The organism is Cellulosimicrobium sp. SH8 (assembly GCF_025818875.1).
GTDB classification, from domain to species: domain Bacteria; phylum Actinomycetota; class Actinomycetes; order Actinomycetales; family Cellulomonadaceae; genus Cellulosimicrobium; species Cellulosimicrobium cellulans_D.
The window spans coordinates 170,689-228,359 of record NZ_JAMXMH010000007.1 but is presented as its reverse complement, the minus strand read 5'-3'; the positions used below and the strand labels follow the sequence as shown (position 1 = coordinate 228,359).

The window sequence follows — 57,671 nt, the reverse complement described above, 5'->3', positions numbered from 1 at the left end:
GCGCGTCGCGCTCGCCCTGGGCCTGGAACCCGTCGAGGGATGGGACGACGCGGCCGAACCCGGCGTCCCGGGTGATTTCCCCCGCTCCGGTTGAGGGCCTCGGGGGCCGCTCCTAGGCTGCTCGCGTGTCCGACGGGAGCCGTCAGGCGGTCACCGCGCGACCGGATCTCAGCACGGCGCTGCTCGCGGGCAAGGTCGAGCCGCCGGCGCCGCGCCGCGGTGCGGTCTCCCGGCGCGCGCTCGTCGACAGGGCCCGGCGTGACGGCGCTCGGGTCGTCGTGGTGACGGCCCCGCCGGGCTACGGCAAGACGACGATGCTCGCCGAGTGGGCGAGCGTCGAGGACCGTGCGGTCGCGTGGGCCAGCCTCGACCGGCTCGACGACGACCCCGGCGCCCTGCTCACGCTCCTCGCGCTCGCGTGCGCGCCCGTCTCGCCCGAGGTCGCCGCGGTGGCGGCCGAGATGCGCGGCACGGGCGCGGCGATGCTCGGCCGGTCGGCCCCGCTGCTCGCGTCCGCGCTCGCGCGCACGGGCAGGCCGTTCGTGCTGTTCGTCGACGACCTGCACGAGGCGGGCTCGGTGGCCTGCCGGGACGCGCTCGAGGTCGTGCTCAGGGGCGTCCCGCCGGGGTCGCAGGTCGTCGTCGCGAGCCGCCGCGCGGCCGGGTACGACGCGCGGCGCCGCGTGGAGGGCGACCTCGTCGAGATCGGTCCCGACGACCTGCGGGTCGACGTGGCCGGCGCGCGCGAGATCTTCCGCGCCGTGGGGGTCGAGCCGGGCGAGGCGCTGGACCGCGTGGTCGAGCGGTGCGAGGGCTGGCCGACGGGCGTCTTCCTCTGCGCGCTGCTCGTGCGCGACGGCGAGGACCCGGCGTCCCTCACGGGGACCGACCGGTTCGTCGCCGACTACCTGTACCGCGAGTGCATGACCCTCCTTCCCGCGCGGACCCAGCACTTCCTGCGTGCCACGGCCGTGCTCGACCAGCTCTCGGCGCCGACGTGCGACGCCGTGCTCGGCACCGCGGACGCCGCGGGGCGGCTGCGCGAGCTGGAGGACGCGAGCCTCTTCCTGGTCCCGCTCGACCACCACCGCGGCTGGTTCCGCTACCACGCCCTGTTCCGCGAGTTCCTGCTCGCGGAGCTCGACCGGGTCGAGCCCGACGCCGTCGCGCCGCTCCACCGGCGCGCCGCCGCGTGGCACGTCGACGAGGGGCTGGAGGCCCGCGCGGTCGAGCACCTCCTCGCCGCGGGCGACGTCGAGGAGGCGGCCGTCCTCGTCGGGCGCCTCGCGCTGTCGACGTACCAGGACGGCGGGGTGGCCGTCGTGACGCGCTGGCTCGACACCCTCGGCGACGCCGTCGTCGAGGCGTTCCCCGAGCTCACGGTCGTCGCCGCGTGGCGCGCGCTGCTGCTCGGCGAGTCGCCCGCGGCCGAGCGGTGGGCCACCGTGCTGGAGGGCTTCGACGCGTCCCTCCTCCCCGACGAGGACCGCGTCGCGCTCGAGTCCGCCCGGTGCCAGGTGCGGGCCGCGATGTGCGTCGACGGGCCGGAGGCGTCCCTCGCGTGCGCGACGTACGCCGTCGAGCACGAGCCCGCGTGGAGCCCGTGGCGGGACCAGGCGCTCCACCTCCTGGGCTCGGCCCACCTGCTCGTGGGCGACCGGGACGCGGCGCGCGAGGCGTTCGTCGAGGCCGTGGCGTGCGGGACCGAGGCGGGGAACCCGGACTCCGTGCTGCTCAGCGAGGCGGAGCTGGGGATCCTCGCGCTCGACGACGGCCGGTGGGACGACGCCGAGCGGCACGCGCGCGCCGCGGTCGACACGGTCGACGCCCACCACATGGAGGGCTACTCGACCACGGCGATCGCCTTCGCCGTGCGTGCCCGCGTCGCCGCGCACCGCGGCGAGCACACCGCGGCGGAGCGCTTCGTCGCGCGCGGGATGCGCGCCCGGGTGCCCTGCACGTACGTCATGCCGTACCTCGCGCTGCGCGTCCGGCTCCAGCTCGGGTACGCGTGCCTCGCCCTCGGGGACCGCACGACGGCGACCCACCTCGCCGCCGAGGCGGCCGAGATCCTGCGTCGTCGCCCGCGCGTCGGGCTGCTCGCGGGCGAGGTCGCCGCGTTCCGGGCCCGGCTCGAGACCGTCGCCGCGACGCGCGGGGCACCGCCGCTCACCCCGGCCGAGCTCCGGCTCCTGCCGTACCTGCAGACCCACCTCACGATGGCGGAGATCGGCCGCCGGCTCTTCGTGTCCCGCAACACCGTGAGCACCCAGGTCGGCGCGATCTACCGCAAGCTCGGCGCGACGACCCGCGGCGCCGCGGTCGAGCGCGCCGTGACCCTCGGGCTCCTCGGGACCTAGAACCGGCCGAAGAACGACCGCAGCTCGTGGGCGTAGACCTCGGGCTGCTCGAACGGGGCGAAGTGTCCCCCGCGCGGCGGCTCGGTCGCGTACACGGTGTTCGCGACGCGGTCGAGCCACGCGCGGGGCGGGCGGACGACGTCGCCGGCGAACACGGAGAACCCGGACGGCACGTCGACGTAGCGGGCGAGCTGCTCGCGGGGGATCGCGGCGTTCGCGCGGTAGGCGCGGACGCCGGCCCCGACGTTGCCGGCCGCCCAGTGCTCGGTGAGGAGGGCGAGGACCTCGTCCCGCGTGTACACCGACTCCAGGTCGCCGCCGCAGTCGCTCCACGACCGCAGCTTCTCGACGACCCAGGCCGCGAGCCCGGCGGGGGAGTCCATGAGTCCGACCGCGAGCGACTGCGGCTTGGTGGCCTGCACGGCGGCGTAGCCACCCTCGGTCGTGCGCCACCGCGTGCTCTCGTCGAGCCAGTCGCGCTCCGGGGGCGTGAGGGACGCGGGGTCGCCCGTGAACAGGGGCAGCCCGGCGTCGGTGCGGTGCACCGCGATCACCCGGTCGGGGAAGTCGAGCGCGAGGAACCGGGCGACGTGGCTGCCCATGTCCCCGCCCGCGACCAGGAACCTGTCGTAGCCGAGGGCGGTCATGAGCTCGGCCCACAGGGCGGCGACCGTCCGGTTGTCCGGGGTCGGGCCCGAGGGGACGTCGGAGAAGCCGAACCCGGGCATGTCGGGGACGACGAGGTCGAAGGTGCGTCGTCCCGCGCCGCCCGGGGCCGTGGGGTCGCCCGGGTCGGTCAGGAGTGGCACGACCTTGCGGTACCGCCACGCGGAGTCCGGCCACCCGTGCGCGAGCAGGAGCGGGAGCGGGGACGCGTCCTCGGGTCGCGGGGTCGCGAGCGCGTGGAGGAGGTGGACGCGGGTCCCGTCGATCGTCGCGCGCCGGCTCGGGAGAGCGGAGAGCCGTGCCTGGTGCGCGGCGAAGTCGAAGCCGTCGGCCCAGTACGCGACGAGGTCGCGCAGGTACCCGACGTCGGTGCCGGCGTCCCACCCGAGACCGTCCGGGGCGTCGACCCACCGCGTCGCGCGGAGGCGGGACCGAAGGTCCGCGACCACCGCCTCGGAGATCTGCGGGGTGTGGTCCTCCAGGTCGGTCACGAGGTGCGCCATGCGACCGAGGCTAGCCGGGCCTGGAGCGCGGGAGCGTCGTTCGCGCGATCTGCGTGATGCCCTCGCCGCGGCGGCGGACCTACGGTCGACGGGTCGTCGCGTCGCCGCCCACGCCCGCGCCGTCCGTGAGGTCCTGGACAGACAGGAGAGAGTCGATGAGTGACGAGCCCCGCCGGACGGTCGTCGGACCGCCGCTGCCCGCCGAGCGGTCGCTGCCGTTCGCGCCCCGCCGGTCCGGCAGCGTCGCCGGTCGGACGATCCAGGAGTCCACGTACTCCCCGCACCCGCCCGAGCGGCACCTGCCCGCCGACGCGCCGAACGTCGTCGTGATCCTCATCGACGACGCCGGTCCCGCGCTCCCCACGACGCTCGGCGGCGCCGTGCGCACCCCGACGCTCGACCGGGTCCGCGCGGACGGCGTCGGGTACAACCGGTTCCACACGACCGCGATGTGCTCCCCGACGCGCGCGTCGCTGCTCACCGGGCGCAACCACCACCGGGTCGGCAACGGGCAGATCGCGGAGCTCGCGAACGACTGGGACGGGTACTCGGGGCACATCCCGAAGAGCAGCGCGACGATCGCCGAGGTGCTGCGCCAGTACGGGTACGCGACCGGTGCGTGGGGCAAGTGGCACAACACCCCGGCGGAGGAGACGACGTCGTCCGGACCGTTCGACCGCTGGCCGACCGGGTACGGGTTCGAGTACTTCTACGGGTTCCTGGCGGGCGAGGCGTCGCAGTACGAGCCGCACCTGGTGCGGAACACGACCCCGACTCTGCCGCCGAAGACCCCGGAGGAGGGCTACCACCTCAGCGAGGACATCGCCGACGACGCGATGCGCTGGCTCCGCGACCACAAGGCGAACGCGCCGGACAAGCCGTTCTTCGTCTACTGGGCGACCGGCGCGCTGCACGGGCCGCACCACATCATGAAGGAGTGGGCGGACCGGTACGCCGGTGCGTTCGACGACGGCTGGGACGTCTACCGGGAGCGGGCGCTCGCGGGTGCGAAGGCGGCGGGCTGGGTACCCGAGGACGCCGAGCTGACGCCCCGCCCGGAGAGCCTCGCGGGGTGGGACGACATCCCCGACGACCAGAAGGCGTTCCAGGCGCGTCTCATGGAGGTCGCCGCGGGGTTCGGCGAGCACGCGGACGTCCAGGCGGGGCGCCTGCTCGACGAGGTGGAGCGGCTGGGCTACGCGGACGACACGATCGTCGTCTACATCTGGGGCGACAACGGGTCGTCCGGCGAGGGGCAGAACGGGACGATCAGCGAGCTGCTCGCCCAGAACGGCATCCCGTCGACCGTCGAGCAGCACATCGCCGCGCTCGACGAGCTCGGCGGCCTCGACGCGCTCGGCACCCCCGCGACCGACAACCAGTACCACGCCGCGTGGGCGTGGGCCGGGTCGTCGCCGTACCAGGGCATGAAGCTCCTCGCGTCCCACCTCGGCGGCACGCGGAACCCGATGTTCGTGAGCTGGCCGGGCCACATCGAGCCCGACCCCGTGCCGCGCACGCAGTTCCACCACGTCGTCGACCTCGTGCCGACCATCTACGAGATCCTCGGCATCTCCCACCCGGAGACCGTGAACGGCGTCCCGCAGGACCCGATCGACGGCACGAGCTTCGCGTACTCCATCGACGACGCCGATGCCGAGGGCCGCCGCCGGACGCAGTACTTCGAGATCATGGGCAGCCGGTCGATCTACGCCGACGGCTGGATGGCGTCGGCGACCGGTCCACGCCTGCCGTGGGTGCAGGGGATGCCGGCCGGGATCCGGACCTGGACCCCGGACGACGACCCCTGGGAGCTGTACCACCTCGACGAGGACTGGAGCCAGGCGCACGACCTCGCCGCGGAGCACCCCGAGAAGCTCGCCCAGCTCAAGGAGCTGTTCGCGATCGAGGCGGCCCGCAACGACGTCCTGCCCGTGGGCGGCGGTCTGTGGGTCCCGGCGATCCACCCCGAGGACCGGATCAGCCCGCCGTACACGGAGTGGGACCTGTCCGGTGACACGGTGCGCGTCCCGGAGTTCTGCGCCCCCGCGCTCGGCAACCGCCCCAACCGGGTCGAGATCCGGCTCTCCGTGCCCGACGCCGCGGACGGCGTGCTCTACAAGCTCGGTGGAGCGGGCGGCGGGCTCACGTGCTTCCTGCTCGACGGCGTCCTCACCTACGAGTACAACCTGTTCCTCGTCCAGCGGACCGTGGTCCGGTCGAGCGCGCCGCTCGCGGCCGGCGACCACACGGTGGAGGTCGTGACGACGTACGCCGAGCCGCGGCCGGGCGGACCGCTCGAGGTCGTGCTGCGGGTCGACGGCGAGGACGTCGGCCGGGGCACGGTGCCCGTGAGCGCGCCGCTGCTCTTCTCCGCGAACGACTGCCTCGACGTCGGACGCGCGTACGGCGGCGCGGTGTCGCGCGCGTACGCGGACCGCATGCCGTTCGCGCTCGACGGCCGCATCGACGCGGTGCACGTGGAGTACCTGCTGCCCGCGACCGACAGGTCGGACCGGTAGCCGCCGGGTGCCGTCGTCGGCGGGAGTTCACTCGTTCTGGGTGAGGACGCGACCGGCGACCACGACGAGCCTGAGGACAGACCCGTGCGCCGCGCGGGAACGACGCGGAGAGGACGCGACGATGACGCAGGAACTCAGCGACGGGCTCGGGAGCGAGCTCGGCGACCTCGACGAGAGCGGGCCGATCGACTTCCTGGTCATCGAGCTCCCGACGGACCGCGCGACGGGCGACAAGGCCTTCCCGCACCTCGTCGACCTCGTGGACCGGGGGATCATCCGGGTGCTCGACCTCGTGGTCGTGCGCCGGGAGGACGACGGCAGCGTCGTCGGCCTCGGGCTCGAGGAGCTCGACGACGGGTCGACCGAGCTCGCGGTGTTCGAGGGGGCGCGGTCGGGCCTGCTCGGCGACGACGACCTCGACGAGGCGGCGAGCGCCGTCGAGCCCGGCATGACGGCCGTCGTGCTGGTCTACGAGAACGTGTGGGCGGCGCCCTTCGCGACCGCCCTGCGCCGCAACGGCGCCCAGCTCGTCGCGAGCGGGCGCATCCCGGTCCAGGCGCTGATCGCGTCGCTGGACGCCACAGAGCCGGACGCCTGATCCGGTCCGCCCGAAGGAGGATCCCGTGCCTGGACTGATCCGCGGTGTCGCGCGCACCGCCGTCGTCGCCGGAACCGCGACCGCTGTCTCCAACCGCGTCTCCCGCCGTCAGGCGGGCCGCTGGGCCGCGCAGGAGAGCGCGCAGGAGCCGCAGTACGCGCCGCCTCCGCAGCAGTACGCGGCGCCGCAGCCGACCTACTCGCCGCCGCCCGCTCCCGCACCCGCGGCGGCGCCGGACATGGACGCGCGCATCGCGCAGCTCACGCAGCTCGCCGCGCTGCGTGACCAGGGGGTGCTCAGCCCCGCGGAGTTCGAGGCGCAGAAGGCTCGCATCCTCGCGGACTGAGGCGCCGTCCGCCGTCCCGGGAGCGACGTCCGGGCGGCGGACCCACCCGTCGACCGAGCCGGACCTCCGGCGTGTCGGAAGGAACCAGCATGACCGACGAGCAGCACGTCCTGCGCCCGACCTACACGCGAGCCGGCGTGCGGGCGGTCGCGCCACGCTTCACCCTGCCGGACGCGGAGATGGAGCCGACGTCCGCCTACCAGGTGGTCCACGACGAGGTGATGCTCGACGGCAACTCGCGCCTCAACCTCGCGACGTTCGTCGCGACGTGGATGGGCGACGAGGCGGACCGCCTCTACGCCGAGGTCTACGACAAGAACATGGTCGACAAGGACGAGTACCCCCGTACGGCGGCGGTCGAGGAGAACTGCTGGCGCATCCTCGGGTCGCTGTGGAACGTGCCGGACGTCCAGGACTGCATCGGTACGTCGACCATCGGGTCGTCCGAGGCGTGCATGCTCGGGGGCCTCGCGCTCAAGCGGCGCTGGCAGCTCGCGCGCCGGGCCGCGGGCAGGCCGGCGGAGCGGCCGAACCTCATCATGAGCTCGGCCGTGCAGGTGTGCTGGGAGAAGTTCTGCAACTACTTCGAGGTCGAGGCGCGGTACGTGCCCATCACCGAGGAGCACCCGTGCCTCGACGGCAGCGACCTGGAGAAGTACGTCGACGAGAACACGATCGGCGTCGTCGCGATCATGGGCGTGACCTACACGGGCATGTACGAGCCCGTCAAGGAGATCGCGGCCGCGCTCGACGCGCTCCAGGAGCGCACGGGCCTCGACGTCCCGATCCACGTGGACGGCGCGTCGGGCGCCATGATCGCGCCGTTCCTCCAGCCGGAGATCGAGTGGGACTTCCGCCTGGAGCGCGTGCACTCGATCAGCACGTCGGGGCACAAGTACGGGCTCGTGTACCCGGGCGTCGGGTGGGTCGTGTGGCGCACGCTCGACGCGCTGCCCGAGGAGCTGGTCTTCCGCGTGAGCTACCTCGGCGGGGACATGCCGACGCTCGCCCTCAACTTCTCGCGGCCAGGCGCCCAGGTGCTGCTCCAGTACTTCCAGTTCCTGCGGCTCGGCCGGGAGGGCTACACCGCGATCCAGCAGGAGTGCCAGGACGTCGCGAAGTACCTCGCGCACGGGATCGAGGCGCTCGGCGCGTTCGAGCTGTGGAACGACGGGTCGGACATCCCCGTGTTCGCCTGGCGGCTCAAGCCCGGCCACACGGAGAACTGGGACCTGTACCACCTGTCCGACCGGCTGCGCATGAAGGGCTGGCTGGTCCCGGCCTACCCGATGCCCGACGACCTCGCCGACCTCACCGTGCAGCGGATCGTCGTGCGCAACGGCGTGAGTCGCGACCTCGCCGACGACCTTCTCGAGGACATCCGGGTCGAGACGGAGTGGCTCGACGGGCTCACCTCGCCCATGCCCGCCGAGGGTCGGCGCTCGGGCTTCCACCACTGACGGACGTGGACCGGCGGGAGCGTCGTCTGCGGCGCGAGGCGTGGGGGTTCGCGGTCGGGTCGCTGTGCTTCCTCGTCGGGGCGCTCCCGCCCTACGCCGACGCCGTCGGCGCGGTCGCGACGAACGTCACGTTCGTCGTCGGCGCGGTGTTCTTCACCGCCGCCGCGTTCGTGCAGCTCGGCCTCAGCGGGCGGCGCCCGCCGCGCGCCGGGACGCACCCGGCCGACCGCTGGGACTGGTGGGCGGCGGCCGTCCAGCTCGTCGGGACGCTGTGCTTCAACGTCAGCACGACGGCGGCCCTCGTCGCCGCGGTCGACGACCCGGCGGCGCTCGGCGCGGGCTGGAAGCCGGACGCCTACGGCTCCGTGGCGTTCCTCGTCTCGTCCGCGTTCGCCGTCGTGGCGACGCGCGACCGGGGTCACCTGTGGGACGTCGACGCCCGCACCTGGCACGGCACGTGGCTCAACCTGGTCGGCTCCGTCGCGTTCGGTGCCTCGGCCGTCGGTGCGTACGTCTCGCCCGCCACGGGCACCTACGTGAGCGAGTGGTGGGACGACGCCGGCACGCTCGTCGGGGCGGTGTGCTTCTTCGTCGCGGCGCTGCTGTCGCGGCGGTCGGTCGACGCGCCCTCGCCGAGCGCCGCGCTCCCGGCCGGGTGACGCAACCCGTGGTGCCTCACCCGACCGGGAGCGCCGCGCCGATCGGTCAGGCGCAGGTCGCGGCCGCGTAGCCCGCGTCGACCGACCCCGACCCGGCCGCGGCGCTCGCCGTCCCCGCGTCGACCGACGCCGTGCGGACCGCGAACGACTGGTACGCCGAGCTGCCCGGCGCCACGTCGGCGACGGTGCGCTCACCGAAGGGCGTGCGCAGCGTGACGTCGGCCGGGGCGTCGCCGGTGTTGCGGGCCGTGACCGCGACGTAGGCCCGACCGGCGAGGCAGCGGCTCGCCGCCTGCACGTGGAGGGAGACCGCGCCGCGGAGCTCGACCGTCGGACCGTCGAGCTCGACGACGGTCACGTTCGCCCCCGACGTCGAGGTCCACGTCGTGTCCGGCGTGAACGTCCCGCGGTCCAGGTCCGCCTGCGTCACCACGTGGTGCGCGAACGTGCACGTGTACGACCCCTCGGCCGGCAGGGTGCGGTAGCGGCAGTTCTGGGCCGCGTTCGCGGGGTCGAGGCCGGCGAGGTTCCCGGTGGGGACCACCGAGGTCGCCGCCGTGGACAGGTTGCGGACCGTGTAGGTGAAGCGGAGGACGTCGCCCACGGCGTACGTCTCTTGCGGGTTCGCGTGCGCGCCCTGCACCGAGATGTTCCCGGGCGCCCCGAAGTACACGCCCGGCCCGTCGTGCTCGACCGTCGTGACGGTCGCGCCGGAGGTCGAGGTCCAGGTCGTGCTCGGCGCGAAGAAGCCCGCGTCGAGGTCGGCCTGCGTGACCGTGTGCCGCGCGGACGTGCACGTGTACGCGGCGCGCGGGGCGAGGTCCCGGTAACGGCAGTTCGGCGCGCCCCGGGCCGGGTCGAAGCGCTCGAGGTCCCCGGTCGGGGAGACCGTCGTGACGGCGTCGGACAGGTTCGTCACGGTGAACGAGTACGTGACGACGTCGCCGACGGCGTAGCCGCCCGCGGGGGCCGTGCTCGTCACGCTCGCGCGCGTGACCTCGATGTCGCCCGGCGTGCTGCTCGGCGCGGCGAGGAGCCAGTCGTGGTCGAGCTTGGCGAACCGGATGCCGCCGCCCCCGCCGTCGGGCTCGTAGAGCAGGCCGACGGTGCCGTCGGGGAGCGTCGCGAGCGTCGAGTACGCCATGCCTCCCGGCTGGAAGACGCGCGCCACGGGCCACGTCTCACCGTCGTCGTAGCTGACGCGGACCGTGCCGTTGACGCGGCCGGACTGCGACGCCGCGTTCGAGAAGAGGAGCACCTTGGCCTCGGCGGAGCCCTGCGGCGCGTTCGGGTACGCGCGCACGATCGCGGCGTTGTTCGTCGGGTCGGGGAGGTCTCGGTCGAGGGTCACCGGGCCGTACGTGACCCCGCCGTCGGTCGAGTAGGCCACCTTGCGGAAGCCCGAGCGCGCCGAGTCGCGCGAGTTGAGCATGACGCGCCCGTCCGAGAGCTCCACGGTCTTGTTCTCGTCCATGCCGGTGCCGACGGGGGTCCCGACCTGCCAGGTCGCGCCGTGGTCGTCGGAGTACACGGACACGGCCTGGAACTGTCCCGACCCGTTGATGATCGTGTACTGCTGCACCAGGCGCCCCGCCTGCTCGCCGTAGCGGAGCTGGATCCCCTGGCCCGAGGCGGCGAAGCGCGACCGCCAGCCCAGGTCGGCCGTGACGTCCGCGGTGATCGTCCGGTGCGTCCACGTGCGCCCGTCGTCGGTCGAGGCAGAGACGTTCGCGTGGATGACGTTGCGGGCGGTCGGGTCGACCCCGGGCTGGGAGCCGCCGAAGCCCTGGTCGTACGACTTCACGTGGAAGCTGAAGACGGTGCCCGTCTCTCGGTCGACGACGTAGCTCGGGTCCGAGTAACCCTCGATCGGTGCGGTGGGCTTCCCGGCCGCGACGACCTCCTGCGGGCCCCACGTGGCGCCGGCGTCCGTGGAACGGCGTTGGAGGATCGAGTTCGGGCCGGGGGAGTCGGCCGCGGTGGGCCGGCCGTCGTAGGACGCGAGGACGTCGCCGTTGGGGGCGACGGTGAGCGCCGGGATGCGGTAGTTGGGGAAGCCGCCCTGGCCGTTCGTCGCGAGCTGCTGCTCGGTGTAGGTGCCCGGCCCGCCGGTCGCGGGAGCGAGGTCGTGGTCGGGCGCGAGGGTCGTGTGGTGTGCCGCCGCCGTCGTGACGGGGACGACGGCGCCGCCCACCCCGAGCGCGAGCGCGGTGGCGAGGGTCAGCGCGCGGCGCGCGGGTCTGCGGAGGTGTCCGATCATGCCGTTCCTTCCGGTCGGTGCTCGGCGCGGCGGTGTACGGCGTGGAACGCGGCGACGCTGCCGAGGACGCTTGAACAGATGACGTCAGATGTCTGACGTCAGGAAGGTAGCCCGGAAGGGTGGAGGGGTCAAGGGGTGGGGACGGCGCGACGCCCGCCGGCCGCAGGGGGTCTGCGGCCGACGGGCGTCGGGAACGGTGGCGCGGAGGCGGGTCAGCTCCGGCGCGCTCGGCGGGACAGGAGCACGATGGCGGCGCCTACCGCGGCGAGACCCGCGGCGAGGGCCGCGTAGAGGCCGACCGTCGCGCCGGTCTCCGCGAGGCTCGGGTTCTGCGCGGACGCGCTCGCCTCGTTCGACACGGGGACCACGCCGGCCGGGTCGTCGTGCCCGGGCGGGTTCGTCGCGCAGTCGGGCGACGAGGGCGGGTAGACCGTGGTCACCAGGACGTGCGGGTTGACCTCGAAGCTCACGTCGACGGCGGGGCGCACCCAGTCGTACTCGTCGCCCTCGACCCACTCGCCGTCCTCGAGGCGCCACCCCGGCCAGTCGACGCCCTTGCCCTGGTCGTCCACGACGGCGCCCGGCCACAGCAGGCGGCCCTGGAGCGGCAGCCCGGACCGGACGACGCTCTCGCCGTCGGGGTTGATCCAGGTGACCGTCACGGTGTCGTGGTCGGTGCCCTCGACCTCGATCGCGTAGTCGAGGTACGCGGCGTCCTGCTCGCACGCCGAGACGAGCGTCGTGAGGCGCATCGACGGCTGGGACGGCACGTACGTGTCGTCCTCGGCGGCGTGGGCGGCCGGGCCGGCGAGGAGCGCGGCGGAGGCGGCGAGGGTGGCGGCGGTGGTGGCCCGCACCAGGGTGCGGCGTCCGGTCGAGGTGCTCATGGGTCGTTCCCGTCGGGTCGTGGTCGGTCGAGCGCGACGGGTACCGTCCTGAGGGCGCGACCGTGCCACCGCCGGACGAGCGGTTCGAGGTGGCAAGGGCGCGGGCGTGTCGGACGCGTGAGGCGGCACCGCCGTGATCGCCGGTGCCCGTACTGGCAGGGGGCTGATCGCACGGGCACCGGCTGACACCCACGCTAGACACCGAACTGGACGGGCGTCCAGTTCGATGCCGGGTGAATCCCGCCGGCCGAGAACGACATCCGTGTCGTTATCCGGCCGAAAGCGACAGCAAGGTCGTGCTCGACGCGGGGTCGGGGCGTTCTCGAGCGTCGGCGACCCGCTACAGGCCCTGCCAGTCCGGCTTGGACGCGTACGTCTGGCGGTAGTAGTCCCCGAGCTGGAGGCGCGAGGCCGCCGCGTCGTCGACCAGCACCGTGGCGTGCGGGTGCATCTGCATGATCGTCGCGGGCCACAACGCGCTGATCGGGCCCTCCACGAGCTGGTGCACCGCCTCCGCCTTGCCCTTGCCCGTGGCCAGCAGCACCAGGTGCCGGGCCGACATGATCGTGGCCAGCCCCTGCGTCAGGCAGTGCCGCGGCACCCGGTCCACGTCGTCGCCGAAGAACCGCGCGTTGTCCTCACGCGTCTGCGCCGTCAACGTCTTGATCCGTGTCCGCGAGGCCAGCGACGACCCCGGCTCGTTGAACGCGATGTGCCCGTCCGTCCCGATCCCCAGGATCTGCAGGTCCACGCCCCCGGCCCCCGCGATCGACTCCTCGTAGGCCGCGCACGCCGCGACCAGGTCCGCCGCGTTGCCGTCCGGGCCCTGGACCGCGCCCGGGGCGAAGTCCACCCGCGAGGCGATCTCGGTCTCGATCACGTTCCGGTACCGCTCGGGGTGCTCCGCGGGCAGGCCCACGTACTCGTCGAGCATGAACGCCCGCACGCCCGCGAACGACAACCCGTCCTCACGGTGCCGGCGCGCCAGCTCGTCGTACACCTTCAACGGCGACGATCCCGTCGCCAGCCCCAGCACCGCCTCCGGCCGCGACCGCACCACCTTCTCGATCGCGTCCGCAGCCAGCACCGCCAACCGCTCCGCAGGAGCGATCACGACCTCCATCAGACCCTCGCCTCCTCGGGCACCGTCCGGTGCGCCACCGCGACCACGTCGCCCGTCCCGACCGAGCGGTACGCCGCGTCGACCACGGCGAGCGACGCGCGCGCCTCCTCGATCCCGTAGTCCGGCCGTCCGCCGGCCAGCACCGCCTCGACCACGTGCCGCAGGTACGCCGCCGCGGCGACCCGGCCGGCGTCGGCCGCGATCGCCGTCCGCCCGTCGGGGCCGAACCGCGCGACGGCTGGGGCGTCGTCGTCCGCGACGGCGTGGCCGTGCGACCCGAGCAGCCGCACCGACGACGTGGTCGGCGTCCCGCCGGGCGCGAACGGGACGCGCCCGAGGGTGATCGTCGCGGTCACACCGCGCTCCAGCCCGAGCGTGACGACCGCCGTGTCCTCGACCCCGGCCTCGCGGTGCGGGTCGAGGAAGAGCGACGCCGCGAAGGCGTGCACCTCGACCGTGCGCAGCCCGGTGAGGTGGTGGGCCGCGTCGGCGCAGTAGCCGAGGAAGTTGAGCAGCTCGCCGCCGCCCGAGAGCGCGCGGTCCACGACCAGCGCGGGCCGCTCCACCGACGTCGCGAAGTGCGCGCCGGACGCGAAGAACTCGAGGTCCAGGTGGCGCGGCAGGCCCACGTGCCCGGCGTCGACCCAGGCGCGCAGGCGGCGCAGCGCGGGCGCGTGCGTGCGGTTCACGACGGCGCACGTCCGGCCCGTGCGGGCGGCGACCGCGACGAGGTGGTCGGCGTCGGCGAGGGCCGTCGCGACGGGCTTGTCGACGAGCACGTCGAGGCCCGCCTCCAGCAGCGCCGCGGCGAGGCGCGCGTGCCGGGTCGGCTCGGCACACACGACGACGAGGTCGACCGCGCTGCCCAGGGCCTCCGCGAGCGCCGCCACGTCGGCGACCTCGGCGTACGGCACCCCGGTGCGCTCGGCGACGGCACGCGAGTCGTCGCGCACCCAGCCGGGCGCCGACACCTCCTCGACGACGCCGACGAGCTCGACCCGGTCGTCGGCGGCGAGGATCCGCAGGTAGTCGGCCGCGTGGCGCACGGCGGACGCGAACGCGACGCGCAGGGTCGTGCTCATGGGGCCACCTCCACGGGGGCGTACCCGGGCACGTCGGCGACGCGCTCGCGACGGCCGGAGACGAGGGAGCGCTGCGCGGCGAGCGCCGTCGCGAGCGCGGCGCGGACCTGCGGCGTGGTGACGACGGGCGCCGCGTCGCCGCGCACGACGTCGAGCCAGTGCGCGAGCTGGATCCCCAGCGCCCCCTCGACGGAGACCGGCGGGGCGGTCGTCGCGTCGGAGTGCAGGCCGTCCTCCTCGGTGGTCGAGTGCGCGAGCGTGCCCTCCGTGCCCACGAGCACGACGCGCCGCACGAGCTCTCCGCGGCGCCGCAGCGCGTAGCAGAGCTCGAGCGTCGCGAGCGCGCCCGACGCCGTTCGGAGCTGCACGTGGAACGAGTCGGGCGACTCCATCTCGGGCGAGAACGTGCGGAACCCGCGGGCGAAGACCTCGACGGGCTCGTCGTCCAGCAGCCACGTCGCGACGTCCAGGATGTGCGTGCCGTTGTGCACGGGGTGTCCGCCCGAGAGCTCGGGGTCGAGCTGCCAGCCGCGCCACCCGCCCGGCCACGCGTGGCCCGTGTACCAGGAGACGTGCGCGAGCCGGGGGGTGCCGATCTCGCCGCGCCGGGCGGCCGCGGCGAGCGCCGCCACCGCGGGCTGGAACCGCACGGTCTGCCCGACGACGAGCGTCGTGCCCCGGCCCTCCGTCGCCGCGACCATCGTGTCGAGCTGGGCGAGCGAGAGCGCGGCCGGCTTCTCGACCTGCACGTGCCTTCCTGCCTCGCCGGCCGCGATCGTGTCGCGCGCGTGGGCGGGCGTCGCGGTGACGACGTCGACCGCGTGGACCGCGTCGTCCGCGAGCGCCTCGTCGAGCGACGTGGTCGCGCGGGCGCCGGGCACGAGCGCGGCGAGCGCCCGGGTCCGGGCGAGGTCGTGCCCGACGACCCACCGCACGTCCGCACCGGGCAGGGCGGCCAGCGCGACGAGGTGCTCGCGCGCGAACGCGCCGATGCCGACGACGGCGATCCCGACGGGCGCTCCGGCGGGGCCCGAGGCGCTGGGTGGGTCGGAGGGTAGGGCGGGGTTCACGCGGTGGTCACCCCGAGGGCGCGGTCGATCGGCTCGTAGTGCGAGACGACGGCGGCGCGGAACGCCTCGACGTCGCCTGCCTCCGCGGCGTCGAGCATCTCGCCGTGCGCGCGGGCGGTCTGGTCGAGGTCGGCCGCGACGGAGATGCCGAGCTTGGGGACGACGGCGGTGTGCACGTCCCAGAACGCGGCGACGAGCTGGCCGACGAGGGAGTTGTCGAGACGAGCGAGCAGCCCGGTGTGGAACGCGCGGTCCTGCTTGGGGAAGCTCAGCCCCTCGGCCGCTGCGGCCACCATCTCGTCCACGAGGCCGTGCAGCTCGGGGTTCGAGGTCCCGGCCAGGCTCGCGACGATGACGTCCGCCATGGCGAGGTCGAGCGCCTGACGGATCTCGACGACGTCGCGCAGCGCGCGCAGGTCGTCGCCGGGGGAGAGCACGCCGCGGAACACGAGCGCCTCGACGAGCGCGTCCAGCGACATGTTGCCCACGAACGTGCCGTGCCCGTGGCGCACCTCGACGATGTCGAGGGTCGACAGGGTGCGGATCGCCTCGCGCACGCTCGACCGGGAGACGCCGAGGTGCTCGCACAGCTCGGCCTCGGTGGGCAGAGGGTCGCCCGGGCGCAGGCCCTCGCCGAGGATGAACTCCTTGATCCGGTCGGCGGTGGTGGTGCGCCGGGGAGCGGTCGCGCCGGGTCCGCCGTCGCGGGACGCGTCGAGCGTGCTGAAGCTCCTGCGCCGTGGTGTCGCCATCTTGACCCCTTCGATTTCTGGTCCTAGTGTCATGCTACACAACGTCAGACATCAGACATCTTCTCTCCGGAACGATGTCGGTCTCATGTCAGGAGAACCAATGAAGCTTCACGTCAGCTCACCTCCCCGCAGGGGAGTCGCTGCGGTCGCCGCGGGCGTCGTGCTCGCGCTCGGCCTCGCGGCGTGCTCCGGCGGCGGTGCTGCGCAGGACGACCCGACCGAGGGCAGCGCCGCCCAGGGCGAGATCGACCCGGACGCCGTGATCGAGGCGGGCATCTCGTACTCCCTCTCCGGTGGCTTCGACCCGATGATCACCACCGGTGCCGTGACAGTAGCGGCCAACTGGCACGTGTTCGAGGGACTCACCGAGCTCGACCCCGCGACGCGCGAGGTCTACCCCGCGCTCGGCACCGAGCTGCCCGCCCAGGTCGACGACACGCACTACGAGGTGGACCTCCGCGAGGGCGCGGTCTTCCACGACGGCACCCCCGTCACCGTGGACGACGTCGTCTACAGCTTCGACCGCGTGCTCGACCCGGCGAACGAGTCGCTCTACGCCGGTTTCATCGACTTCCTCGAGTCCGTCACCCCTGTCGACGACGACACGGTGTCGATCAACCTCAAGTACCCGTTCAGCCTCGTGCCCGAGCGCCTCTCGGTCGTCAAGATCGTGCCGAAGGCCCTCGTCGAGTCCGACTACGAGGCGTTCAACGCGCTGCCCGTCGGCACCGGCCCGTTCAAGATGACGCAGGCCACGCCGGACGACAAGATCACGTTCGAGCGCTTCGACGACTACTCCGGCACCCGGCCCGCACTCGCCGCGGGCCTCGTGTGGAACCTGCTCTCCGACCCGGCCGCGCGCGTCACCGCGATGAGCTCCGGCACCGTCAGCGCGATCGAGGACGTCCCCTACATCGACGTCCCGACCCTCGAGGGCACCGTGGACGTCGAGTCCGTCCAGTCGTTCGGCACGCTGTTCATGATGTTCAACACGGACCTGCCCCCGTTCGACGACGTCCGCGTGCGCCAGGCGTTCTTCTACGCGCTCGACATGGACAAGATCATCGACAACGGCCTGCTCGGCAACGGCGCGGCGGCCACGAGCTTCCTCCCGCAGAGCCACCCGAACTACCACGAGGCGTCCACGGTCTACTCCTACGACCCGGAGAAGGCCAAGGACCTGCTCGCCGAGGCCGGCGTGAGCGACCTGTCGATCACGCTCATGACGACCGACACCGGCTGGGTCGCGGACATCGCGCCCCTCATCAAGGAGAACCTCGATGCGATCGGCGTCGACACGACGCTCGACATCGGCCAGTCCGGCGGCCAGTACACCAAGGTCGACAACGGCGACCTCCAGGTCATGGTGGCGCCCGGCGACCCGTCGGTCTTCGGCAACGACCCCGACCTGCTCATGCGCTGGTGGTACGGCGACAACGTGTGGTCGCAGTCGCGCTACCGCTGGAACGACGACCCGAAGTTCGCCGAGCTCCAGACGATCCTCGACGCCGCCGTGCGCACGTCGGGCGACGAGCAGCAGGAGCTGTGGGACCAGGCGTTCGACCTGATCTCCGACGAGGTGCCGCTCTACCCGCTGCTGCACCGCCAGCTCCCGACCGCGTGGGACGGCTCGACGCTCTCCGGGTTCTCGCCCCTGCCGATCACCGGCCTGTCGTTCCTCGACGCCGGCCTCGTCAAGTAGCCGCGGGCTCGTAGCCCTCGGCGCCGACCGGCTCCGGGCCGTCTCGCCGGGCCCCTCGCCCGCCCCCCCTCGGGCGAGTGGCCCGGCACCCGCCCGGCACCCAGAACGGACTGACCATGCACCGCACCCCCGACGCACCGGGAGGCCGACCGTGAGCGCACTGCTGCGACTCGTCGGACGCCGCCTCCTCCAGCTGCCGATCATGATCCTCGGCATCACGTTCCTCGTGTTCCTCGTGATGTCGTTCTCGCAGGTCGACCCGGCGATCCAGGCCCTCGGCGAGGGCGCGTCCGTCGAGGCGCGCGAGGCGTACCGCGAGGCGAACGGCCTGAACGACCCGCTCCTCGTCCGGTACGTCGCCTTCCTCGGCGGCCTGCTGCACGGCGACCTCGGCACGTTCAGCGCCCGCCAGGTGCCCGTCGCCGACGAGGTCGCGCGCGCCCTGCCCATCACGCTCCAGCTCACGCTCATGGGCCTCGTCATCGCCGTCGTGCTCGCGCTCGTCATGGGCATCCTCGCGGCGCTCTACCGTGACCGCTGGCCGGACAAGGCGATCCGCGTGGTGTCCGTCGCGTCGCTCGCGACGCCGTCGTTCTGGCTCGCCGTGCTGCTCATCCAGGTCGTCACCCTCGGGGCCGGCTGGCTCCCCGCGAGCGGGCCGCTGCCCGACCCGTCCGAGGACCTCGGCGGCTATCTCGCCCGCATGGCGCTGCCCGCGATCGCGCTCGCGATCCCCGTCGTCGGCCAGCTCACGCGCGTCGTGCGCACCTCCGTCGTCGAGGAGCTCGACAAGGACTACGTCCGCACCGCGATCGGTGCCGGCATCCCACGCCACGTCGTCGTCGGGCGCAACGTGCTGCGCAACGCGCTCATCACGCCCATCACGGTGCTCGGCCTGCGCGTCGGCTACCTCATCGGCGGCGCCGTCGTCATCGAGATCATCTTCGCGCTGCCCGGCATGGGCACGCTCATCCTCAACGGCGTCACCAACAACGAGCCCAACCTCGTGCAGGGCGTGACCCTCACCGTGGCGCTCGCCTTCGTGCTCATCAACATCGTGGTCGACATGCTCTACGTGCTCGTCAACCCGCGGATCAGGACGGTGTGACGTGCGCCGACAGCTCACCGAACGACTCTCGACCCCCGGGCTGCGCCTGCGCGCGCTGCCCCTCGGGTCCAAGATCTCCCTCGCGTTCGTGCTCCTCGTGGCGCTCGCGGCAGTCTTCGCGCCACTCGTCGCGAGCCACGACCCGCTCGCCACCGGCACGCCGGTCCAGCCGCCGAGCGCGGAGAACTGGTTCGGCACCGACCGCCAGGGGCGCGACATCTTCTCCCGCGTCGTCTACGGCGCGCGGTACTCGCTCGTCATCGGCCTCGGGGCGACGGCGATCGCGCTCGCCGCGGCGGCCGTGCTCGGCTCGGTCGCGGCGACCGCGCGCAAGAGCGTCTCCGAGACGCTCATGCGGGTCCTCGACATCATCATGTCGTTCCCCGGCATCGCGCTGGCAGCCGTGTTCGTCTCCGTCTTCGGCCGGTCGCTGCCCGTGCTCGTGCTGACGATCGCGTTCCTCTACACGCCGCAGCTCACGCGCGTCGTCCGGGCCAACATCCTCGACCAGTACGGCGAGGACTACGTCGCGGCCACCCGGGTCATGGGCGCGCGCACGGCCTGGATCCTCGCCAAGCACGTCGCGCGCAACTGCGCGGCGCCCGTGCTCGTGTTCACCACGGTGCTCGTCGCCGACGCGATCGTCTTCGAGGCGTCGCTGTCCTTCATCCAGGCGGGCGTGCCCGACCCGGAGCCCTCGTGGGGCAACATCATCGCCGCCGGGCGCGACCTCGTCATGGGCGGGTACTGGTGGGCGACCTTCTTCCCCGGCCTCGCGATCATGCTCACGGTCCTGTGCCTGAACATCCTGTCCGAGGGCATGACCGACGCGATGATCGCGGCCCCCCGGGCGACCCGCGCGACGCCGGCGCAGGCCGTCGCGACGGACTCCGACGACGCGGCCGTCGCCGCCGAGCTCACGGCGATGGACGCCGACGAGCCGGTCGAGACCGCGGACGAGGACCGCCTCGCGGAGTCGGAGCCGGTCGTGCAGGACGTCGAGCCGGAGGTCCGGCACGTCGGCCGCGAGGTCCCGCTCGCCGCACGCCTCGCGACGCTCCGCGCGGCCGAGGCGGCACGCACCGACCGTCCCGTCTACGACGGCGACGCCGCGCCCCTGCTCGAGGTGCGCAACCTGTCCATCCGGTTCCCGCGGCACGGGGACGTCGCGGTCGTCGACGACGTGTCGTTCTCCGTGCGGCCCGGCGAGACGATGGCCCTCGTCGGTGAGTCCGGCTGCGGCAAGTCGATCACGTCGCTCGCCGTCATGGGCCTGCTGGACCCCTCGGCGCAGATCAGCGGCGAGATCCGCTACGGCGGCAAGGACCTGCTCGCGATGGGCGCCCGCGAGCGCGCGTCGCTCCGCGGCACCGAGATCGCGATGATCTACCAGGACGCGCTGAGCTCGCTCAACCCGTCGATGCTCGTCCGGTCGCAGATGAAGCAGCTCACGCGCCGCGGCGGCACGCGCACGGCCGAGGAGCTGCTGGAGCTCGTGGGCCTCGACCCGCAGCGCACGCTCAAGAGCTACCCGCACGAGCTGTCCGGCGGGCAGCGCCAGCGCGTGCTCATCGCCATGGCGCTCACGCGCGACCCGAAGCTGGTCATCGCCGACGAGCCGACGACGGCGCTCGACGTCACCGTCCAGGCCCAGGTCGTCGCGCTGCTCGACGAACTGCGCCAGAAGCTCGGGTTCGCGATGGTGTTCGTCAGCCACGACCTCGCGCTCGTCGCGCAGATCGCGCACCGCATCACGGTCATGTACGCGGGGCAGGTCGTGGAGCAGGCGCCGACGAGCGCGCTGCTCGCCGACCCGCGCCACGAGTACACGCAGGGCCTCCTGGGCGCGGTGCTCTCGATCGAGCAGCGCTCGACGCGCCTGCACCAGATCCCCGGCACCGTCCCGTCGCCGCGCAACTTCCCGGCCGGCGACCGGTTCGCACCCCGCTCGTCGCGCCCCGACCACGGCCTCGAGGTGCGCCCCGTGCTGCGCGCCGTGGACGCCGGCGGTCAGCACCTCGTCGCGACGCCGCCCGACGAACCGGTCGGCGAGGCGGTCGGCGAGGCGGCGGGCGGCCGCTCCGCCGCCCCGATCACCACCGGAGGGACGCGATGAGCGCCACCGACCAGACCCCGCCCGCCGCGGAGCGCGTGTCCGCGACCGACCGCGACACCCCCGTCGTCGAGCTGCGCGGCGTGCACGTGGTCTTCAAGGCCCGCACGGGCACGCTGTTCAAGGCCCACAGGGTGCACGCCGTGAACGACGTGAGCGTCGCGGTCCGCCGCGGCAGCACGCTCGGGATCGTCGGCGAGTCCGGCTCGGGCAAGTCGACCATGGCGAAGGTGCTCGTGGGGCTCCAGGCCCCGACGTCCGGCGAGATCCGCTTCCGCGGGCAGCCGGTCGACACGTACACGACCCGCGTGCGGCGCGACGTCGGGCGGGTCGTGTCCGTCGTCTTCCAGGACCCGGCCACCGCGCTCAACGCCCGCATGCGCGTACGGGACGCGCTGCGCGACCCGCTCGACGTGCACCGCGTGGGCGACGCCGCGTCGCGCGAGGCGCGCGTCCGCGAGCTGGTGCACCTCGTGGGCCTGCCCGAGTCGGCGCTCGACGCGCTGCCCGGCCAGCTCTCGGGCGGGCAGCGCCAGCGCGTCGCCATCGCGCGCGCCCTCGCGCTCGCGCCGGACGTGATCGTCGCCGACGAGCCGACGTCCGCGCTCGACGTCTCCGTGCGGGCTCAGATCCTCAACCTGCTCGCCGACCTCAAGGCCGAGCTCGACCTGGGGATGGTCTTCATCTCGCACGACATCCAGACCGTGCGGCACGTCTCCGACGAGATCGTCGTCATGCAGGGCGGCCGCATCGTCGAGTCGGGCCCGTCCGCGCGCGTGCTCGACGACCCCCAGGACGACTACACCCGCACGTTGCTCGCCGCGGCGCCCGCGCTGCTGTGAGCCGGGGCCGAGCGCGGCCCCGCCCCGACCGAACCACCGCTGAACCAGAACCGGAGCTCCTCGTGACCACCCCCTCCTTCCACGGGATCGTCCCGCCCGTCCTCACCCCCCTCACGACCGACGGGGAGGTCGACGTCACGTCGCTCGAGCGCCTCGTGGACCATCTCGTCACCGCGGGCGTGCACGGCGTGTTCGTGCTCGGGTCGACCGGCGAGGTCGCGTACCTCACCGACGCGCAGCGCGACCTCGTGGTGCGCACGGTCGTGCGCGCGGCCGCCGGCCGGGTGCCCGTCATGGGCGGGGCGATCGACCTGACGACGCCGCGCGTCGTCGAGCAGGCGCGGGCCCTCGTCGCGGCCGGTGCGGACGCGGTCGTCGCGACCGCGCCCGTCTACGCGCTCAACGACCTCGACGAGATCGAGCGCCACCTGCGCGCCGTCGCGGCCGCCGTGGACGTCCCGCTCTTCGCCTACGACATCCCGGTGCGCGTGCGGACCAAGCTCCCGGCCGACCTGCTCGTGCGCCTCGGCACCGAGGGCGTCCTCGCGGGTGTCAAGGACTCGTCGGGCGACGACGTCGCGTTCCGCCGCCTCGTCGCCGCCAACGCGGCGGCCGGCTCGCCCCTCGCCCTGTTCACGGGGCACGAGGTCGTGGTCGACGGCATGCTCCTGCTCGGCGCCGACGGCGTGGTCCCGGGCCTCGCGAACGTCGACGCGGGCGGCTACGTGCGACTGTGGGACCTGGCGCGGGCGGGCAAGTGGGACGATGCCCGAGTGGAGCAGGACCGTATCGCCGCACTCTTCGAGATCGTCTTCCAGGCGCACGGCCGCTCGGGCGACGCCGCGGGCGTCGGCGCGTTCAAGGTCGCCGCGCAGCGCCAGGGCCTCATCGACACGGCCACCATGGCGTTCCCGGTCGAGGCGCTCGACGGCGAGGTGGCCGACCGCGTCGAGGAGATCACGCGCGCCGCGGGGCTCCTGCGTGGCTGACGCATCCCCGGACGCCGCAGCACGGTCGGTCGTCGTCGGCGTCGACCTCGGCGGCACCAAGACGGCCGCGGCGACCGTCGCGGCCGACGGGACCCTCGGTCCCGTGCTGGCCGTGCCGACCCCGGCCGCGGGCGGCCCCGACGCGGTGCTCGACGCCGTCGCCGGGGTCGTGCGCGAGGTCGTCGCCGCGCTGCCGGGCGCGGCGCGCCTCCGCGCGCTCGGGGTCGGCACGGCCGGGATGGTCGACGTCGGTCGCGGCGTGATCGTCTCCGCCACCGCCACCCTGCCCGGCTGGCCCGGGACCGACGTCGCGAGCGGGCTGCGTCGTCGGCTCGCCGACCTCGCCGTGCTCGCGCCCGCGGGATCGCCCGGGGACGGGACCGCGCTGCCCGTGTTCGTCGAGAACGACGTCGACGCGCACGCCGCCGGTGAGGTCTGGCTCGGCGCGGCCGCCGGGGCGCGCAGCGCGCTGCTCGTCGCCGTCGGGACGGGCGTGGGCGCCGCCGTCGTGCTCGACGGCCGCCCGCTGCGGGGGGCGCACCACGTCGCCGGGGAGCTGGGCCACGTGCCGGTCCCCGGCGCGGAGCTCCTGCGCTGCCCGTGCGGGCGCACCGGTCACCTCGAGGCGATCGGTGCGGGACCGGCGATCCACCGCCGCTACCTCGCGCTCGGCGGCGACGCGGCGAGCCCGGACACGCGTGACGTCGTCGCGCGCGCGGCGGCCGGCGACGAGCTCGCGGCGGCGGTCGTGCGGGACGCGGCGCAGGCCGTGGGTCGTGCGGTCGCCGGGGTCGTGACCGTGCTCGACCCGGAGGTCGTCGTGGTCGGCGGCGGGCTGGCGGGCGCGGGCGACCTGTGGTGGTCGGCGCTCGAGGACGCGCTCCGCGCCGAGGTCGTCGACGTGCTCGCCGACCTGCCGCTGCGCCGTGCGGCGCTCGGCAACGAGGCGGCGATCGTCGGGGCGGCGCGCGGAGCGTGGAGCCTCGTCGTCCCGCCCGGCGACGAACACGGGACGGGACCCGGCGGGCCGGGCGAGGAGACCCACCGAGAGAGGACGACGGCATGACCGGACCGCAGGAGACGCGGACGACCTGGACGCGCGAGCGCGTGCTCGACGCGATGCGCGGTCGGCTCACCGTGTCGTGCCAGGCCTATCCGGGCGAGCCGCTGCGCGACCCGCGCACGACCGCCCAGATGGCGCGCGCCGTCGTCGCCGGGGGAGCGGCCGCGGTGCGCGCGCAGGGTCTGGACGACGTCGCGGCGGTCGTCGCCGCGGTGGACGTGCCCGTCGTCGGGCTGTGGAAGGACGGCGACGGCGGGGTCTTCATCACGCCGACGCTGCGGCACGCGCGCGCCGTGGCCGACGCGGGGGCGCACGTCGTCGCGCTCGACGGCACGCGCCGGCCCCGCCCGGACGGGCTCACCCTGGCCGAGACCGTGGCGCGCCTGCGCGAGACGACGGACGCGCTCGTCATGGCGGACTGCGGGTCGCTCGACGACGCGCTCGCCGCGCAGGACGCGGGCGTGGACCTGCTCGGCACGACGCTCGCCGGGTACACGGGTGAGCGGCCGAAGACCTCCGGACCGGACCTCGAGCTCGTCGACGAGGTGGTCGCGGCGTGCTCGCTGCCCGTCGTCGTCGAGGGGCGCGTGCACACTCCCGCGCAGGCCGCCGAGGCGATGGCCCGGGGCGCGTTCAGCGTGTGCGTCGGGACGGCGATCACCCACCCGACGACCCTCACGTCATGGTTCGCGGAGGCGTTCCCGACGCGCCACTGAGTCGTCCGCACAACCCCTTGACAGGGCAAAGTCGCGATGCCCTACGTTCGGGCGCGACGCGCCGGGCGGGCGCGCCGAGCCGTCAGGGGGACACGACATGGCATCACCGCACGACGACCTCGAGCCGGCGGGGTACGCCGAGCTGCTGACCGACCTCAAGGCGCGCGTGCGCGCGACGCAGTTCCGCGCCGCACGTGCCGCGAACACCGAGGTGCTGCGGCTGTACTGGTCGATCGGCCACGACATCCTCGAACGCCAGCGCACCGCGGGCTGGGGGTCGAAGGTCGTCGACCGACTTGCTTCGGACCTGCAGCGCGAGTTCCCTGACCAGCGCGGCTGGTCGCGTCGCAACCTGCTCTACATGCGTACTTTCGCGCTCACGTGGCCGGACGCGGGATTTGTGCAACAGCCTGTTGCACAACTTCCGTGGGGCCACGTCACGGTGCTCCTGAGTCGTCTGAAGACCACCGACGACCGCGACTGGTACGCCGAGCGCTCTGCGGTCGAGGGCTGGTCGCGCGGGATGCTCGAGTACCACATCAAGCTGGACCTGCGCCGAGCTCTCGGCGCCGCGCCGACGAACTTCGCGGGTGCGCTCGACGCGGCGGACTCGGAGCTCGCGCAGGCGATGGTCAAGGACCCCTACGTCTTCGAGCACCTGGGCCTCGTGCGGACCCGTGCCGAGCGCGAGGTCGAGCAGGCGCTCATGGACCGGCTCCAGGACACGTTGCTCGAGCTCGGGCGCGGGATGGCGTTCGTCGGGCGGCAGGTGCGGCTCACCGTCCCCGACGACGAGAGCGACGCCGTCGACGAGTTCTACGTCGACCTGCTGTTCTTCCACGTCGAGCAGCTGCGCTACGTCGTCGTCGAGCTGAAGGTCGGGAAGTTCGAACCTGCCCACCTCGGCCGGCTCGGTACGTACGTCGCGATCGTCGACGACCAGTACCGCCGGCACGAGATCCACGCCCCGACCGTCGGGATCCTGCTGTGCACGGGCCGGAGCGGCGCCGTCGTCCGCTACTCGCTGGCCAGCACGAACGCGCCCGTCGCGGTCGCAGACCTCCAGGGGCTCCCCGACGAGGCGCGCGGGGCGCTGCCGAGCGTGGCGGAGCTCCAGGCGGTGGTCGCGGACGAGCTCGAGCAGCGCTCGTGAACGGGACCCGCGCGGGCGTGCGCCGACCAGGGCGTGTCGTCAGGCGCGACCCGTGCGCTCGAGGACGCCGCGCACGTAGGCGGCCTGGCCCGCGTGCTCGAGGCTGTCCACGGCGATGCTCACGAGCCGGACGCCGAGCGTGACGGGCGGGTCCCACGCCTCGTCGACGACGCGGTCGAGGTCGTCGTCGGTCAGCGCGGCGAGCACGTCGTGGGACTCGACCTGGACGGCGTGCACGTAGCCGAGCAGGAGGTCGTCGCTCGCCCGCACATGGCCGACGTCGGCGGCGGACTGCCCGTACCCCGTCGCGCGGTCGTCGAACGGCAGGTCGAACCGGCGTGCCCAGCCGTCGCGCGTCCACACCTGCTCCCGCCCGACGGCGGCGGCGACCTGCGCGTCCTGGCCGCGGGCGAGGTGCCACGCCAGCCAGGCGATCGTGTTCGCGCCGGGGTCGACGCGCGCGGTCAGCGCGTCCTCCCCCAGCCCGTCGACGGCGCGGGTCGTCGTCGGTCCGATCCGGCCGAACAGGTCCTCCAGCACCGTGCGCGCGTCCACGTCTCTCCCTCTCGTCGTCGGCCACCGTCCCCAGCAGCCTCCGACGACCCGCGTCCGGTCGCGACCCGAACGGCACCCCGATCGAGGAGCCGACGACCGTCCCCGCCGTACGCCCTGCTCGACGTGCCGGCGCGCGTCCGCGATCCGGTCGGGCGGGGACCCGCGGTCCTCCGGCGTGCCGCTCAGGGAGAGGTCAGGGCCACGACCAGGGCGTTCCCGGATCCGCCGGGGCGAGCCGACGTGGTTCGGTGCCGTCATGACCGCCACCCGGAGCGTCCGCCCCGCGCCCGTCGTGCCCCGCGCCCCCGGCGCGCGCACCGCCGTCGCGACGCTGACGCTCACGTCGCTCGCCGTCGCGGCGTTCGCCGTCCTGCCGTACCTCACGGCGTCCCTCCCCGCGCTGGCCCGCGACGACGTCGGGCTCGCCGCCGCGTACGCCGGCGCGCCCGGGTTCGTGCTCGGCGCGTTCTACGCCCACGTCGTCGCGGGCGGGGTCGCACTCGTGTGCGCCCCGTTCCAGCTCTGGGCGGGACTGCGCCGCCGGCACCCGGCCGTGCACCGCTGGACGGGTCGCGTCTACGTCGCGGCGGTCGCGGTCGGCGGCGTCGCCGGGCTCGTCCTCGTGCCCGTCAACCAGGCCGGGCTCGTCGGCACGCTCGGCTTCGGGGCGCTTGCCGTCCTGTGGCTGTGGACGACGTGGCGCGGCTACCGTGCCGTGCGCGGGGGCGACGTGGCCGCGCACCAGGACTGGATGACGCGCAGCTTCGCGCTCACCTATGCCGGCGTGACGCTGCGGCTGTGGACGACGGCGCTCGTCGTCGCCCAGGCGCTCGCCCTCGGCGACGCGGTCGACCCCGAGGTCGCGTTCGATCGCGCGTACGCGCTCGCGCCGTTCCTCTCCTGGGTGCCCAACCTCGTCGTCGCGGAGCTGCTCGTCCGACGGCGACGCGCTCGCCGGGGCGCGACGGCGGTCAGGTCGTCGGGCCGGCCCGCTCAGCGCACGAGCCCCGACTCGTAGGCCGCGACGACGAGGCCGCGCCCGGCGGCGCCGACCCGATCCTCGCGCGCCCGACCCGGCGACGGCCACCGTCCTGAGAAGGACCCGCCGTCGACCATACGCAGGGTGCCGAACCCGGCATCCCTCCCCACGACCGTCCCGCCCTGAGGAGCGATCCCGGGTTCGGCGCCGTGAGGTGACGCCGCCGCGCGGTCCGACGGCGGTCCGGCGGTTAGCGTTGTCCCGTCCCCGCGCGCCGTGCCGCGCGCTGCCGCGGCCGCCGGAGGTGCCGATGGAGTTCCCGTTCAGCCTCACCGAGGAGCAGATCCTCTCCCTCATCGTCGTGGGCACGCTCGCGGTCGTCGCGATCGTCGGCGTGAACATCCTCGCGCCCAGGGCGGGGGTGGCGGCGCCGCTGGTCCTCGTGGCCGGCGGCGTGGCGGTGAGCTTCGTCCCCGCGGTGCCGGAGATCCACTTCGAGCCCGAGTGGATCCTCGCGGGGATCCTGCCGCCGCTCCTGTACTCCGCGGCGGTCGGCCTGCCGACGATGGACTTCCGGCGGGACTTCACCGCGATCAGCGGGCTCTCGGTCGTGCTCGTCCTGCTCAGCACCGTGCTGCTCGGGTACCTCTTCACGTGGCTGATCCCCGGCATCCCGCTCGCGGCGGGCTTCGCGCTCGGCGCGATCGTCAGCCCGACGGACGCCGTCGCGACGTCGATCGTCAAGCGGCTCGGTGCGTCGCCGCGCGTCGTGACGCTGCTCGAGGGCGAGAGCCTGCTCAACGACGCGTCCGCGCTCGTGCTCCTGCGGTCGGCGATCGCCGCCATCGCGCTCACGGTGGCCAGCGACGGCGTCGCCCCGGCGTTCTCGCTGTGGGCGGTCGCGGGCGACTTCGTCTTCGCCGTCGTCGTCGCGGTGCTCCTCGGGTTCCTCGTCGGCTTCCTCGGCCTGACCGTGCGGCGTCGCCTCGCCAACCCGGCGCTGAGCACCGCCGTCTCGTTCGTCGTCCCGTTCATCGCATACCTCCCGACGGAGGAGCTGGGCGCGTCGGGCCTCGTCGCGGTCGTGACCGCCGGGCTCGTCACCGGCAACGGCGCCGCCAAGTACCTGCGGCCGCAGCACCGCCTCGCCGAGGAGTCGAACTGGCGGACCGTCGAGCTCCTCCTCGAGGGCACGGTCTTCCTCCTCATGGGGCTGGAGCTGTTCGCCCTCGTCACCGACGTGCAGGAGGCGCACGGGAGCCTGTGGCGGGCCGTCGGCATCGCGGCGCTCGCCGCGGTGGTCATCCTGGTCGTGCGCTCGGCGTACGTCGCGACGCTCCTGCGGTCGCTCGCCCGCCGGGCCCGTCGCGGCGAGTCGATGCGCGGCGTCATCGAGGGCATGCAGGAGAAGCTCGACGCGCGCTTCGCCCCGGACGGGACACCCGTCGCGCCCTCCGCGCCCGCCGGCGAGGAAGAGCCGGCGCCCGGGACCCCGGAGCGACGCGGCGCCGCGATGGTCGCCAAGGCACCCCCGGAGCGGGTGGGCCGCCTGCGGTCGTCCCTGCGCCGTCGCGCCGCCGACATCGACTACCTCACGGCCGAGCCGCTCGGGTGGCGCGAGGGCACGCTGCTCGTCTGGGCCGGCATGCGCGGCGTCGTGACGCTGGCCGCGGCGCAGACCCTGCCCACCGACACGCCGCAGCGCTCGTTCCTCGTGCTCGTCGCCTTCGGGGTCGCCGCGGGGACGCTCGTCGTCCAGGGCGGGACGCTGCCGTGGGTCGTGCGTCGGCTGGGGCTGGCGGGCGGGTCGACCCGCGCCGACGAGGACCGTGGGGCCGTCCGCGTCGAGCTCGACGCCGCCGCCGTGGCCGTCATCGACGCACCCGACCTGCGTCGCGCCGACGGCACCACGTACGACGGCGACGTCGTCGCGCGCGTGCGGCGCGACGTCGTACGCGAGCTGGAGAACCGCGACACCGACGCCGCGACGTCGGCCGACCTCTTCGCCCAGTACAAGGAGCTGCGCCTGCGTGCGATCGAGGCGCAGCGGGTCGCGCTGCTCGACGCGCGGACCTCGGGCGCGTACAGCTCGCAGGCGCTGCGGCACGCGCTCGACCTGCTCGACGCCGAGCAGATCGACCTCGAGCTGCGCCGCGGCCCGTACGTTCCGGGTGACGACGACTGACCGATCGCGCGCCGTGGCGTCCGAGGGCTTGCGGCTTCCCCAGGGGAAGGACCTAGCGTCGCGGGCATGGACGAGCACACGACGGGGCAGGTGGCCCGCGCGACGGGTCTGAGCGAGAAGGCGGTCCGCCTGTACGTGGACCGGGGGCTGCTGACCGCCCGGCGCGCCACGGAGGCCGGGCCGCGCCTGTTCGACGAGGACCAGGTCGCGCGCGCCCGGCGGGTGCGGCTCCTGCGCGACGTCGGCCTCTCCCTCGTCGAGGTCGGCGACGTGCTCGGCGCGCCGGACGCCGTCGCGGCCTTCGACGCCGTGTGGAGCGCGCGGCGGTCCGCCGTCACGGAGTCGCTCACGGCCGGGGAGTACGTCCGGTCCGTGCTCGCCGGGGCGCCGCGCCTCGACGTCGAGGTACGACGTCGCGCGGTGGCGGAACGGCTCGTGCTCGGCACCGTGCGCCGCGCGACCCTCGAGGAGCTCCCCCGCGTGCTCCCCGAGGCGACCGCGGCCGTGTTCGACGTCCTGCGCAGGGCCGACGCGCCGCTCGCCGGACACCCGTACGTCGAGTACCACGAGCGCGCGACCGAGGGGTTCGCCGCACGCGTCACCGTGCAGGTCCCCGTGGCCGACGCCGTGCGGCCGCCCCAGGGGTTCGTCCTCACCACGGACGGCCCCCACGACGAGGCGTACGTCGCGCTGACCGCCGCGGAGGCGGACGACCAGGCCCTGCTCGTCCTCGTCCACGACCACCTGTCGTCGGGGCACGCGCTGACCGAGGGCGCGCCCGCAGGCGACAACCGCGAGATCTACCTGCCCACGTGGGTGGCGCGCGGCCCCGGCCCGGTCCTGGAGGTCGCCGTCCCGGTGGCCTGACGCGCCGCCGGTGGATCAGACGTCGGCCGCGGCCAGCGCGCCGTCCACGCCCACGACCCCGAGCTCGAGGCGCGCGATCCCGTCGACGGGGACGGCGGACGACGCGCCGAGCCCGTCCGAGCTCCCCGCGTCGGTGGACGACCACGTCGCGACGACCTCCCGGGCGCCGGCGTCGTCCACGAGGACGAGCTGGTACGTCGCGCCGTCCTCCCACTCCCCGACGGGGTAGGAGCAGGACCAGTCGAGACGCGTGCCCCACGCGGCCGGGGTGAGCGTGAGGTCGGCGCGCACGTCCGCCGCCCCGACCGGCTCCAGCGCGACCTCTGTCGTCCCGGCCGCGACCGGCGGCGGGGCGTCGTCCGGACGCGTGACGGCCACCCCGCCCGCGACGCCCGCCACGACCAGCCCGACGGCCGCCGCGGAGAGCAGCACGCGGCGTCGGGCCCGACGCCGGCGCGCACCCGCGGCGACGGCCGCGAGCGGGACCACGGTGCCGCCGTCCCCGCCCGGCGCGCCGTCGCGTTCGCCGCCCGCCGCGTCCGGGCCGGTGCCGGAGCCCGCGCCGTCCGTGAGCGCGTCGGCGTGCTCCGCCGTGAGCATGCCGAGGATCCCGGGCATGCCGGCGAGCTCGCCGACGGCCTCGCGGCACGCGGGGCACGTGGCCAGGTGCTGCTCGAACGTGCGCCGGTCGCGCGGGCTCAGCGCACCCAGGACGTACGCCGCGTCCCACTCGCGGTACGGGTCCGGGGGAGGCGTGACGGTCATGACGAGACTCCCTTCTCCTGCAGCGCGAGCCTCAGCGCGCGGAGCGCGTAGTGCATGCGGGACTTGACCGTCCCCGGTGGGACGCCGTGCGCCGACGCCATCTCGGCCACGGAACGCCCGTGGTAGTACGCGTCGACGACGACGGCCCGGTGCTCGGGCGAGAGCGACACGAGCGCGTCCGCGACGAGCCACGCGTCGAGGACGGCCTGCGTCGCGTCCGCCTCGCCGTGGTCGGGCACGTCGGCGCTCGCGAGCTCACGGCGGTGGTGCGCGCTGCGCAGCTCGTCCACGACGAGGTTCCGCGCGACCGTGAAGAGCCACGCGCGCACCGAGCCCTCGGGGCGCTCCAGCACCTCGGGGTGCCGCCACGCGCGCAGCAGCGTCTCCTGGACCACGTCCTGCGCCTGCGCGGGGTCGTCGGTGAGGCGCGCGACGTAGCGCTCGAGCGCGGGACCGTGCGCGGCGTGGACCGCCCGCAGCAGGTCGTCGGCGTCGGCGCGCACGCGCGGCACCTCCCCGTCCGTCACGACCCGGCCGTCGGCACGAGGTCGAGGCCGAACTCGACGCTGCCCGCGTCGTCGACCGTGACGAACCCGAGGCTCGGCGCCTGGACGTCGAAGTCGGAGAACGTGATCGGCACGCTGCCGACCACCTGGACGCCGTCGGCGGTCGTGCCGACCTGGGCCTCGACGGTGACGGTCCGCGTCACGCCGTGGATCGTCAGGTCGCCCGTGAGCTCGACGTCGGCGGTGCCCGCCGGGAGGTCGGCGGGCTCGGTCAGGGCGAACGTCGCGGTGGGGAACGTCCCGACGTCGAGCGCGGAGCCGCGAAAGTAGGCGTCGCGCGGCGGCTCGTCGGTCGCGACGCTCGCCATGTCGACCTCGACCGTCGCTGCGGCGAGGGCGCCGTCCGTGACGGTGAACGCCCCCGTGACCTGGTCCGTCCGGCCGGTCACGGTGACGTCCTCGCCCTGCAGCACCTCGTGCACGCGGTACCCCGCGAACGAGCCGTCGGCGACCGTCCAGTCCCCCGCGAGGCCGGCCGGGTCGAGCGCCGCCCCGTCGCCCGACGGCGCGTCGAGGGTCGGCTCCTCGGCCGCGGCCCGGTTGGACCAGTCCGCGTACAGCCCGGGGCCGACCACGACCACGGCACCGCCCAGCACCACGACACCGACACCCACGAGCACCTTCGTCCTCCTGCGCACGTCCCCTCCTCCGATCATCCTCCGTCGACCCCGTCACCCAGGGAGACGAGGCAGGAGCCGGATCGGTTCAGTCGGGCCCGGCGCGCGGCCGGTGAACCGCGCGGCGACCCGTGTCGTCGTGAGAGTAGGGGCCGTGCTCGCGACCCCGACAGTGTTCCCGAGGAGTCGACATGCGACGCACCCAGACCACGTCCGTCACCACCGTCCCCACCTGGGCCGTCGCCGCGACGCTCGCGACCACGCTGGTGGGGGTGCTCGCCGGGTGCTCCGGCGGGGGCCGTGGCCTCTACGGCGGCGGGAGCAGCCCGTCCACGGACTCCGGCGCGACGAGCGACGGCGAGACCGGCGACGGCACGGGGTCGAGCGGTGCCGGGCGGGTCCTCGGTACGGCCGACTCGTCGCTCGGCACCATCGTGGTCGACGGCCAGGGCATGACCGTCTACTACTACGACAAGGACACGAAGGGCTCCGGGGCGAGCGCGTGCGAGGGCGAGTGCGCGGCCGCGTGGCCCGCGGTCCACGCGGCGAGCGCGGACCCCGAGGTCGACGGCGTCACGGCAGAGGTCGGCACCATCACGGGGGTCGACGGCGAGCTCCAGGTCACGATCGACGGTCGCCCGGTCTACACGTACGCGGCCGACACCGGCCCCGGTGACGTGACCGGTCAGGGCGTGAACGGCGTCTGGTACGTCGTCGCCCCCGACGGCTCCGAGATCATGGACGCCGCCCCCGCGACGGGATCGGGTTACTGACCTGGTGCGGCGTCGCCCACCGTGTCCGGCCCGTGGCCGGTCACGCGTGGTCGAGCGGCGGCGAGCTGAGGCAGAACGGGTGGCCTTCGGGGTCGGCGTAGACGCGGAAGAGGTCGTCGGGGTGGCCCTCCTCCTCCGGCGTCCCGGTGAGCGGGCGCGCGCCGCACGCGAGGGCGTGCTCGTGCGCGGTCGCGAGGTCGGGCACGTCGAGGTCGACGTGGACGCGCGCGCCGCCGGGCCAGGGCGGGACGTCGGCGTCGGACCGCTGGAAGGCGAGGCGCGACGCTCCGCCCGGGACCTGGAGGGAGAGCCAGTCGTCGCCGGCCGGGTCGGTGTCCTCGTGCCCGGGGGTGTACTCCCAGCCGGTGAGGCGACGGTAGAACTCGGCGAGCGCGCGGGGGTCGCGCGCGTCGACGGTCGCGTTGCGGAGCCGCATCGGCCGCGGGTCGGCCACGGTCAGCCGAGCTGCTCGCGCAGCCACGCGACGTCGGCGGGGACGTCCGCGTGCGTCTCGCACACGACCGACGTCCCGGCGGCGCGCACGACCCCGAGCAGGAGCTCCGGGTCGATCGTGCCCGCCGTGAGTCCCGCGTGGCGGTCGGCGCCGCTCCCGGCGGTGTCGCGGCTGTTGTTGAGGTGCACGAGGTCGACGCGGCCCGTGATCGCGCGGACCTGCTCGACCGCCGTCGTGAGGTCGATGCCGCCAGCCCACGCGTGGCACGTGTCGAGGCAGAACCCGACGTTCTCGGCACCGTCGGCCTGCTGGATCGCGGCCCACAGGCCCTCGATGCGCTCGAGCCGGCGCGCCATGGAGAAGTCGCCGCCCGCGGTGTTCTCGACAAAGACCGTCACGTCCGTCTGCAGCGCGTCGATCGCCTTGCGCCAGTTGTCGAACCCCTTCTCCGGGTCCTCCTTCGCGGTGACGTGCCCACCGTGGACCACGACGCCCGTCGCCCCGACCGCCGCCGCGCCGTCGACGATCTGCTGGAGCAGCTTGCGGCTCGGGATGCGGATGCGGTTGTTGGGGCTCGCGACGTTGATGACGTACGGCGCGTGCACGACGAGCTCGAGGTCCGCCTCCGCCGCCGCGGCCTTCAGCGCCTCCGCCCCGCCGGGGAAGGTGAACTCCGGTCCCTTCCAGGACTGAGGGTCGCCGAGGAAGATCTGGGCGACGTCCGCGCCGATGCTCGCGGCCTGCGCGACGACGTCCGACTGGTCGAGGTGGGCTCCGATCCGCATGGGGACCAACCTACGCGGAGCCGCCCACGCCGCGCCGCCCGCGGACCGCGCCGACGAGCAGCACGGTCCCCAGCGCGAGCAGGGCGAGCGCGACGAGCAGCGCCGCGACGCCGTCGGCCCCGGTGGTTGCGACGGACCCCGGTCCGTGACCGCCCGGCCCTGGCCCTGGACCGGGCTCTGGTCCGGGACCTGGCCCCGGACCGGGCGGCGTCGGCGGCGCCACCACGGTCACGTCGGCGGACGCGGTGTTGTTCTCGAGCACCTCCTCCGGCGAGGTCGTCGAGACGGTCGCGGTGTTGGTGTGCGTGCCCGCGACGTCGCCCGTCGCGACGACCTCGAGGTCGACCGCGTCGCCGGGTGCGAGGTCGCCGAGGAGGCACACCACGTCCTGGCCGGTCACCGTGCACGCGTCGCCGTCGGGGAGCCGCCCGGCGGAGACGGGTGTCAGCCCCTCGGGCAGAGCGTCGACGACCACGACGTCGGCCGCGGCGCCCGGACCCGAGACCGTGACGGTCAGCGCGAAGCGGACCTCGCCGCCGACGCCCACCGAGGACGGCGTCGCGGTCTTGGTCACGCCGACGTCCGTCGGCAGGACCGCCGCGACGACCGTCGCCGACGCCGAGTTGTTCGCGAGGTCCGGGTCGAACGGGAAGGCGTCCGTGCGGTCGGAGGCGGCCGTGTTGTCGAACGTCCCCGCGCGGTCGACGTGCGCGACGACGGTCAGCGTCGCCTGCGGGACGGCGTCGCCGGGGAGACGGTTGCGCGGGTCGAGGTCGCCGACGGTCCACACGCCCGTCCCGGCGTCGTACGTGCCGGTCGACGGCGTCGCGGAGACGAACGTCAGCCCGTCGGGCAGGAGGTCGGCGACCATGACCGCGTCCGCGCGGTCCGGGCCGGAGTTGGCGACCCCGACCGTGAACGTCACCTCGTCGCCCACGAACGGCGCGGGATCGTCCACGGTCTTCGTGACGACGACGTCCGCGACGGGGACGAACAGCGTCGCGAAGGCCGAGTTGTTCGACAGGTCAGGGTCGGGCAGCCGCGCCTGGGAGTTGACGACCTCGTTCCGGAACGACCCCCCGCGCGTGCTCACGCGCACGTCGATCTCGAGCGTGTACTCCTGCCCGACCGCGAGCGAGCCCACCGTCCACACGCGCGCGGCCTGGTCGAACGTCGTCCCGTCGGGGGCTCGGAAGCCGACGATGTCCGCCGCGATCGGCAGCGGGTCGACGACCTCGACCGAGTCGTCGTCGTTCGGGCCGAGGTTCCCGATCCCGATCGTGTACGTGACGATCTCGCCCGGCTGTGCGACGCCGTCGCCGCGCGGCGTCTCGACGGTCTTGGACACGGCGAGGTCGGCCTCCTCGACGACGGTGATGCTTGCCGTCGCGCTGTTGTTGGTCGGGTCCGTGTCGCGCTGGGCGACGTGGCTCAGCGACACGGAGTTGATCTGCTGCCCGACGACGTCGGCGCGCGCCACGATCTCGCGCGTCACGGTCGCGCCCGGGGCGATCGTGTCGAACGTCCAGCGGCCCGTCGCCGGGTCGAACGCGCCGTCTCCCGTGCTGCTCACGTACGTCAGCCCCGCCGGGAGGGTGTCGAGCAGGACGACGTCCGTCGCGGACTCGTCGGGGGCCTCGGGGTCGGGCGTGTGCGTCGCGCTGATCGTGAACGTCACGGTCTCGCCGAGCGGGATCTCGTCGAGCGGCGCACCCGTGTCGGAGGCGACGGACTTGGTGACGCCGAGGTCGAGCGGCGCGACCTGCGTCGTGACCGTCGCGGTGTCGGTGTTGTTCTCCGGTGTGGGGTCGACGAGGTTCGGCGCACCCACCGTCACGGTGTTCGTGTGCGAGCCCTCGGTGTCGATCGTCGCGGTCAGCGTCGCCCGCGCGCTCGCGCCGGGAGCGAGTGTCCCGACGTCCCACGTGAGGTTCTCGACGTCGATCGTCCCCTGGGACGCCTCGGCGCCGAGCACCGTGATGCCGTCGGGGCGGTCGTCCACCATCCGGATGTCGTGGACGGTCTCCGGACCGAGGTTCGTCACGGTCGCGGAGAACGTGACGGTGTCGCCGACGAACGTCGACGCGGGGAGCACGCCCTTGACGACCGCGAGGTCGGCCTGCGGCGCGCGCGCGGTGATCGTCGCGCTCGCCTGGTTGTTGCCCGGGTTCACGTCGGTGGGGCTGACCGCCTCGAGGCGCGCGACGTTGACGAAGCGCCCGATCGACTGCGGCTCCACGACGAGGTCGAGCGTCGCCGACGCCCCGACGGCGAGCGCCCCGACCGTCCACAGCCCCGTGTCCGGCGCGACGGTGCCCTGGCTCGGCGTGGCCGAGACCAGGGTGAGCCCGCTCGGGAGCACGTCGCGCAGCACCAGGCCCGTCGCCGGCGACGGGCCGTCGTTGCGGGCGGTCACGCGGAACTGCGCCGTCGAGCCCAGCGGGACGTCGTCCGGCCCGACGACCGACTTGAGGACCGCGATGTCCGTCGTCGGCGTGACCGGGTTCAGGGTGACCGACGCGCTGTCGTTCGACGGGTCGATGTCGGTCTGGGTCATCGACGTGCGCGTCACGCTGTTCGCGACCTCGGTGTTCGTGTTCACGGTCGCGACGAGCGTGAGCGTCGCCGACCCACCGACGGCGAGCGCGGGGATCTGCCACTGTGCGGCGGTGGGGTCGTACGTGCCGGCGCTCGTGGTGTGGCTGACGTACGTGAGCCGGCCCGCGGGGAGCTGGTCGCGGAGCACGACGTTCGTCGCGGCGCTGGGGCCGTTGTTCGTCGCGGTGATCGTGAACGTCACGTCCGTCCCGACGAGCGGCGCCGGCTGGTCCACGGTCTTGGTCACCCCGACGTCGGTGAACACGGGGATGCGCTCGTCAGCAGGGTCGGACAGGACGCCCTGGCCGATCGGCGTGGAGGCGTGCGCCTGCGCCGTGTTGACCAGCCAGCCGTCGGCGCCGACGTCCTCCGCGCGCACGACGTACGTCCCGGTGCACGTCGTGGACTCGGTGGGCGCGAGCACGTCGGCCTGGCACACGACGCCCGCGGTGCTCACCCGGTCGTCCGTCACACCGACCGTCGTGAGGGTCGACCCGCCCGTGTTCGTCACCTCGTAGCCGTACTGGACCTGCTGCCCGACGGCGTACGGCGGGCTGGTCACGACGGCCTTGGTGAGCGCGAGGGAGGAGACGAGCGGGACGGTCGTGCTCGCCTGGTTCGAGACGATCGCGGTCTCGTCGTCGACGACGCCCGCGGCGAAGGCGACGTTGGTGACCGAGCCGGCCGCGGCGTCGTCGGACGTGATCGTGTACGTGCCGCGGCACACCGCGGTCGAGCCCGCCGCGGGCGCGGGGACGAGCGTCGTGAGGTCGCACGTGACGTCGGTGAGACCGGGGAGGCGGTCGTCGACGATCCGCAGGTCCTCGATCGTCTCCTGGCCCGCGTTGGTCACGGTGTAGACGTAGGGGATCGTGTCACCGGGCCCGAGCTCGGGACCCAGCGGCGGGCCGCTCCGGTCGACCTGCTTCTCGAGCTGGAGCGCGGCGAGCGGCAGGATCGTGTCGACGGTGACGGTACGGACGAGGTGGACGTCGTTGAGCCCACCCGTGGAGGCCGAGATCCCGAGCTTGTACGTGCTCGGCGGGTTGGGCGGCGCGGGGATGTCGAGCTCGCGCACCCACGGTCCGCCGTCGGTGTACCGGACCTCGACGATGATGCGCGGCGAGGGCGCCGGCGTGACCTGCACGTTGACCGTGCGCTTCGCGACGACCGGGTCCTGGGTGTTGGCGCGCAGGGTGCCGGCGAGCGTGCTCTGCGGGCGCGGGGTCGGGCTCACGACGGTCGCACCCTGCCAGCAGTACCCGTCGAGACCGGCGCCGGGGCCGCGCACCGTGACGACGTTGGGCGCGTTGGCGCCCTCCGCGGTCTGCGGTGACTGCTGCCCGGCCGGGCACAGCCTGCCGCGGTCCTCGCCGTCGCCGTAGTAGTTGCCGTACCCGTCGAGACCGACACCGACGTACCCGCCCGTGACACCCGGCTCGGTGTGGCGCTGCGCATAGCCGAGGCTGCCGCCGAGGCCCCCCGTCGCGGTGAGGTCGGTGCTCCCGTCCACGAGGTAGAAGCCGATGCCGTCGGCACCGTTCCCGCCGTACTGGTACTGCTCGAACGTCACCGAGATGCCCGCGGTCGCGGGGATCGGGCGGTTGTAGAGGATGCTCCCCGCCTGGTAGTTCTGCGTGTCCGTGAGCTGCAGGTAGCCCGGGGTCACGCCCGTCGGCGGCACGGGCCCGGTCTGCGAGGGCGCGCAGTCGGGAATCACGCCGGCGCCGCCACCGGCGGGGCGCCCGGTGAGGCACGCCGCACCGAGCGCCTGCCACGCGGGGTCGAGCACCGAGTCGCCCTGGAAGGTCTCGGTGACGATGGTCGACCCCGTGGTCGGGGGGTCGGCGCTCGCGGGGAGCTGCGCCGGGGGCGAGAGCGCGACGCCGAGCGCGCCGAGGACGACGGCCAGGGTCGCGGCGACGACCCGACGACGAGCCGCGCGACGCGCCTGGGCGCGCGGCGTGGGGACCGGTGCGGGGCGAGGTGGCGCGGCAGTCGGCATGGGTTCCCTCGGGCTCGACGGACAGGGCGGCGCGACGCATGGACCTCCCCACTATCCGGCGGGTCGGAGACCTGGGCAACAGCACGGCGCGAGATAATCCATCAGTTTGATTTATACTCGTCGCACCGGCGCGAGCGCGTCGAGCGCCCGTGCGTCGGCACGTCGCGCGCACCCGACGAGGAGGACGAGTGGCCGAGCCGATCACCCTGCACGCGAGCGCGACGGAGGCGGGGCGACCCCTGACCCACTTCTGGAGCACGGTCGTCGGCGCCGGGCGCGCGAACGAGGGGCTGCGCGCCGACTGGCAGCGCCACCTCGCGGCCGTGCGCGCGGAGTGCGGGTTCGAGTACGTGCGGTTCCACGGCCTCCTGCACGACGACATGTTCGTCTACACCGAGCGCGAGGACGGCACGCCAGTCCTCAACTTCCAGTACGTCGACGCGCTCTTCGACGCCCTGCTCGACGCCGGGGTGCGGCCGTTCGTCGAGCTCGGCTTCAGCCCCCGCGCGCTCGCCCGCGAGACCGAGACCGTGTTCTGGTGGGGCGCTCACGGCGCGCCGCCCGTCGACCTCGACCGGTGGTCGTTCCTCGTGCGCTCGCTCGTCGAGCACTGGGTCGCGCGCTACGGTCTCGCCGAGGTCCGCGAGTGGTACTTCGAGGTGTGGAACGAGGCCAACCTGCGTGGCTTCTTCCGCGGCACGCGCAGCGAGTACCTCGCGCTCTACGCCGCGTCGGCCCGTGCCGTGAAGGCCGTCGACGGGCGCCTGCGGGTCGGCGGCCCCGCGACGTCCAACTTCGTGCCCGACGCCCGCTTCGACGGCGAGACCGAGGACTTCCAGGTGCACGAGGCCACGCTCGGCGCCGACCTCGACTCCCTCGACTGGAAGCCGGTCTGGCTCGAGGCGTTCCTTGACTTCTGTGAGCGTGAACACCTGCCGGTCGACTTCGTCTCGACCCACCCATACCCCACGGACTGGGCGCTCGACGAGCACGGCCAGGGTGCGCGCCTGACCCGCGAGGTCGACGCGACCCCGAAGGACCTCGCCCTCCTGCGCCGCCTGGTCGACGCCAGCGCGTTCCCTGACGCCGAGATCCACCTCACCGAGTGGAACTCGTCGTCCTCGCCGCGCGACTTCACGCACGACACCGTGCCCGCCGCCGTCTACGTCGTCCGGTCCGTGCTCCGCTCGATCGAGACCGTCGACTCGCTCGCGTACTGGACGTTCACCGACGTCTTCGAGGAGGGCGGCGCGGGCGACGAGATGTTCCACGGCGGGTTCGGCATGATCACCCTCCAGGGCGTGCCGAAGCCGACATTCCACGCCTACCGCATGCTGCACGCGCTCGGCGACACCCTCCTCGCGACCGCCGACGACGGCGTCGTGACGCGCCACGACGCGACCGGCCGCGTCACGGCCCTCGTGCACCACTACCCGGCCGAGGTCACGCGCTCGGTCCCCGCCTCGTTCGACGACCGCACCGTCGCCGACGAAACGGAGGCGGCCGGCTCGCCCCGCGACGTCGCGCTCGTCGTCGAAGGACTCGCGCCCGGCGCCGTCGTCGAGTTCGAGACGCTCGACCCCGAGCACGCCAACCCGGTCGCCGCGTGGCGCGCGATGGGCGCGCCGTCGTCCCCGACGCGCGAGCAGACCGCGCTCCTCGACGCCGCGGCCCGCGCGACGCGGCGCGAGTCCGTCGTCGTCCCGGCCGACGGCGTCCTGCGCGTCGAGCGCACGCTCGCGCCCTGGTCGCTCCTCCTCGCCCGACAGGTCGCGTGAGGGGCCGGATCGTGCCTGCCGGTGCGAAGATGTGGCGGGGCGGGCGCCCGGCCCGGTCGTCGTCGACCGGGCGCGAGCAAGGAGGCAGGGCGTGACGATCGACCAGGCGGAGCCGCAGGCGGGCGCGCAGTCCGCGGTGCGCCGTGGCACCAACCTGCCGCGCATGGGCGACTTCAACGAGTCCGTCATCCTCGACGCGATCCGGCGCGCGCCGGAGGGTCTGAGCCGCGTCGAGCTCGCCGGTGCGACGGGCCTGTCGGCCCAGACCGTGTCGAACATCTGCCGCCGGCTCCTCGAGTCGGGCCTCGTCGCCGAGGCGGGCAAGAAGAGCGGCCGCGCGGGCAAGCCGCGCACGGTGCTGCAGATCGTCCCCGGCGGCCGGTACGCGCTCGGCGTCCACCTGGACCCGGCGGTGATCACGTACGTGGTGCTCGACCTCGCGGGCCGCGTCGTCCACAGCGTCCGGCGTCCTACGCCCGCGGTGGTCGACCAGGAGTCGACCATCGCCGCGATGGCCGAGACGATCGACGCCGTCATCGACGCGTCCGGCGCCGACCGGGACCGCATCCTCGGGCTCGGCATCGCCGTGCCCGGCCCGATCGACCTCGCGAGCGGGTCCGTCGTCGACCCGCCCCGGCTCGTCGGGTGGGGGCGCGTCCCGTTGCGCGACCGGCTCGCCGAGGCGACCGGGCTCCCCGTCCTCATGGACAAGGACGTCATCGCGGCGGCCGTCGCCGAGCGGTGGGCGGGCGCGGCGACCCACTCCGGCAACTTCCTGTTCTTCTACCTCGGCGCCGGGTCGGGCATGGGCGTGGTCGTGGACGACGTCGTGCTGCGCGGCGCGTCGGGCAACGCCGGCGAGGTCGGCGGCCTCGACGCGAACTGCACCACGCGCGCCCTCGTGAACGAGGCGGTCGCCGCCGGCGTGCTCGACGCCGTCCCCGGCCGCGGGCCGAGCGTCGAGGGCGAGCAGCTCGCCCGGCTCGTCGACCTCGCCGCGGCGGGGGAGCGCGGGGCGCAGGTCATCATCGACCGCTGGGCGCGCCGCGTCGGCACGGGTGTCGCCGCCGCCGCGGCCCTCCTCGACTCCGAGCTCGTCGTGTTCGGCGGCCCCAACTGGCCCCTGCTCTCGCGGCGGTTCTTCGCGACCGTCGAGCCGATGATCTCCAGCTCGCCGTTCGTCGACAAGATGCACGACATCCGCGTCGTCAGCACGCACCTCGGGGAGGACGTCGGTGCCGTCGGCGCCGCCTGCCTCGTGCTCGACCAGACCCTCTCCCCCCAGCCCCAGGCTCTCCTCCTCGGCTGAGGGCGAGGTCCGGCCGAACGGGGTCAGCGGTCCTTCGCGAGGTCCGTCGGGCGCCGGACAGCGAGGTCCGCGGTCGCGGCGTGGGTGACGACGGCCCAGGTCCCGGCGAGGACCAGTCCCCACAGGACGGGCGTCGTCGGATCGAGGTACCGGGCGTGGAGCACGACGGCGGCCAGCGTCGTCGCCGTCGCGGCGACGCCCGCGACGAGGAGGGTCTCGAGCGCGACGAGGACGAGCAGCGAGCGTGCGGACGTGCCGGAGAGCCGGTACACGGCGAGCTCGCTCGCGCGCAGCCGGTACGTGACGGCGGTGGTGACGGCGCCCAGGAGCCCCAGGAGAACGGGCAGGAAGCGGCTCGGCCGGTCGAGGAACTCCTGCACCGGGTCGCTCGTCGCCCGCAGCGCCTCGGTGCCGACCACGGCGTTGCCGCTCACGTGCAGCGAGGCGATCTGGGTCGCGGCGACGTCGTCGAGGGCCACGAGGGGATCGAGCACGACGACGCAGCGCTCGACCTGGGCGTCGTCGGGCCGGAGGGGCACCGTCAGGGAACGGCCCGTCCCGACCCCCTCGCGCAGGGCCGGGGTCCGCGCGGAGTCGAGCGCCTCGTCGCCGACGAGCACGCGCTGGCCCGCGGGCCCGGTCCGGTCGAGCAGGCCCGCGCCGACGAGGGCGTCGACGTCGGCGAGCCCGGGGACGAGGGAGGTCGACGCACGCTGCACGGGGACGTCCGGTCCGACGGGCACGACGAGCACGCTGCCGCTGGGGACGACCGCTCCCGCCGCCTCGACCCCCGGCGCTCCCGCGAGCGCCTCGCACGACGCGCGTGAGACGAGGGCGGGCTGGTCGGGGTTCGCCTGCATGTAGCTGACGACGCCGCGCCCGCGCTCGGCGAGGTCGTTCAACTCGTCCTGGAGCGACGCGGTCTCGAGCGCGACGAAGGCGGCGGTGCCCGACCCGAGGACGACCGCCAGCGCGACCACGGGAAGCAGCCGTGCGGAGCGGCCGACGGTGTTGCGCAGGGCCTCGCGCGCGAGGTCGGCGACGCGCCAGCCGTCACGCACGGACGACCGCCTCCCGCCGGAGCGGGACGGTCGCGTCGGCGGCGGCGACGAGCACCGGGTCGTGGGTCGCGACGACGATCGTCGCGTGCGACACGAGCCCGGCGAGGATCCGGGCGACGAGCTCGGTGTTGGCGGCGTCGAGGTTCGCCGACGGCTCGTCGGCGAGGATGAGCTCCTTGCCCGACGCGAGGGCGCGGGCGAGCGCGACCCGTTGGAGCTCGCCGCCGGACAGGCGCCGGGCCTGCTCGTCGGCCCGGTCCGCGAGCCCGACCTGGTCGAGCGCGGCGCGCGCGGTGTCCCGGGCCTCGCGTCCGGGGCGGCCCGCCGCGAGCGGCGCGACGAGGACGTTGTCGAGGACCGAGCGGCGCCCCAGCGCGTTGGACCCCTGAGGGACCCAGGCGACGACGCCGGGCGAGGGCGGCCTGGCCGACCCGTCGGGTCCGTGGAGCTCGATGCTGCCCGTCGCGAGCCGTTGGTACCCCGCGACCGCGGCGAGCAGCGACGACTTGCCGCTGCCCGACGGTCCGACGAGCGCGGTGACGCGCGCGGGCTCGAACGTCGCGGTCAGCCCGGCGAACACCGGGACGGGCCCGAACGCGATGGCGGCGTCGATCACGTCCACGCGCACGCCGCTACCCGCACCCTGCCGTGCCGGTGGCCTGCGTCGCGTCGCGGAGCACGCGGGCTCCGACGAGGTCGGCGTCGACGAGCACCGTCGCGAGCTCGTTCCCGGGTTCCGCGACCTCGAGCCGGCGAGGCTGCGCCGCGGCCGTGGAGCCGTCGCTCAGCAGGACGCACGTCGTGCCGTCGTGGTCCACGCGCACAGCCGTCGAGGGGACGGCACCGCGCTCCGCCGGGTCCTGGAGCGCGAGGATCGCGCCCCGGTAGCGCACGGTCGAGGTCGTCTCGTCGACGATCCGCTCGAGCGTGCCCGCGGCCACGGCCTCCTCGAGCGCCGCCACGACGCCGTCCAGCTCGGCGCCCTGGGGCGCCGCGCTGGACATCGGTACCTCGACCTCGCCCAGGCGCAGCACGACCGGCTCCCGAGCGAGCCGGCCGAGACCGCCGCCCTCGGCGATCGGGGCCACGGTCAGCGCCTCCACGGGCTGCGAGCCCTCCAGCACCGCGTCGCCCGCCTCGACCCGGTCCCCCAGGGCGACGAGCGGACCGGTGACCGCCGGCACGGCGTCGTCGACCCGCACGACGTACGAGAGGCGGAACTCCCCGTCCCGGGGGACCCCGAGGCGCTCCTGGAGCGCCCGGACGGCCTCGCGCGTCGCCGGGCCGAACCGGTCGTCGACGCCGACCGCGTCCAGGTACCCGAGCGACACGAGGTAGTCCCCGAGCGCGCGCACGTCCGTGCCGCGGTCACCCGGGCGCAGGTCGCGCCAAAGCGGGTCGCCGCGGTACGCGAGCACGTCGATGCCGTCGACGGCGAACAGCGCCTGCCCGGCCACGACGGGACCCGCCTCGGTGAGCGCGGTGACGACTCCCCCCGCGGGAGCGCGGACCCCGGGAGCCACGGCGCGCACCGTCGCGACCTCGACCGCGGTCCGTCCGTCGTCGGAACGGGCGCCGACCTCGACGACCGTCGGCGCCGGCACCGCGACGCTCCGCTCCTCCGCGGCGTCGACGAGCGGGAACGCCACGGCGACCGCGACCACGGGCACGGCCCACAGCGCCACCAACGGCACCAGGCGCACCCAGCCACGGGACCGGTCGCTCCTCACAGGGCGTCGTACTCCGCGACGCACGACGCCTCGTCCAGCCCGGCGCCGGCCACGGCGCGCTGCGCCTCCGCGAGCGTCGACGGGACGCCCAGCCCGCGCTCCTGCAGGCAGTACCTCAGCGCGTCCAGCAGCGACGTCTCCTCCTGGTTCGAGGTCTGCCAGACGACGTCGACGAACTTGAAGTCGCGGTCGTAGCAGGTCTTCTCGACTCCGGAGTCGACCGCCTCCGCCGGGATCCCGCCCTGCCACACCACCCCGACGAGCTCGACGTCCCGCAGCTCGTAGCCCTCAGCGCGCAGACACGCCCGAAACCTCTCGAACCCCGCCGTGTACTCGTCCTGGGTCACCTCGCCGTCCGTCAGCGCCTCGCGCTGCTCCGGACCAGCCGAGGAGAGGTCCTCGTCGGCGTTGATCGCGTCGAACTGCGGGATGTCGTCGGAGCCGGAGCCGCCGCAACCTGACACCAGGAGCGCTCCCAGGAGCGTTCCCAGGAGCGCGCCGGTGCGACGGGACGAGCGCGCCATCACACGTTGGTCGTGAACACGCCGGTACCGGCACCATTGTGCTGGGCCTGGGTGAAGTTCGTGCCGGTCCGCTTGGCGATCGCGTTGGATCCGCTCTTGTAGGTCCAGGTCGTCCACGACGCGCCGCCCATGTGGGCGTAGTAGCCCCGGACGCCGACCGTGCCGCAGTTGCCGCTCGCTGCGGACTGCACGGTCGACGAGTTCGACGCCCCGAAGACCTCGCCACCTGTGCTGCACAACCGTGACGCCAGTCCGGCGGACGCGGGCGCCGCCGTCGACACCATCAGCCCCACCGAGACCGCCACCGCAAGGAGCGCCGAGGCCCCCTTCGTTCCCTTGCGCATCACTGTTTCCCCTCAACATTCGTCGTCGAACATCGGACAGTGGTGCTCAAGGTAGGGGCACCGCCGATATTGCGCAACCCCGGAAAACAAAACACCGGATCCGGATGTGGCGCGCGGCTCCGCAGGTCAGAGCCGTCGTGGGCGGCGGCGCGTCAGGCGCGGTGGGCGCTGCCGTCGGTGGCGCGCAGGAGCGCCCAGCGGTCGTGCTCGAGCGGGGCGCCGACGGGGTAGCGGCGGGCGGCGACCTCGTCGAAGTCGACGCCGAGGCCGGGGGCCTCGGGGGCGAGCAGGTGGCCGTCGGTCGGGACGGGGGCGCCGGGGAAGACCTCGAGCGTCGCGTCGCGGAAGGTCGCGGCCTCCTGGACGCCGAACGCGGGGGAGGAGATGTTGAGCGCCATGTTCGCCGCCATCCCGACGGGCGTGACGTCGCCCGGCCCGTGCGGCGCGGTGCGCACGCCGAACATCTCGCACACGGCGACGAGCTTGCGCGTGGGCGTGAGCCCGCCGAGCGTGGGGATGCGGATGCGGGCGAAGTCGATCGACCGGCCCGCGACCAGCGGGAGGTAGGCGCGGGGGTCGTGGTAGAGCTCGCCGACCGCGAGCGGGGTGGTGCCGGCGGCGCGCAGCTCGGGGAAGTGGGCGGCGTCCTCGGGCGCGAGCGCGTCCTCGAGGAAGAACAGGTGCGCGTCCTCGACGGCGCGCACGAACTGCCGCGCCTCGGCGGGGGTCATGCGCTCGTGGGCGTCGTGGAGCAGCTCGACGTCCGGACCGACGCGGTCGCGCACGTCGGCGAGGATGCCGGGCACGTGGCGCAGGTAGGCGAGCGTGTCCCAGCGGTCGGTGCGGGCCCGACGGCGCGCGGCCTCGGCCTCGTCGCGGGGTGCGGTGCCGTAGGTGTCGCGGCCGGGGACGGCGACCTGGACGCGCACGTGCCGGTAGCCGCGCTCGACGGCGGCGAGGACCTTCTCGGCGACCTCGGCGGCGTCGGCGCCGTCGACGTGCGTGTACGCGTCGGCGTAGGCGCGGGCCTTCCCGCCGAGGAGCTGGTGGACGGGGAGGCCGGCGACCTTGCCCTTGAGGTCCCAGAGCGCGACGTCGACCGCCGCGAGGGCGTTGTGCTCGATGGAGCCGCCGCGCCAGTAGCCGCTGTTGAGCAGCAGGCGGTGGAGGTCCTCGATGTCCGCGGGGTCGCGACCCAGGAGCATCGGGCCGAGGTACTCGTCGATCACGGTGCGCGTCGCGAGGGGGCGCTGCGGGTCGCTGCCGTCGCCGAGCCCGTAGAGGCCCGGCTGGTTGGTCTCGACCCGCACCACGACGTACGGGCAGCCCTGCGGGCCCGTGAGGAACGTGCGCACCGCGGTGATCCGCAGGCCCTCGTCCCCGGCGCCCGAGCGCTCGGGAGCCCACGGCGCGGGGGCGAGGACGTCCCGGACGACCTCGCGGACGGGATCGGGGAGCCCGGCCCCGGTGCCGTCCGTGCCGGGCTGCTGCGCTGCTGTCATCGGTGACCTCGTTCCGCGGGTTCGGGGTGCGCGGGACGTTCCGCGCGACGGATGGACGGGGGCCGGACGAGGGGCGTCCGATCGCCGTCGTTGACACTGTACATCGAATTGATTTATGTTTCCGGAACCGCGACGCTGCCCCGGCGTCGCCCGTGGACCGAGAGGCTTCCCGTGAACCGACACCGACGTCGTCCGTTCCCCGCCCGCATCACCGCGACCATCGCCACCTCCGCCCTGCTCGCCGGCGCGCTCGCCGCGTGCAGCGGGCCGGCCGGTGGCGGCGGCAACGGCGGCGGCTCCGGCGAGGGCGACCCCGACAGCCTGACCATGTGGACCTTCAAGCAGTCCCACGTCGAGCCCCTGCAGAACGCCGCGAAGACGTTCGAGGAGGAGACCGGGATCTCGGTCGACGTGCAGGCGTACACCCCCGACGACGCGTTCATCACCAAGGTCCAGGCGGCCGCGCAGACGGGCGACCTGCCCGACGTCATGGAGGTCCACACGCACGGCGACGACTTCACGTTCGGGGGCGCCGGGCTGCTCGAGGACCTGTCCGACGATGTCGACGACGACTGGAGCTCGCGCTTCCTGCCCGCCGTCGCGGAGGACGGGACCGTCACCCCGGCGTACTACGAGCAGTCGCTCGCCGAGGGCTCCAAGACCGCGGGGATCGAGGAGGGTCAGCGGTTCTCCGTGCCCTTCACGATCGGCACGTTCGGCATCGTCTACGCCAACAAGGAGCGCCTCGAGGCGGCCGGGGTCACCGAGGCCCCCACGACGTGGGAGGAGTTCGTCGCGGCGCTCGACGCCGTCAAGAAGACGAACCCCGACGACGGCGGCGTGAGCATCGGCTTCCAGTCCTCCACGACGGGCCTCGAGTGGCTCATGCAGCCGATGGCCTACGGCCAGCTCGGCAAGGACGACTTCGGCGCCCTGTTCGGCCAGGACCCGGCCAAGAGCTTCGCGTCGCCCAACGGCGTCAAGGTGCTGGAGACCTACAACCAGATCCAGCCGTACTGGATGCCGGGCACGCAGTCGCTGACGATCGACGACGCGGACATCGCGTTCGCGCAGGGCAAGTCGACGTTCGACATCGGCGGCACGTTCACCCTCGCGTTCCTCGCCCAGAACGGCATGGACGCCGAGAACATCGTGACCTTCCCCGTCCCGGCCCCCGAGGGCGGCGCGATCGACGACCTCCAGCTCGCCCCGTTCGGCCTCACCGGCCTGTCGGTCTCCGCGACCACGGGCAACAAGGACGGCGCGCTCCAGTGGATCAAGTACCTGTCCGAGCAGGACGTGGCGGCCACGTTCGCCAAGGACGCGCTCGACGTCCCGCCCGTCGACCTCGGCGACGACCCGTCCTCGACGGTCGGCCCGGTCCTCGGCGCGATGATCGGCGCGTTCGGCGAGGGCGAGAACGCCTACAACCCGGGTGACACGTCGTACCGCCCCGCGGCGTACGACGCTGCCCAGGTGGGCGACGCCGTCATGGAGCTGACGCCGCTCGCGACGCAGGACGTCGCGACCGTCTCGACGACCGTGGCCACGCTCATCGACACGTTCTGGTCTCAGTCGAAGTGACCACCCCCGCGACGATCGCCGCCGACGCTCCCGCCCACGGGAGCGTCGGCGGCGGCCGGCGCCGCGGCCGGCAGAAGATGCGCTACCGCGGCAAGGAGGTGGCGTGGGGCTACGTCTTCATCGCTCCCGCGCTCCTGCTGTTCCTCGTCATGGGCGTGTACACGCTCTTCTTCGGCGCCCAGCTCTCGTTCGTGCGCTGGAACGGCCTCACGCCCACGTGGGAGTGGGTCGGGCTGAAGAACTACGCCGACCTGCTGTGGGCGAGCCCGATCTACGCCCCGGTCGTGCACCGTGCCGCGCTCAACACGCTCGTCGTGATGATCGCGGTGCCGATCCTCATCCTCGCGGTGGCGTTCCCGCTCGCGATCGTGCTCAACCAGGCGCGCCGGTTCTCCGGCGTCCTGCGGTCCGTGTACTTCGTCCCGTACGTCACGGCCGGCATCGCCGTGTACATGGCCTGGCAGTACGTGCTGGAGCCGAACGGCGCGATCAACCTCCTGCTCCGCTCGCTCGGACTCGGCAGCCTCGCGCAGCCGCAGGGCTGGCTCGGCAACCCGTCGACCGCCCTGCCGACGCTCATCGTCATCATGGTCTGGTCGGGCGTCCCCGTCGCGATGCTCCTCTACCTGACGGGCCTCCAGTCGATCGACTCGTCCGTGCTCGAGGCGGCCCAGCTCGACGGCGCCGGGTGGTGGCGCACCAACTTCTCCGTGGTGCTGCCGCTCCTCAAGGGCACGACCGCCGTCATCATGCTGCTCAACGTGCGCGACGCGCTCCAGGGCTTCCAGATCTTCCTCATCATGACGAACGGCGGCCCGGCCGGTCGCACCAACGTGCTCGGCCTGGAGACGTACGACCTCGCGTTCCAGCAGCAGCTCGCCCCGACCCTCGGCCTCGCGAGCGCGCTCGGCTGGCTCCTGTTCTTCGCCGCGCTCGCCGTCGCGATCGTCAACCAGCGCGTCACGAGGGAGAAGTGATGACCACCGTCGCCGACCGCACGCAGCTCCCCGACGTGCCCGCCCTCACCCCGCGCCGTCGCGGCACCCCCGCCAAGGTGGTCGTCGCGCGCGTCGTGGTGGGCGTGCTCCTCGTCGGGTACGCCGTCGTGAGCCTGTACCCGTTCCTGTGGATGGTCTCTGCCGCGTTCAAGACGCAGCAGGAGATCGTCATGGGCGGGGGCAACCTCATCCCCGCCGAGCCGACCCTGTCGACCCTGGTCGACACGTGGAGCCGGCTGCATTTTTTCGACTACTTCCTCAACAGCGTCAAGGTGACGGGCCTGACGACGCTCGGCGTCGTCGTCGTGTACTCGGCCGCGTCCTACGCCTTCGCGGTGCTGCGCTTCCCGGGGCGCCAGGCCTTCTTCCGCCTGTTCCTCGTGCTGCTGTTCGTGCCGGGCGTCGTGACGCTCCTGCCGATCGTGCTGCTGGAGAACCAGCTCGGGATCCTCGGCACGCACCTGGGTCTGATCCTGCCGTTCGTCAACGGCACGGCGCCGCTGTCGATCCTGCTGCTCACCAACGCGTTCCAGGCCGTGCCCGGGGAGCTGCGGGACGCCGCGCGGGTCGACGGCGCGGGCGAGCTGCGCATCTTCGCGCGCGTCTACGTGCCGCTCGCGCGGCCCGCGATCATCACGATCGCGCTGCTCACCGCGATCCCCACGTGGAACGAGTACCTGCTGTCGCGGGTGTCGCTCAACGACCCGTCGACGTTCACGCTCCCCATCGCGCTGCAGCAGCTCCAGTCGTCGAACGTCGTCCAGTACAACCAGCTCATGGCGGGCGCGCTGATCGTCGTGATCCCGGTGATCATCCTCTTCCTCGCGACGCAGCGGTACTTCGTCAACGGCCTGGTGGGTGCCGTGAAGGGGTGACCCCGGGGGCCTCTCGGCCCCGACCGCGCAGCACGCACCACCGCACAGATCGGAACCACGCCATGAACACCACCACGTCCACCGACGCGCCCACCGGGCCCGCGCTCCTGCCCGGGGCCACGCTCCTCGTCACGGGGGCCGCCGGGGTCATCGGGCGGGTCGCCGTCCCGCGTCTCGCCGCCGCGGGGTACCGCGTCGTCGCGACCGACCGCGCGCCGTTCGACGCGCCGGCCGCCGTCGTGAGCCTCGTCGGCGACACGCGCGACGCGGCCTTCGTCGACTCCGCGCTCCGTGCGGGGCAGGGCCAGGACGCGCCCGCCGTCGACGGCGTCGTGCACCTCGCGGCGATCGCGTCGCCGGGCCAGGTGCCCGACGACGAGACGGTCGCCCAGAACGTGCAGGGCGCGTTCTGCGTGCTCGACGGCGCGGGCCGGGCGGGCGTGCGCGCCGCCGTGGCGGCGTCGTCGTTCTCGGCGTACGGGTACCCGTGGGCGGGCCGCCACCTCTCGCCCGCGTACGTCCCGGTCGACGAGGCGCAGGAGTCGGTCGCCGTGGACGCGTACGCGCTGTCGAAGCTGCTGTCCGAGCAGGTGGGGGAGTACGTCACGCGGCGCTACGGCCTGCCGACGACGATGCTGCGCATGCCGTTCGTCGGGTCGGGCGACCGGCTGCGCGAGTGGGTCGACCTCGCGCACCGCGACCCGGGCGCGATCCGGCAGGAGCTGTGGACGTGGCTCGACACGCGCGACGCGGTGGACGTGGTGCGCGCGATCCTCGAGTCGGGCGTCACGGGCCACCACGTCGTCAACGTCGCCGCGCCCGACACGACGAGCGACGTGCCGACGGCCGAGCTCCTCGAGCGCTTCCACCCGGGCTCCCGCGTGACGCGGCCCCTCGACGGGTTCGCGTCGGTCATCGACACGACCGCGGTGCGCGAGCTGTTCGGGTTCGTCCCGCGCCACGACTGGCGCACGGGCGACGCGCTCGACCCCGCGAGCGAGGCGCCGGCCGAGGGGGTGAGCGCCTGATCCCCTGAGCACGCACGCGTCAGTCAGTCCGAGAACAAGGGTGTTGAGGATGAGCATGCATGCTGGAGCAGGACGGGTCGTCGCCACCGGCGCGGCCCTCGTCATGGCGGTGACGGGGCTCGTGGCCCCCGCCGTCGCGAGCCCGGTGGTCGACGTCGACCGCTACCCGGTCGGGGTGGGCGCCGACCTGTCGACGACCCCGCGCACGCACGGGATCGCCGTCGCGACCGCGCCGACGACCGGGGCGCAGGCGACGGGCGAGGAGGGCGGTCGCGCGTTCTGGCGCACCGACGCCGCGGCCGGCGCCGAGCGGATCGCGCTCGACGTCGCGGACGCGTACGTCGGGCGCCTCGCCGACGTGCCCGGGTACCTCGTGGTGGACCACCGCGCGGGCGAGCAGGTGGTCGCGACCGCGGGAGACGGCTCCGTGCTCGGCGCGGGCGCGCCCGAGGCGGACGCCGACGGCGACGGCTGGACGTCGACCGTCGTCGCGCTCCCTGCCGGGGCGCTGGAACCGGGCACGCAGGCGGGCGGCGACCGCGAGGTGTCGCTCGCCGCGGCCGAGGGCGAGCTCTCCGTCGCGTCCGTGCGCGTCGTCGCGCAGGGCACGAGCGTGGACCTCGGCCCGACCGTCGCCGAGCGCGGGATCGCCGTGCGCGCGGGCGACGCGACGGCGGGACTCGTCACGGGGACGGCCGACGGCCGCGGGTACTGGCAGACCGGCCGGGCCCAGGGCACGAACTTCGTCTACGCGAACGTCTCGGACGCGTACGCGCTCGACACGCGCGACCGCGTGCTCGTCGACGCGACCGTGCAGCAGGGCGGCGGCGACATGTTCCTCCAGTACGACTCGCCGGGCGACACCATCCCCCACATGTTCAAGCCGTCCCCGCGCCTCGCGCTCGGCACCGACGGCTCGTGGGTCTCGCGCTCGTGGCTGCTCGACGACGCGATCCTCACCAACCGCTCCAACGGCTCCGACTTCCGGCTCTCGGTCGAGGGGTCGCCGCAGGACGTGCGGATCGACTCGCTCGCGGTGACCGTCGTCCCGCGCGAGGTGGACCCCGCGATCGCGCTGCGTCGGCTCGTCGAGCGGGCCGACGTCACGTACGCCGCCGCACGCGAGGGCGAGCGCGACGGCCAGTACCCGGCGGGCTCGCGCGCCGGGCTGCGCGCCGAGATCGACGCGGCCGACGCCGTCGCGCAGGACCCGGGTGCGAACGGCGACGCGGTGGACGCCGCGACGACGGCCCTGGAGGACGCTCTCGAGGACTTCCTCGGGTCGCAGGTCACGACCGACCTCGCGCGCGGCAAGCCCGTGACCGTGAGCTCGGGCGGTCCCGCCGCCGCGGCGACGGACGGCGACCGCGGCACCGCGTGGACCTCCGCGCGCGACGGCGACACCGAGTGGGTCCAGGTCGACCTGGGCGCCGTCACCGAGATCGACGAGGTGCTGGTGCGCTGGACGCCGGACTACGCGCACGTCTACCGCGTGGAGGTGTCGACGGACGGCGCGACCTACGACGAGGTCGCGAGCGCCGGCGCGATCGACGCGACGGGGGTGCGTACCCGGTTCGAGCCCGTCGAGGCGCGCTACGTGCGCCTCGCGCTCGACGAGCGGGCGACGCAACGCGCGACGTTCGCGCTGACCGGCCTCGAGGTGCGCCGGGCCCCGGCCGTCCCGGTCGAGCCCCGCCTCGTCGAGACCATGTTCCCGACGGAGGACGTCGTGGTCGCGGACCAGGTGGTCACGGACTTCGGCGCCGACCCCACGGGCGAGGCGGACTCGACCGCGGCGATCCAGGCGGCGCTGTACGCGTGCCAGGACGCGACGGGCGGCACGGTGTGGCTCCCCGCGGGCACGTACCGCGTGACGGGCACGCTCGAGGTGCTCCCGCACTGCACGCTGCGCGGCGACCACCCCGACCGCGCGATCTCGCCGGACGCCGACCCGCTCGACGGGACGGTCGTCGTCGCGGACCTGCCGTCGGGCGACGACGGCCCGAGCCTGTTCCGCGTGGGCGGGAACGCGGGCGTCGTCGGCGTCACGACGTACTACCCCGGCCAGGACGCGGCGGACCCGGTGCCCTACGGCTTCACGGTCGAGCTCCCGGGCCGCGCGTGGCAGGGCGAGCAGAACTACATGATGAGCAGCGTCGAGCACGTGACGATGCTCAACTCGTACCGCGGCATCGGGATCTCCACGATGGCGCACGACCGCGGCGAGGGCGGCCCGGGCTCGCAGGTGCACGAGATCGCGAACGTGCGCGACGTCGTCGGGACCGCGCTGTTCGAGGGCGTCGTTGCGTACAACGGCGCGGACGTCGGTACGTGGCAGGACGTCACGTTCGACAACGGCGTCTGGGCCGGTGCGGGCGCCGCGTACGACGCCCCGGAGCGCGGGGTCCTCGACGCGTGGACGCGCGAGCACGGCACGGGCCTGGTGCTCGGCGACCTCGAGTGGGACGAGTTCTCCGGGATCTCGGTCGCGGACTACGCGGTAGGCATCCGCATCGTCAAGGGTCAGCGGGCGAGCTTCACCGGCTCGTTCCTCGACACCGACGTGCGCCGCACGGACGTCGCCGTCCAGGTCGAGGTCTCGGACGACCGCTGGGGCACCGCCTTCGCCGGCGGCACCCTGGAGGGATCCGAGGCCGCGGTCCGCAACACGTCGGGCGGCTACGTCAAGCTCACGGGCACGGACGTGACGGGTGCCCTGGAGGGGACGGTCCACGTCCTCGACGGTCCGGAGGGTGGTGTGCCCGCGAGGCCGGAGCCGGTCCTCGCGCCGCGCCCCGCCGAGCGGCTCGTCGACGTGACGAAGGCGCCGTACGACGTCCCCCGCACGCCCGGTCAGCTCTCCGACGTCGACGCGACGGCCGCGATCCAGGCGGCGCTCGACGACACCGCGGCCGCGGGCGGCGGCGTCGTGTACCTGCCCGCGGGCTGGTACACCGTGCGCGGCCACCTCACGGTCCCCGCGGGCGTGGAGCTGCGCGGCTCGGCGGGCGTCGCGAACCGCGACTCGCTCGAGCTCAGCGGCGGAACGGTGCTCCTCGCGTACGAGGGCGGCGTGTCACCGGCGGCGCCGGGCGAGCCCGACCCGTCGGTCGGCGAGACGGCGTTCGTCACCCTCGCGGGCGAGGACGCGGGCCTGCGCGGGCTGCGGGTCTTCCACCCCGAGAACAACCCGGCCGGCCCGGACGGCGTCCGGTCCTACCCGTTCGCCGTGCGCGGCGGCGCGCCGGGGGCCTACGTCGTGAACGTCGGCCTGACGAACGCGTGGAACGCGATCGACCTGACCGCCGCGGCGGACGGGTTCCTCGTGCGGCGCGCCGTCGGGCTCTTCCTCTCCGAGGGCGTGCACGTCGGCGCGAACGAGGGCGGGACGGTCGAGAACGTGCTGTCCAACGGCAACGTCATCACGCGCCTCGCGTACGGGCTGCCGGGCTGGGTCGAGGGGGCCGACCTGTTCGGCCAGGTCATCGACCCGGTCGCGCGCGAGCGCGAGGTCCTCGTGCGGGCGACCGGGTCGCAGGACCTCACGGTGCTCAACACCTTCGCGTACGGCACGCACGACGGCATCGTCGCGAGCGACGGCGCCACGGTGCGGGCCTTCAACCTCGGGACCGACAACCTCGGCCCGGGCGGGCACACGGTCGACGCGGACGCGTCGAGCGCGGTGAGCGTCGTCAACCTCATGCGGTTCAACGGCACCACGAGCCGCGGACCGGTGACGATCGTCAACCCGCTCGCCATCCACATGGTGACGTCGGCGCTGGGCGTCGCGGCGGACGCCGCGGAGGGTGCCGCCGGGACCGTGCGCGTCGAGGGCAACGAGGCGGAGCCGGGACGGTACGAGACCGGGAGCGCGGTGGCCGTGGTCGCCGAGCCCGCCGAGGGGTCGGCGTTCGCCGGCTGGCGCGACGCCTCCGGTGCCGTGGTCTCCCAGGACGCGCGGTACGCGTTCGCGCTCGCGGCCGACACGTCGCTCACGGCCGCGTTCGTCGTCGCGCCGACGACGGACGTCGAGGTCGAGGCGACCGGGCGGTGCCTCGCCGGCCGCGCGTACGTCGCGGTCCGCGCCCGCAACGGGGGCGACGACCCCGTGACGGTGCGCCTCGCGACGCCGTTCGGGGAGCGCACGGTCGACGACGTCGCACCGGGGAAGAGCGCCTACCAGTCGTTCGCGACGCGGGCGACGTCGGCCGAGGCGGGCACGGCGCAGGTCACCGTCACCGCGGGCGGCGGCGACGTCGTCCTCACGGCGTCGTACGACGCCGTGCGCTGCGGCTGACGCATCCCGGCCGCGCACCCGCGCGGCCGGCACGACGGCGGGGTCCGGGGCGACCCGGACCCCGCCGCGCACGGGCGGGCCCGCAGGAGGCCCGCAGGAGAGGACGCAGGACATGACGGCAGCGGGCGACGGACCCGGGACGATCCACGGGGCGGACCCCGGCGAGGTCCGGCGCCGCGCCGGGTGGCTCGGCCAGGTCGCGCGCGTCGAGCAGCTCGTCGACGCCGACGGCCCGGCCCGCGGGGCGCGCCGCGTGCGCGTCGTGACGGGCGGCGGGCTGGAGCTCGACGTGCTGCCCGACCGCGCGCTCGACCTCGGCCAGGTCACGGTGCACGGCGTCCCGCTCGCGTGGATGGCTCCCGCGGGGCTCGCCGCGCCCGGGCTCTACCAGGGCGACGACTTCGGCACGACGTTCGGCGGCGGTCTGCTCGTCACGTGCGGCCTGGACCACGTCGGCTCCCCGGTGTCCGACGGCGGCCGGCGGTTCCCGCAGCACGGTCGCCTCACCGCGGTCCCGGCGAGCGTGGAGCGCGCGGCGGTCGTCGGGGACGAGGTCGTGGTCGAGGGCGTCGTCCGGCAGGCGTCGCTCCACGAGGAGCACCTCGTGCTCCGGCGCCGGGTCCGTGCGGGCCTCGGGACGACGTCGGTCACCGTCGAGGACACGGTGACCAACGAGGGGTGGCGGCCCGAGCCGCACCTCGTGCTCTACCACGCGAACCTCGGGTGGCCGCTCGTCTCCGAGGCCGCGGAGCTCGACGTCTCGTCGCAGAGCGTCGAGCCCGACGGGCCGGACGCCGTCGGCGACCCCTGGCGCGAGATCACCGCGCCCGCCGACGGCTACCGCCAGCGGGTGCACCGGCACGACCTCGCGCCCGGGACCGGGCGCGCCGTCGTGACGAACCGCGACCTGGGGCTGCGCCTGACCGTCTCGTTCCCGACCGCGACCCTGCCCGTGCTCTACCAGTGGAAGATGTTCGCCCCCGGGCAGAACGTCCTCGGGCTCGAGCCCATGAATGCGCCCGCGATCGGCGGCCGCGTCGCCGCGCGCGAGGCGGGCGTCCTGCCCGTCCTCGCGCCGGGCGAGTCCGTCTCCTACGCCGTGCGGTTCGACGTCGAGCGCGTCTGACCGCTGTCCACCCGCACCACCCGCACCACGGACCCTTCCGCCGACCCCGTCCAGCCCGCGTCCCGCGCGAGACCGCCCAGGAGGCCGTCGCATGACCGACCGCACGTCACCGCCCACCGCCCTCGTCGTCCGCGGCGGCTGGTCCGGGCACCGACCGGAGGAGACGACCGACCTGTTCGTCCCCTTCCTCAGCGCGCAGGGGTACGTCGTGCGCGTCGAGCCGTCGCCCGCCGTGTACGCCGACGCGCGCACCATGGCGCAGGTCGACCTCGTGGTGCAGAGCGTGACCATGAGCGAGATCAGCCCCGAGCAGGTCGCCGGGCTCGTCGCCGCCGTCGAGGCGGGCACGGGCCTCGCGGGCTGGCACGGCGGCATCGTCGACTCCTACCGCG

General features: G+C 74.3%; 48 protein-coding genes (2 of these 48 only partly in view). 28 read left to right on the top strand and 20 right to left on the bottom strand.

Translation table 11 applies throughout. The features are described 5' to 3' along the window. Together NF338_RS11875 and NF338_RS11870 are read left to right on the top strand one after the other, a co-directional pair. Window positions 1-94: the end of a carboxymuconolactone decarboxylase family protein gene (locus tag NF338_RS11875; protein WP_264030968.1), read on the top strand. Its footprint begins 266 nt before the window's first position; only the last 94 of its 360 coding nucleotides appear in the window; its start codon lies beyond the left edge, outside the window; its stop codon occupies window positions 92-94. A gap of 31 nt (window positions 95-125) precedes the next feature. Further along, window positions 126-2,360 carry a LuxR family transcriptional regulator gene (locus tag NF338_RS11870; protein ID WP_264030967.1) on the top strand — a complete coding sequence of 745 codons (2,235 nt, stop codon included), beginning with the start codon at window positions 126-128 and terminating at the stop codon, window positions 2,358-2,360. On the opposite strand, the gene NF338_RS11865 is transcribed toward NF338_RS11870, so the two are convergent. Continuing rightward, window positions 2,357-3,529, bottom strand: a complete 1,173-nt coding sequence (locus NF338_RS11865) for an epoxide hydrolase family protein (RefSeq protein ID WP_264030966.1) — start codon at window positions 3,527-3,529, stop codon at window positions 2,357-2,359. The two genes, NF338_RS11870 and NF338_RS11865, sit on opposite strands and share 4 nt — an antisense overlap. Window positions 3,530-3,684: 155 nt before the next feature. On the opposite strand from NF338_RS11865, the gene NF338_RS11860 reads away from it, so the two are divergent. The 5 genes from NF338_RS11860 to NF338_RS11840 all read left to right on the top strand — a co-directional run bounded on the left by NF338_RS11860 (window position 3,685) and on the right by NF338_RS11840 (window position 9,114). Next, window positions 3,685-6,051, top strand: a complete 2,367-nt coding sequence (locus NF338_RS11860) for an arylsulfatase (protein WP_264030965.1) — start codon at window positions 3,685-3,687, stop codon at window positions 6,049-6,051. 121 nt (window positions 6,052-6,172) lie between these two features. Continuing rightward, the gene (locus tag NF338_RS11855; RefSeq protein ID WP_264030964.1) at window positions 6,173-6,649 is read left to right on the top strand and encodes a DUF6325 family protein; all 477 of its coding nucleotides are present in this window, start codon (window positions 6,173-6,175) and stop codon (window positions 6,647-6,649) included. Between the two features lie 25 nt (window positions 6,650-6,674). Then, the gene (locus NF338_RS11850) at window positions 6,675-6,995 is read left to right on the top strand and encodes an SHOCT domain-containing protein (protein WP_264030963.1); all 321 of its coding nucleotides are present in this window, start codon (window positions 6,675-6,677) and stop codon (window positions 6,993-6,995) included. Window positions 6,996-7,084: 89 nt separating this feature from the next. Beyond that, window positions 7,085-8,455, top strand: a complete 1,371-nt coding sequence (locus tag NF338_RS11845; RefSeq protein WP_264030962.1) for a glutamate decarboxylase — start codon at window positions 7,085-7,087, stop codon at window positions 8,453-8,455. A gap of 5 nt (window positions 8,456-8,460) precedes the next feature. Further along, window positions 8,461-9,114: a hypothetical protein gene (locus NF338_RS11840; protein WP_264030961.1), complete on the top strand. Its 654-nt coding sequence runs from the start codon at window positions 8,461-8,463 to the stop codon at window positions 9,112-9,114. Window positions 9,115-9,160: 46 nt separating this feature from the next. On the opposite strand, the gene NF338_RS11835 is transcribed toward NF338_RS11840, so the two are convergent. The 6 genes from NF338_RS11835 to NF338_RS11810 form a co-directional block, all read right to left on the bottom strand. After that, window positions 9,161-11,374, bottom strand: coding sequence for a sialidase family protein (locus NF338_RS11835; protein ID WP_264030960.1), 2,214 nt, complete (start codon window positions 11,372-11,374; stop codon window positions 9,161-9,163). A gap of 212 nt (window positions 11,375-11,586) precedes the next feature. Further along, window positions 11,587-12,261: a peptidase gene (locus NF338_RS11830; protein ID WP_264030959.1), complete on the bottom strand. Its 675-nt coding sequence runs from the start codon at window positions 12,259-12,261 to the stop codon at window positions 11,587-11,589. Window positions 12,262-12,601: 340 nt separating this feature from the next. Continuing rightward, window positions 12,602-13,384, bottom strand: coding sequence for a glucosamine-6-phosphate deaminase (gene nagB / locus NF338_RS11825; RefSeq protein ID WP_264030958.1), 783 nt, complete (start codon window positions 13,382-13,384; stop codon window positions 12,602-12,604). Then, window positions 13,384-14,466, bottom strand: coding sequence for a Gfo/Idh/MocA family protein (locus tag NF338_RS11820; protein WP_264030957.1), 1,083 nt, complete (start codon window positions 14,464-14,466; stop codon window positions 13,384-13,386). The genes nagB and NF338_RS11820 overlap by 1 nt, the downstream gene beginning before the upstream one ends. Next, window positions 14,463-15,536 carry a Gfo/Idh/MocA family protein gene (locus tag NF338_RS11815; protein WP_264030956.1) on the bottom strand — a complete coding sequence of 358 codons (1,074 nt, stop codon included), beginning with the start codon at window positions 15,534-15,536 and terminating at the stop codon, window positions 14,463-14,465. Before NF338_RS11815 ends, NF338_RS11820 begins: the two co-directional genes overlap by 4 nt. Next, window positions 15,533-16,288, bottom strand: a complete 756-nt coding sequence (locus tag NF338_RS11810) for a FadR/GntR family transcriptional regulator (protein WP_264030955.1) — start codon at window positions 16,286-16,288, stop codon at window positions 15,533-15,535. The genes NF338_RS11815 and NF338_RS11810 overlap by 4 nt, the downstream gene beginning before the upstream one ends. 100 nt (window positions 16,289-16,388) lie before the next feature. On the opposite strand from NF338_RS11810, the gene NF338_RS11805 reads away from it, so the two are divergent. The 8 genes from NF338_RS11805 (at window position 16,389) to NF338_RS11770 (ending at window position 25,974) form a co-directional block, all read left to right on the top strand. Beyond that, the gene (locus NF338_RS11805) at window positions 16,389-17,990 is read left to right on the top strand and encodes an ABC transporter substrate-binding protein (RefSeq protein WP_264030954.1); all 1,602 of its coding nucleotides are present in this window, start codon (window positions 16,389-16,391) and stop codon (window positions 17,988-17,990) included. Between the two features lie 151 nt (window positions 17,991-18,141). Next, window positions 18,142-19,098, top strand: a complete 957-nt coding sequence (locus tag NF338_RS11800; protein WP_064316380.1) for an ABC transporter permease — start codon at window positions 18,142-18,144, stop codon at window positions 19,096-19,098. A 1-nt stretch (window position 19,099) separates the two neighbouring features. Then, a complete protein-coding gene (locus NF338_RS11795; RefSeq protein ID WP_264030953.1) occupies window positions 19,100-21,214 on the top strand; it encodes a dipeptide/oligopeptide/nickel ABC transporter permease/ATP-binding protein in 2,115 nt (704 codons plus the stop codon). Further along, the gene (locus NF338_RS11790; RefSeq protein ID WP_264030952.1) at window positions 21,211-22,053 is read left to right on the top strand and encodes an ABC transporter ATP-binding protein; all 843 of its coding nucleotides are present in this window, start codon (window positions 21,211-21,213) and stop codon (window positions 22,051-22,053) included. Before NF338_RS11795 ends, NF338_RS11790 begins: the two co-directional genes overlap by 4 nt. Before the next feature lie 62 nt (window positions 22,054-22,115). Beyond that, window positions 22,116-23,042: a dihydrodipicolinate synthase family protein gene (locus NF338_RS11785; RefSeq protein WP_264030951.1), complete on the top strand. Its 927-nt coding sequence runs from the start codon at window positions 22,116-22,118 to the stop codon at window positions 23,040-23,042. Beyond that, window positions 23,035-24,108, top strand: a complete 1,074-nt coding sequence (locus NF338_RS11780; protein ID WP_264030950.1) for an ROK family protein — start codon at window positions 23,035-23,037, stop codon at window positions 24,106-24,108. Before NF338_RS11785 ends, NF338_RS11780 begins: the two co-directional genes overlap by 8 nt. Further along, a complete protein-coding gene (locus NF338_RS11775; protein ID WP_264030949.1) occupies window positions 24,105-24,821 on the top strand; it encodes an N-acetylmannosamine-6-phosphate 2-epimerase in 717 nt (238 codons plus the stop codon). The genes NF338_RS11780 and NF338_RS11775 overlap by 4 nt, the downstream gene beginning before the upstream one ends. A 97-nt stretch (window positions 24,822-24,918) precedes the next feature. Next, on the top strand, window positions 24,919-25,974 hold the full coding sequence (locus NF338_RS11770; RefSeq protein WP_264030948.1) for a PDDEXK nuclease domain-containing protein: 1,056 nt from the start codon (window positions 24,919-24,921) through the stop codon (window positions 25,972-25,974). Between the two features lie 39 nt (window positions 25,975-26,013). On the opposite strand, the gene NF338_RS11765 is transcribed toward NF338_RS11770, so the two are convergent. Continuing rightward, the gene (locus NF338_RS11765) at window positions 26,014-26,529 is read right to left on the bottom strand and encodes a mycothiol transferase (protein ID WP_264030947.1); all 516 of its coding nucleotides are present in this window, start codon (window positions 26,527-26,529) and stop codon (window positions 26,014-26,016) included. Window positions 26,530-26,785: 256 nt separating this feature from the next. Here NF338_RS11765 and NF338_RS11760 point away from each other — a divergent pair, with 256 nt between their 5' ends. The 3 genes from NF338_RS11760 to NF338_RS11750 all read left to right on the top strand — a co-directional run bounded on the left by NF338_RS11760 (window position 26,786) and on the right by NF338_RS11750 (window position 30,560). Beyond that, complete coding sequence (locus NF338_RS11760) at window positions 26,786-27,547, top strand: DUF2306 domain-containing protein (RefSeq protein WP_264030946.1); 762 nt, start codon at window positions 26,786-26,788, stop codon at window positions 27,545-27,547. A gap of 271 nt (window positions 27,548-27,818) precedes the next feature. Further along, window positions 27,819-29,693, top strand: coding sequence for a cation:proton antiporter (locus NF338_RS11755; RefSeq protein WP_264030944.1), 1,875 nt, complete (start codon window positions 27,819-27,821; stop codon window positions 29,691-29,693). A gap of 66 nt (window positions 29,694-29,759) precedes the next feature. Next, entirely contained in the window at window positions 29,760-30,560 is an 801-nt protein-coding gene (locus tag NF338_RS11750; RefSeq protein WP_264030943.1) for a MerR family transcriptional regulator, read from the top strand. A gap of 15 nt (window positions 30,561-30,575) precedes the next feature. On the opposite strand, the gene NF338_RS11745 is transcribed toward NF338_RS11750, so the two are convergent. Genes NF338_RS11745 through NF338_RS11735 form a run of 3 tightly spaced genes read right to left on the bottom strand, consistent with a single transcriptional unit; the run spans window position 30,576 to window position 32,529 of the window. After that, window positions 30,576-31,325 carry a zf-HC2 domain-containing protein gene (locus tag NF338_RS11745; protein WP_264030942.1) on the bottom strand — a complete coding sequence of 250 codons (750 nt, stop codon included), beginning with the start codon at window positions 31,323-31,325 and terminating at the stop codon, window positions 30,576-30,578. Then, complete coding sequence (locus NF338_RS11740) at window positions 31,322-31,852, bottom strand: sigma-70 family RNA polymerase sigma factor (RefSeq protein ID WP_318783053.1); 531 nt, start codon at window positions 31,850-31,852, stop codon at window positions 31,322-31,324. Before NF338_RS11740 ends, NF338_RS11745 begins: the two co-directional genes overlap by 4 nt. Continuing rightward, complete coding sequence (locus NF338_RS11735; RefSeq protein ID WP_264030941.1) at window positions 31,849-32,529, bottom strand: YceI family protein; 681 nt, start codon at window positions 32,527-32,529, stop codon at window positions 31,849-31,851. The genes NF338_RS11740 and NF338_RS11735 overlap by 4 nt, the downstream gene beginning before the upstream one ends. Before the next feature lie 170 nt (window positions 32,530-32,699). Between NF338_RS11735 and NF338_RS11730 the strand changes: the two genes are divergently transcribed. Next, entirely contained in the window at window positions 32,700-33,281 is a 582-nt protein-coding gene (locus NF338_RS11730; RefSeq protein ID WP_264030940.1) for a hypothetical protein, read from the top strand. A gap of 40 nt (window positions 33,282-33,321) precedes the next feature. Here NF338_RS11730 and NF338_RS11725 read toward each other — a convergent pair whose 3' ends face one another. The 3 genes from NF338_RS11725 to NF338_RS11715 are packed head-to-tail and all read right to left on the bottom strand — an operon-like array spanning window position 33,322 to window position 39,123. Beyond that, window positions 33,322-33,735 (bottom strand): VOC family protein, encoded by a 414-nt coding sequence (locus tag NF338_RS11725; RefSeq protein ID WP_264030939.1) that lies wholly within the window; start codon window positions 33,733-33,735, stop codon window positions 33,322-33,324. A gap of 2 nt (window positions 33,736-33,737) precedes the next feature. Then, entirely contained in the window at window positions 33,738-34,520 is a 783-nt protein-coding gene (locus NF338_RS11720) for a deoxyribonuclease IV (protein ID WP_264030938.1), read from the bottom strand. A 10-nt stretch (window positions 34,521-34,530) separates the two neighbouring features. Next, a complete protein-coding gene (locus NF338_RS11715; RefSeq protein ID WP_264030937.1) occupies window positions 34,531-39,123 on the bottom strand; it encodes a CARDB domain-containing protein in 4,593 nt (1,530 codons plus the stop codon). A gap of 188 nt (window positions 39,124-39,311) precedes the next feature. Between NF338_RS11715 and NF338_RS11710 the strand changes: the two genes are divergently transcribed. Both NF338_RS11710 and NF338_RS11705 read left to right on the top strand, forming a co-directional pair. Further along, a complete protein-coding gene (locus NF338_RS11710) occupies window positions 39,312-40,901 on the top strand; it encodes a GH39 family glycosyl hydrolase (RefSeq protein WP_264030936.1) in 1,590 nt (529 codons plus the stop codon). A 163-nt stretch (window positions 40,902-41,064) separates the two neighbouring features. Then, on the top strand, window positions 41,065-42,210 hold the full coding sequence (locus NF338_RS11705; RefSeq protein ID WP_264031006.1) for an ROK family transcriptional regulator: 1,146 nt from the start codon (window positions 41,065-41,067) through the stop codon (window positions 42,208-42,210). Between the two features lie 23 nt (window positions 42,211-42,233). Here NF338_RS11705 and NF338_RS11700 read toward each other — a convergent pair whose 3' ends face one another. The 6 genes from NF338_RS11700 to NF338_RS11675 all read right to left on the bottom strand — a co-directional run bounded on the left by NF338_RS11700 (window position 42,234) and on the right by NF338_RS11675 (window position 47,371). Next, a complete protein-coding gene (locus NF338_RS11700; RefSeq protein ID WP_264030934.1) occupies window positions 42,234-43,271 on the bottom strand; it encodes a hypothetical protein in 1,038 nt (345 codons plus the stop codon). Then, a complete protein-coding gene (locus NF338_RS11695; protein ID WP_264030933.1) occupies window positions 43,264-43,893 on the bottom strand; it encodes an ABC transporter ATP-binding protein in 630 nt (209 codons plus the stop codon). The genes NF338_RS11700 and NF338_RS11695 overlap by 8 nt, the downstream gene beginning before the upstream one ends. A gap of 10 nt (window positions 43,894-43,903) precedes the next feature. Then, window positions 43,904-45,001 (bottom strand): peptidoglycan-binding domain-containing protein, encoded by a 1,098-nt coding sequence (locus NF338_RS11690; protein ID WP_264030932.1) that lies wholly within the window; start codon window positions 44,999-45,001, stop codon window positions 43,904-43,906. After that, window positions 44,998-45,525 carry a hypothetical protein gene (locus tag NF338_RS11685; RefSeq protein ID WP_264030931.1) on the bottom strand — a complete coding sequence of 176 codons (528 nt, stop codon included), beginning with the start codon at window positions 45,523-45,525 and terminating at the stop codon, window positions 44,998-45,000. Before NF338_RS11685 ends, NF338_RS11690 begins: the two co-directional genes overlap by 4 nt. Then, window positions 45,525-45,869: a hypothetical protein gene (locus NF338_RS11680; protein ID WP_264030930.1), complete on the bottom strand. Its 345-nt coding sequence runs from the start codon at window positions 45,867-45,869 to the stop codon at window positions 45,525-45,527. The genes NF338_RS11685 and NF338_RS11680 overlap by 1 nt, the downstream gene beginning before the upstream one ends. A gap of 152 nt (window positions 45,870-46,021) precedes the next feature. Beyond that, window positions 46,022-47,371 (bottom strand): enolase C-terminal domain-like protein, encoded by a 1,350-nt coding sequence (locus NF338_RS11675; RefSeq protein ID WP_264030929.1) that lies wholly within the window; start codon window positions 47,369-47,371, stop codon window positions 46,022-46,024. A 171-nt stretch (window positions 47,372-47,542) separates the two neighbouring features. Between NF338_RS11675 and NF338_RS11670 the strand changes: the two genes are divergently transcribed. The 7 genes from NF338_RS11670 to NF338_RS11640 form a co-directional block, all read left to right on the top strand. After that, window positions 47,543-48,955, top strand: coding sequence for an ABC transporter substrate-binding protein (locus NF338_RS11670; RefSeq protein WP_264030928.1), 1,413 nt, complete (start codon window positions 47,543-47,545; stop codon window positions 48,953-48,955). Continuing rightward, window positions 48,952-49,932, top strand: a complete 981-nt coding sequence (locus tag NF338_RS11665; protein ID WP_264030927.1) for a carbohydrate ABC transporter permease — start codon at window positions 48,952-48,954, stop codon at window positions 49,930-49,932. The genes NF338_RS11670 and NF338_RS11665 overlap by 4 nt, the downstream gene beginning before the upstream one ends. Beyond that, a complete protein-coding gene (locus NF338_RS11660) occupies window positions 49,932-50,828 on the top strand; it encodes a carbohydrate ABC transporter permease (RefSeq protein WP_264030926.1) in 897 nt (298 codons plus the stop codon). The genes NF338_RS11665 and NF338_RS11660 overlap by 1 nt, the downstream gene beginning before the upstream one ends. 62 nt (window positions 50,829-50,890) lie before the next feature. After that, window positions 50,891-51,856 (top strand): NAD-dependent epimerase/dehydratase family protein, encoded by a 966-nt coding sequence (locus tag NF338_RS11655; protein ID WP_264030925.1) that lies wholly within the window; start codon window positions 50,891-50,893, stop codon window positions 51,854-51,856. Between the two features lie 49 nt (window positions 51,857-51,905). Then, on the top strand, window positions 51,906-56,153 hold the full coding sequence (locus NF338_RS11650) for a discoidin domain-containing protein (protein WP_264030924.1): 4,248 nt from the start codon (window positions 51,906-51,908) through the stop codon (window positions 56,151-56,153). Window positions 56,154-56,265: 112 nt separating this feature from the next. After that, window positions 56,266-57,279 carry an aldose 1-epimerase family protein gene (locus NF338_RS11645; RefSeq protein WP_264030923.1) on the top strand — a complete coding sequence of 338 codons (1,014 nt, stop codon included), beginning with the start codon at window positions 56,266-56,268 and terminating at the stop codon, window positions 57,277-57,279. A 91-nt stretch (window positions 57,280-57,370) separates the two neighbouring features. Beyond that, window positions 57,371-57,671, top strand: partial view of a ThuA domain-containing protein gene (locus NF338_RS11640; RefSeq protein ID WP_264030922.1) — the 5' end (the start) only. Its footprint extends 440 nt past the window's final position; the window shows 301 of its 741 coding nt (coding positions 1-301); it begins with the start codon at window positions 57,371-57,373; the stop codon falls past the right edge of the window.

What these genes read in the sequence shown, in the direction of transcription:
- NF338_RS11810 (WP_264030955.1), bottom strand. Translation starts at nt 16,288, where the DNA reads ATGGCGACACCACGGCGCAGGAGCTTCAGCACGCTCGACGCGTCCCGC.
- NF338_RS11805 (WP_264030954.1), top strand. Translation starts at nt 16,389, where the DNA reads ATGAAGCTTCACGTCAGCTCACCTCCCCGCAGGGGAGTCGCTGCGGTC.
- NF338_RS11855 (WP_264030964.1), top strand. Translation starts at nt 6,173, where the DNA reads ATGACGCAGGAACTCAGCGACGGGCTCGGGAGCGAGCTCGGCGACCTC.
- NF338_RS11835 (WP_264030960.1), bottom strand. Translation starts at nt 11,374, where the DNA reads ATGATCGGACACCTCCGCAGACCCGCGCGCCGCGCGCTGACCCTCGCC.
- NF338_RS11845 (WP_264030962.1), top strand. Translation starts at nt 7,085, where the DNA reads ATGACCGACGAGCAGCACGTCCTGCGCCCGACCTACACGCGAGCCGGC.
- NF338_RS11650 (WP_264030924.1), top strand. Translation starts at nt 51,906, where the DNA reads ATGAGCATGCATGCTGGAGCAGGACGGGTCGTCGCCACCGGCGCGGCC.
- NF338_RS11680 (WP_264030930.1), bottom strand. Translation starts at nt 45,869, where the DNA reads ATGCGCAAGGGAACGAAGGGGGCCTCGGCGCTCCTTGCGGTGGCGGTC.
- NF338_RS11755 (WP_264030944.1), top strand. Translation starts at nt 27,819, where the DNA reads ATGGAGTTCCCGTTCAGCCTCACCGAGGAGCAGATCCTCTCCCTCATC.
- nagB (WP_264030958.1), bottom strand. Translation starts at nt 13,384, where the DNA reads ATGGAGGTCGTGATCGCTCCTGCGGAGCGGTTGGCGGTGCTGGCTGCG.
- NF338_RS11760 (WP_264030946.1), top strand. Translation starts at nt 26,786, where the DNA reads ATGACCGCCACCCGGAGCGTCCGCCCCGCGCCCGTCGTGCCCCGCGCC.
- NF338_RS11705 (WP_264031006.1), top strand. Translation starts at nt 41,065, where the DNA reads ATGGGCGACTTCAACGAGTCCGTCATCCTCGACGCGATCCGGCGCGCG.
- NF338_RS11645 (WP_264030923.1), top strand. Translation starts at nt 56,266, where the DNA reads ATGACGGCAGCGGGCGACGGACCCGGGACGATCCACGGGGCGGACCCC.
- NF338_RS11730 (WP_264030940.1), top strand. Translation starts at nt 32,700, where the DNA reads ATGCGACGCACCCAGACCACGTCCGTCACCACCGTCCCCACCTGGGCC.
- NF338_RS11790 (WP_264030952.1), top strand. Translation starts at nt 21,211, where the DNA reads ATGAGCGCCACCGACCAGACCCCGCCCGCCGCGGAGCGCGTGTCCGCG.
- NF338_RS11750 (WP_264030943.1), top strand. Translation starts at nt 29,760, where the DNA reads ATGGACGAGCACACGACGGGGCAGGTGGCCCGCGCGACGGGTCTGAGC.
- NF338_RS11830 (WP_264030959.1), bottom strand. Translation starts at nt 12,261, where the DNA reads ATGAGCACCTCGACCGGACGCCGCACCCTGGTGCGGGCCACCACCGCC.
- NF338_RS11655 (WP_264030925.1), top strand. Translation starts at nt 50,891, where the DNA reads ATGAACACCACCACGTCCACCGACGCGCCCACCGGGCCCGCGCTCCTG.
- NF338_RS11745 (WP_264030942.1), bottom strand. Translation starts at nt 31,325, where the DNA reads ATGACCGTCACGCCTCCCCCGGACCCGTACCGCGAGTGGGACGCGGCG.
- NF338_RS11770 (WP_264030948.1), top strand. Translation starts at nt 24,919, where the DNA reads ATGGCATCACCGCACGACGACCTCGAGCCGGCGGGGTACGCCGAGCTG.
- NF338_RS11775 (WP_264030949.1), top strand. Translation starts at nt 24,105, where the DNA reads ATGACCGGACCGCAGGAGACGCGGACGACCTGGACGCGCGAGCGCGTG.
- NF338_RS11685 (WP_264030931.1), bottom strand. Translation starts at nt 45,525, where the DNA reads ATGGCGCGCTCGTCCCGTCGCACCGGCGCGCTCCTGGGAACGCTCCTG.
- NF338_RS11820 (WP_264030957.1), bottom strand. Translation starts at nt 14,466, where the DNA reads ATGAGCACGACCCTGCGCGTCGCGTTCGCGTCCGCCGTGCGCCACGCG.
- NF338_RS11675 (WP_264030929.1), bottom strand. Translation starts at nt 47,371, where the DNA reads ATGACAGCAGCGCAGCAGCCCGGCACGGACGGCACCGGGGCCGGGCTC.
- NF338_RS11860 (WP_264030965.1), top strand. Translation starts at nt 3,685, where the DNA reads ATGAGTGACGAGCCCCGCCGGACGGTCGTCGGACCGCCGCTGCCCGCC.
- NF338_RS11660 (WP_264030926.1), top strand. Translation starts at nt 49,932, where the DNA reads ATGACCACCGTCGCCGACCGCACGCAGCTCCCCGACGTGCCCGCCCTC.
- NF338_RS11865 (WP_264030966.1), bottom strand. Translation starts at nt 3,529, where the DNA reads ATGGCGCACCTCGTGACCGACCTGGAGGACCACACCCCGCAGATCTCC.
- NF338_RS11720 (WP_264030938.1), bottom strand. Translation starts at nt 34,520, where the DNA reads ATGCGGATCGGAGCCCACCTCGACCAGTCGGACGTCGTCGCGCAGGCC.
- NF338_RS11715 (WP_264030937.1), bottom strand. Translation starts at nt 39,123, where the DNA reads ATGCCGACTGCCGCGCCACCTCGCCCCGCACCGGTCCCCACGCCGCGC.